This is a genomic window from Pedobacter sp. KLB.chiD, assembly GCF_047040275.1.
In the GTDB taxonomy this organism is placed as follows: domain Bacteria; phylum Bacteroidota; class Bacteroidia; order Sphingobacteriales; family Sphingobacteriaceae; genus Pedobacter.
Genome location: NZ_CP178207.1, coordinates 2,652,270 through 2,709,341 on the forward strand (window position 1 = coordinate 2,652,270; position 57,072 = coordinate 2,709,341).

60 protein-coding genes (2 of these 60 running past the window's edge) are annotated in these 57,072 nt (G+C 38.7%); 34 read left to right on the top strand and 26 right to left on the bottom strand.

Annotated features, from left to right (window positions below):
* The 4 genes from ACK1I8_RS10825 to ACK1I8_RS10840 form a co-directional block, all read right to left on the bottom strand.
* Window positions 1-68 carry the beginning of a DUF2147 domain-containing protein gene (locus ACK1I8_RS10825; RefSeq protein WP_412469335.1) on the bottom strand. It extends 364 nt beyond the left edge of the window, so only the first 68 of its 432 coding nucleotides appear in the window; its start codon is at window positions 66-68; its stop codon lies beyond the left edge, outside the window.
* Between the two features lie 101 nt (window positions 69-169).
* Complete coding sequence (locus ACK1I8_RS10830; RefSeq protein ID WP_412465403.1) at window positions 170-550, bottom strand: DoxX family membrane protein; 381 nt, start codon at window positions 548-550, stop codon at window positions 170-172.
* A 131-nt stretch (window positions 551-681) separates the two neighbouring features.
* A complete protein-coding gene (locus ACK1I8_RS10835; RefSeq protein ID WP_412465404.1) occupies window positions 682-1,098 on the bottom strand; it encodes a VOC family protein in 417 nt (138 codons plus the stop codon).
* A 123-nt stretch (window positions 1,099-1,221) separates the two neighbouring features.
* Window positions 1,222-1,635: a hypothetical protein gene (locus tag ACK1I8_RS10840; RefSeq protein ID WP_412465405.1), complete on the bottom strand. Its 414-nt coding sequence runs from the start codon at window positions 1,633-1,635 to the stop codon at window positions 1,222-1,224.
* 158 nt (window positions 1,636-1,793) lie between these two features.
* On the opposite strand from ACK1I8_RS10840, the gene ACK1I8_RS10845 reads away from it, so the two are divergent.
* Window positions 1,794-2,753 carry a GlxA family transcriptional regulator gene (locus ACK1I8_RS10845; RefSeq protein ID WP_412465406.1) on the top strand — a complete coding sequence of 320 codons (960 nt, stop codon included), beginning with the start codon at window positions 1,794-1,796 and terminating at the stop codon, window positions 2,751-2,753.
* A 384-nt stretch (window positions 2,754-3,137) separates the two neighbouring features.
* Here ACK1I8_RS10845 and ACK1I8_RS10850 read toward each other — a convergent pair whose 3' ends face one another.
* Window positions 3,138-3,350 carry a hypothetical protein gene (locus ACK1I8_RS10850; RefSeq protein ID WP_412465407.1) on the bottom strand — a complete coding sequence of 71 codons (213 nt, stop codon included), beginning with the start codon at window positions 3,348-3,350 and terminating at the stop codon, window positions 3,138-3,140.
* A gap of 530 nt (window positions 3,351-3,880) precedes the next feature.
* Window positions 3,881-4,510, bottom strand: a complete 630-nt coding sequence (locus tag ACK1I8_RS10855; RefSeq protein WP_412465408.1) for a DNA-3-methyladenine glycosylase family protein — start codon at window positions 4,508-4,510, stop codon at window positions 3,881-3,883.
* A gap of 207 nt (window positions 4,511-4,717) precedes the next feature.
* Here ACK1I8_RS10855 and ACK1I8_RS10860 point away from each other — a divergent pair, with 207 nt between their 5' ends.
* The 7 genes from ACK1I8_RS10860 (at window position 4,718) to ACK1I8_RS10890 (ending at window position 14,766) form a co-directional block, all read left to right on the top strand.
* Entirely contained in the window at window positions 4,718-5,395 is a 678-nt protein-coding gene (locus ACK1I8_RS10860; RefSeq protein WP_412465409.1) for a response regulator transcription factor, read from the top strand.
* Complete coding sequence (locus ACK1I8_RS10865; RefSeq protein WP_412465410.1) at window positions 5,396-6,748, top strand: ATP-binding protein; 1,353 nt, start codon at window positions 5,396-5,398, stop codon at window positions 6,746-6,748.
* A 195-nt stretch (window positions 6,749-6,943) separates the two neighbouring features.
* A complete protein-coding gene (locus ACK1I8_RS10870; protein WP_412465411.1) occupies window positions 6,944-8,215 on the top strand; it encodes a TolC family protein in 1,272 nt (423 codons plus the stop codon).
* Between the two features lie 5 nt (window positions 8,216-8,220).
* Entirely contained in the window at window positions 8,221-9,309 is a 1,089-nt protein-coding gene (locus ACK1I8_RS10875; protein ID WP_412465412.1) for an efflux RND transporter periplasmic adaptor subunit, read from the top strand.
* Between the two features lie 27 nt (window positions 9,310-9,336).
* Window positions 9,337-12,480: an efflux RND transporter permease subunit gene (locus ACK1I8_RS10880; RefSeq protein ID WP_412465413.1), complete on the top strand. Its 3,144-nt coding sequence runs from the start codon at window positions 9,337-9,339 to the stop codon at window positions 12,478-12,480.
* A gap of 228 nt (window positions 12,481-12,708) precedes the next feature.
* Window positions 12,709-13,455 carry a LytR/AlgR family response regulator transcription factor gene (locus ACK1I8_RS10885; protein WP_412465414.1) on the top strand — a complete coding sequence of 249 codons (747 nt, stop codon included), beginning with the start codon at window positions 12,709-12,711 and terminating at the stop codon, window positions 13,453-13,455.
* 246 nt (window positions 13,456-13,701) lie between these two features.
* Window positions 13,702-14,766: a sensor histidine kinase gene (locus ACK1I8_RS10890; protein WP_412465415.1), complete on the top strand. Its 1,065-nt coding sequence runs from the start codon at window positions 13,702-13,704 to the stop codon at window positions 14,764-14,766.
* A gap of 182 nt (window positions 14,767-14,948) precedes the next feature.
* On the opposite strand, the gene ACK1I8_RS10895 is transcribed toward ACK1I8_RS10890, so the two are convergent.
* On the bottom strand, window positions 14,949-15,179 hold the full coding sequence (locus tag ACK1I8_RS10895; protein WP_412465416.1) for a hypothetical protein: 231 nt from the start codon (window positions 15,177-15,179) through the stop codon (window positions 14,949-14,951).
* A 241-nt stretch (window positions 15,180-15,420) separates the two neighbouring features.
* On the opposite strand from ACK1I8_RS10895, the gene ACK1I8_RS10900 reads away from it, so the two are divergent.
* The 3 genes from ACK1I8_RS10900 (at window position 15,421) to ACK1I8_RS10910 (ending at window position 18,719) form a co-directional block, all read left to right on the top strand.
* On the top strand, window positions 15,421-16,104 hold the full coding sequence (locus ACK1I8_RS10900; protein ID WP_412465417.1) for a phosphatase PAP2 family protein: 684 nt from the start codon (window positions 15,421-15,423) through the stop codon (window positions 16,102-16,104).
* Window positions 16,105-16,152: 48 nt separating this feature from the next.
* Window positions 16,153-17,634, top strand: coding sequence for an ArnT family glycosyltransferase (locus ACK1I8_RS10905; RefSeq protein ID WP_412465418.1), 1,482 nt, complete (start codon window positions 16,153-16,155; stop codon window positions 17,632-17,634).
* A gap of 134 nt (window positions 17,635-17,768) precedes the next feature.
* Window positions 17,769-18,719, top strand: coding sequence for an alpha/beta hydrolase (locus ACK1I8_RS10910; RefSeq protein WP_412465419.1), 951 nt, complete (start codon window positions 17,769-17,771; stop codon window positions 18,717-18,719).
* A 17-nt stretch (window positions 18,720-18,736) separates the two neighbouring features.
* Here ACK1I8_RS10910 and ACK1I8_RS10915 read toward each other — a convergent pair whose 3' ends face one another.
* Both ACK1I8_RS10915 and ACK1I8_RS10920 read right to left on the bottom strand, forming a co-directional pair.
* Window positions 18,737-19,450, bottom strand: coding sequence for an endonuclease/exonuclease/phosphatase family protein (locus ACK1I8_RS10915; RefSeq protein ID WP_412465420.1), 714 nt, complete (start codon window positions 19,448-19,450; stop codon window positions 18,737-18,739).
* A gap of 179 nt (window positions 19,451-19,629) precedes the next feature.
* Complete coding sequence (locus ACK1I8_RS10920; RefSeq protein WP_412465421.1) at window positions 19,630-19,827, bottom strand: hypothetical protein; 198 nt, start codon at window positions 19,825-19,827, stop codon at window positions 19,630-19,632.
* A 260-nt stretch (window positions 19,828-20,087) separates the two neighbouring features.
* Here ACK1I8_RS10920 and ACK1I8_RS10925 point away from each other — a divergent pair, with 260 nt between their 5' ends.
* A complete protein-coding gene (locus ACK1I8_RS10925) occupies window positions 20,088-21,062 on the top strand; it encodes a Gfo/Idh/MocA family protein (protein WP_412465422.1) in 975 nt (324 codons plus the stop codon).
* Window positions 21,063-21,223: 161 nt separating this feature from the next.
* Here the strand turns inward: ACK1I8_RS10925 and ACK1I8_RS10930 are convergent, their stop codons facing one another.
* From ACK1I8_RS10930 to ACK1I8_RS10940, 3 genes are all read right to left on the bottom strand, one after another.
* Window positions 21,224-21,805, bottom strand: coding sequence for a peroxiredoxin family protein (locus tag ACK1I8_RS10930; RefSeq protein WP_412465423.1), 582 nt, complete (start codon window positions 21,803-21,805; stop codon window positions 21,224-21,226).
* A gap of 61 nt (window positions 21,806-21,866) precedes the next feature.
* A complete protein-coding gene (locus ACK1I8_RS10935; RefSeq protein WP_412465424.1) occupies window positions 21,867-22,112 on the bottom strand; it encodes a hypothetical protein in 246 nt (81 codons plus the stop codon).
* 21 nt (window positions 22,113-22,133) lie between these two features.
* The gene (locus ACK1I8_RS10940; RefSeq protein ID WP_412465425.1) at window positions 22,134-22,724 is read right to left on the bottom strand and encodes a sigma-70 family RNA polymerase sigma factor; all 591 of its coding nucleotides are present in this window, start codon (window positions 22,722-22,724) and stop codon (window positions 22,134-22,136) included.
* A gap of 187 nt (window positions 22,725-22,911) precedes the next feature.
* Here ACK1I8_RS10940 and ACK1I8_RS10945 point away from each other — a divergent pair, with 187 nt between their 5' ends.
* From ACK1I8_RS10945 to ACK1I8_RS10995, 11 genes are all read left to right on the top strand, one after another.
* Window positions 22,912-23,142, top strand: coding sequence for a hypothetical protein (locus tag ACK1I8_RS10945; RefSeq protein WP_412465426.1), 231 nt, complete (start codon window positions 22,912-22,914; stop codon window positions 23,140-23,142).
* 167 nt (window positions 23,143-23,309) lie between these two features.
* Entirely contained in the window at window positions 23,310-24,413 is a 1,104-nt protein-coding gene (locus ACK1I8_RS10950) for an XdhC family protein (protein WP_412465427.1), read from the top strand.
* 13 nt (window positions 24,414-24,426) lie between these two features.
* Window positions 24,427-25,017 carry an NTP transferase domain-containing protein gene (locus ACK1I8_RS10955; protein ID WP_412465428.1) on the top strand — a complete coding sequence of 197 codons (591 nt, stop codon included), beginning with the start codon at window positions 24,427-24,429 and terminating at the stop codon, window positions 25,015-25,017.
* Complete coding sequence (moaA, locus tag ACK1I8_RS10960) at window positions 25,014-25,994, top strand: GTP 3',8-cyclase MoaA (RefSeq protein ID WP_412465429.1); 981 nt, start codon at window positions 25,014-25,016, stop codon at window positions 25,992-25,994. The genes ACK1I8_RS10955 and moaA overlap by 4 nt, the downstream gene beginning before the upstream one ends.
* A 7-nt stretch (window positions 25,995-26,001) precedes the next feature.
* A complete protein-coding gene (gene glp, locus ACK1I8_RS10965) occupies window positions 26,002-27,180 on the top strand; it encodes a gephyrin-like molybdotransferase Glp (protein ID WP_412465430.1) in 1,179 nt (392 codons plus the stop codon).
* Window positions 27,181-27,183: 3 nt separating this feature from the next.
* Entirely contained in the window at window positions 27,184-27,924 is a 741-nt protein-coding gene (locus ACK1I8_RS10970; protein WP_412465431.1) for a sulfite exporter TauE/SafE family protein, read from the top strand.
* Window positions 27,925-28,134: 210 nt separating this feature from the next.
* On the top strand, window positions 28,135-28,368 hold the full coding sequence (locus ACK1I8_RS10975; RefSeq protein WP_412465432.1) for a MoaD/ThiS family protein: 234 nt from the start codon (window positions 28,135-28,137) through the stop codon (window positions 28,366-28,368).
* A gap of 5 nt (window positions 28,369-28,373) precedes the next feature.
* The gene (locus tag ACK1I8_RS10980) at window positions 28,374-29,480 is read left to right on the top strand and encodes a ThiF family adenylyltransferase (protein WP_412465433.1); all 1,107 of its coding nucleotides are present in this window, start codon (window positions 28,374-28,376) and stop codon (window positions 29,478-29,480) included.
* 1 nt (window position 29,481) lies between these two features.
* The gene (locus ACK1I8_RS10985; protein WP_412465434.1) at window positions 29,482-29,925 is read left to right on the top strand and encodes a molybdenum cofactor biosynthesis protein MoaE; all 444 of its coding nucleotides are present in this window, start codon (window positions 29,482-29,484) and stop codon (window positions 29,923-29,925) included.
* A gap of 1 nt (window position 29,926) precedes the next feature.
* On the top strand, window positions 29,927-30,835 hold the full coding sequence (gene moaCB, locus ACK1I8_RS10990) for a bifunctional molybdenum cofactor biosynthesis protein MoaC/MoaB (protein WP_412465435.1): 909 nt from the start codon (window positions 29,927-29,929) through the stop codon (window positions 30,833-30,835).
* 280 nt (window positions 30,836-31,115) lie between these two features.
* Window positions 31,116-31,487, top strand: a complete 372-nt coding sequence (locus ACK1I8_RS10995; RefSeq protein WP_412465436.1) for a hypothetical protein — start codon at window positions 31,116-31,118, stop codon at window positions 31,485-31,487.
* 1 nt (window position 31,488) lies between these two features.
* On the opposite strand, the gene ACK1I8_RS11000 is transcribed toward ACK1I8_RS10995, so the two are convergent.
* The 8 genes from ACK1I8_RS11000 to ACK1I8_RS11035 all read right to left on the bottom strand — a co-directional run bounded on the left by ACK1I8_RS11000 (window position 31,489) and on the right by ACK1I8_RS11035 (window position 39,406).
* Window positions 31,489-32,160: a hypothetical protein gene (locus ACK1I8_RS11000; RefSeq protein ID WP_412465437.1), complete on the bottom strand. Its 672-nt coding sequence runs from the start codon at window positions 32,158-32,160 to the stop codon at window positions 31,489-31,491.
* Window positions 32,161-32,403: 243 nt separating this feature from the next.
* Window positions 32,404-32,592: a cold-shock protein gene (locus ACK1I8_RS11005; protein ID WP_090982267.1), complete on the bottom strand. Its 189-nt coding sequence runs from the start codon at window positions 32,590-32,592 to the stop codon at window positions 32,404-32,406.
* A gap of 173 nt (window positions 32,593-32,765) precedes the next feature.
* Window positions 32,766-33,041, bottom strand: coding sequence for a hypothetical protein (locus ACK1I8_RS11010; protein WP_412465438.1), 276 nt, complete (start codon window positions 33,039-33,041; stop codon window positions 32,766-32,768).
* Between the two features lie 561 nt (window positions 33,042-33,602).
* On the bottom strand, window positions 33,603-34,016 hold the full coding sequence (locus ACK1I8_RS11015) for a luciferase family protein (RefSeq protein ID WP_412465439.1): 414 nt from the start codon (window positions 34,014-34,016) through the stop codon (window positions 33,603-33,605).
* Complete coding sequence (locus tag ACK1I8_RS11020; RefSeq protein ID WP_412465440.1) at window positions 34,016-34,924, bottom strand: hypothetical protein; 909 nt, start codon at window positions 34,922-34,924, stop codon at window positions 34,016-34,018. Before ACK1I8_RS11020 ends, ACK1I8_RS11015 begins: the two co-directional genes overlap by 1 nt.
* Window positions 34,925-34,996: 72 nt before the next feature.
* Window positions 34,997-35,887 (bottom strand): SMP-30/gluconolactonase/LRE family protein, encoded by an 891-nt coding sequence (locus tag ACK1I8_RS11025; RefSeq protein WP_412465441.1) that lies wholly within the window; start codon window positions 35,885-35,887, stop codon window positions 34,997-34,999.
* 38 nt (window positions 35,888-35,925) lie between these two features.
* Complete coding sequence (locus tag ACK1I8_RS11030) at window positions 35,926-37,686, bottom strand: ABC transporter ATP-binding protein (protein ID WP_412465442.1); 1,761 nt, start codon at window positions 37,684-37,686, stop codon at window positions 35,926-35,928.
* Window positions 37,670-39,406, bottom strand: a complete 1,737-nt coding sequence (locus ACK1I8_RS11035) for an ABC transporter ATP-binding protein (RefSeq protein ID WP_412465443.1) — start codon at window positions 39,404-39,406, stop codon at window positions 37,670-37,672. Before ACK1I8_RS11035 ends, ACK1I8_RS11030 begins: the two co-directional genes overlap by 17 nt.
* Before the next feature lie 200 nt (window positions 39,407-39,606).
* Between ACK1I8_RS11035 and ACK1I8_RS11040 the strand changes: the two genes are divergently transcribed.
* Window positions 39,607-40,452, top strand: a complete 846-nt coding sequence (locus ACK1I8_RS11040; RefSeq protein ID WP_412465444.1) for a S1 RNA-binding domain-containing protein — start codon at window positions 39,607-39,609, stop codon at window positions 40,450-40,452.
* Between the two features lie 219 nt (window positions 40,453-40,671).
* Here the strand turns inward: ACK1I8_RS11040 and ACK1I8_RS11045 are convergent, their stop codons facing one another.
* From ACK1I8_RS11045 to ACK1I8_RS11055, 3 genes are all read right to left on the bottom strand, one after another.
* Window positions 40,672-41,346, bottom strand: coding sequence for an MCP four helix bundle domain-containing protein (locus ACK1I8_RS11045; RefSeq protein WP_412465445.1), 675 nt, complete (start codon window positions 41,344-41,346; stop codon window positions 40,672-40,674).
* 136 nt (window positions 41,347-41,482) lie between these two features.
* The gene (locus ACK1I8_RS11050) at window positions 41,483-42,916 is read right to left on the bottom strand and encodes an ATP-dependent DNA helicase (protein WP_412465446.1); all 1,434 of its coding nucleotides are present in this window, start codon (window positions 42,914-42,916) and stop codon (window positions 41,483-41,485) included.
* 281 nt (window positions 42,917-43,197) lie between these two features.
* Complete coding sequence (locus ACK1I8_RS11055; protein WP_412465447.1) at window positions 43,198-44,337, bottom strand: putative sensor domain DACNV-containing protein; 1,140 nt, start codon at window positions 44,335-44,337, stop codon at window positions 43,198-43,200.
* A gap of 233 nt (window positions 44,338-44,570) precedes the next feature.
* On the opposite strand from ACK1I8_RS11055, the gene ACK1I8_RS11060 reads away from it, so the two are divergent.
* The 4 genes from ACK1I8_RS11060 (at window position 44,571) to ACK1I8_RS11075 (ending at window position 47,233) form a co-directional block, all read left to right on the top strand.
* The gene (locus ACK1I8_RS11060) at window positions 44,571-45,374 is read left to right on the top strand and encodes a DUF3822 family protein (RefSeq protein WP_412465448.1); all 804 of its coding nucleotides are present in this window, start codon (window positions 44,571-44,573) and stop codon (window positions 45,372-45,374) included.
* On the top strand, window positions 45,365-45,901 hold the full coding sequence (gene rsmD, locus ACK1I8_RS11065) for a 16S rRNA (guanine(966)-N(2))-methyltransferase RsmD (protein WP_412465449.1): 537 nt from the start codon (window positions 45,365-45,367) through the stop codon (window positions 45,899-45,901). The genes ACK1I8_RS11060 and rsmD overlap by 10 nt, the downstream gene beginning before the upstream one ends.
* Window positions 45,902-46,403: 502 nt before the next feature.
* Window positions 46,404-46,865 (top strand): pantetheine-phosphate adenylyltransferase, encoded by a 462-nt coding sequence (coaD, locus tag ACK1I8_RS11070; protein WP_412465450.1) that lies wholly within the window; start codon window positions 46,404-46,406, stop codon window positions 46,863-46,865.
* Window positions 46,866-46,897: 32 nt separating this feature from the next.
* Entirely contained in the window at window positions 46,898-47,233 is a 336-nt protein-coding gene (locus tag ACK1I8_RS11075; protein ID WP_412465451.1) for a hypothetical protein, read from the top strand.
* 158 nt (window positions 47,234-47,391) lie between these two features.
* Here ACK1I8_RS11075 and ACK1I8_RS11080 read toward each other — a convergent pair whose 3' ends face one another.
* Window positions 47,392-48,003 (bottom strand): NUDIX hydrolase, encoded by a 612-nt coding sequence (locus tag ACK1I8_RS11080; RefSeq protein ID WP_412465452.1) that lies wholly within the window; start codon window positions 48,001-48,003, stop codon window positions 47,392-47,394.
* A 436-nt stretch (window positions 48,004-48,439) separates the two neighbouring features.
* On the opposite strand from ACK1I8_RS11080, the gene ACK1I8_RS11085 reads away from it, so the two are divergent.
* Complete coding sequence (locus tag ACK1I8_RS11085; protein WP_412465453.1) at window positions 48,440-49,306, top strand: hypothetical protein; 867 nt, start codon at window positions 48,440-48,442, stop codon at window positions 49,304-49,306.
* 78 nt (window positions 49,307-49,384) lie between these two features.
* On the opposite strand, the gene ACK1I8_RS11090 is transcribed toward ACK1I8_RS11085, so the two are convergent.
* Both ACK1I8_RS11090 and nudK read right to left on the bottom strand, forming a co-directional pair.
* Complete coding sequence (locus tag ACK1I8_RS11090; RefSeq protein WP_412465454.1) at window positions 49,385-50,428, bottom strand: NAD(P)-dependent alcohol dehydrogenase; 1,044 nt, start codon at window positions 50,426-50,428, stop codon at window positions 49,385-49,387.
* Between the two features lie 103 nt (window positions 50,429-50,531).
* Window positions 50,532-51,107 carry a GDP-mannose pyrophosphatase NudK gene (gene nudK, locus ACK1I8_RS11095; protein WP_412465455.1) on the bottom strand — a complete coding sequence of 192 codons (576 nt, stop codon included), beginning with the start codon at window positions 51,105-51,107 and terminating at the stop codon, window positions 50,532-50,534.
* Window positions 51,108-51,129: 22 nt separating this feature from the next.
* Here nudK and ACK1I8_RS11100 point away from each other — a divergent pair, with 22 nt between their 5' ends.
* From ACK1I8_RS11100 to ACK1I8_RS11120, 5 genes are all read left to right on the top strand, one after another.
* Window positions 51,130-51,912: a DeoR/GlpR family DNA-binding transcription regulator gene (locus ACK1I8_RS11100; RefSeq protein ID WP_412465456.1), complete on the top strand. Its 783-nt coding sequence runs from the start codon at window positions 51,130-51,132 to the stop codon at window positions 51,910-51,912.
* Window positions 51,913-52,197: 285 nt separating this feature from the next.
* Window positions 52,198-52,863 (top strand): orotate phosphoribosyltransferase, encoded by a 666-nt coding sequence (gene pyrE, locus ACK1I8_RS11105; RefSeq protein ID WP_412465457.1) that lies wholly within the window; start codon window positions 52,198-52,200, stop codon window positions 52,861-52,863.
* Window positions 52,864-52,897: 34 nt separating this feature from the next.
* The gene (locus ACK1I8_RS11110) at window positions 52,898-53,296 is read left to right on the top strand and encodes an SRPBCC family protein (RefSeq protein ID WP_412465458.1); all 399 of its coding nucleotides are present in this window, start codon (window positions 52,898-52,900) and stop codon (window positions 53,294-53,296) included.
* 566 nt (window positions 53,297-53,862) lie between these two features.
* Complete coding sequence (clpB, locus tag ACK1I8_RS11115) at window positions 53,863-56,463, top strand: ATP-dependent chaperone ClpB (RefSeq protein WP_412465459.1); 2,601 nt, start codon at window positions 53,863-53,865, stop codon at window positions 56,461-56,463.
* Between the two features lie 161 nt (window positions 56,464-56,624).
* Window positions 56,625-57,072 carry the start of a M60 family metallopeptidase gene (locus ACK1I8_RS11120; RefSeq protein WP_412465460.1) on the top strand. It continues 1,847 nt past the right edge of the window, so the window shows 448 of its 2,295 coding nt (coding positions 1-448); it begins with the start codon at window positions 56,625-56,627; its stop codon lies off the right edge, out of view.

Here is a 57,072-nt window from a genome sequence, read left to right on the forward strand (position 1 = left end):
TTATTCTGCGCAAAAGCAGAAAATGATATGGCTACAAAGAGTAGCATCAAAAATGGGAACTTTCTCATATTTTTTTTATTTCTAGTTAGTTTTTAAAGATAATCATTACTCCTGATATCGAAACAGTAAATAAAGGGAAAAAGTATGAGAAAGTTTTTAAAACTGAAAATTATTTGGAAACTATGGGCAGATACTTCGCCCGATAGGCATAAAAAAGGAAGAAATTAATTAATAACATTACGCCTGCCATAGGTAAGTCTTTCGGACCTAAAAACGCATGATAAAGAAAAATGTTCAGGGTAACCGGAAAAATGATGAGTGCGGCCAATGGTGCAGTACGGTTAATCAGCAGGAGTATCCCCCCTATTAACTCGGTAACCTTAATTAAAGGCATTAAATAAACAGATGCCATTACACCCGACATAAATGTGGTTTGAGCTGCCGACATGGCCGGAGCCTCTTCTGGCATTAAATTAAAGAAAAAGCTCACTGAAGCGAAAAGATACATGGCGGCCAGAAGTACGCGTACAACAATTACTGCTATTTTCATAATTCAAATTGGTTTTTGATAGATATGTTAAAAATAATTAAAGTTATTGAATGATTAATCGACAAACAGACTTTGTTCTACCACTAATCTTTGACTTAGGACTCGGGGCTACAGACTTTGGACGCTAAACCCTACATATAATCATAGTTCACCATCCATTGAATACCGAATTTATCAGTGGCCATGCCAAAAAGTGCATTCCAAAACGTTTTTTCCAACGCCATAGTTACGGTACCTCCCGCTGACAGGCTATCAAATAAACGCTTAGCCTCGTCTTCACTGGCAGCATCAACTGAAAGTGAAATGCCTGTGCCAAACGTTGCCGGAGGAGTCGGATTGGTGATATCGGTACCCATTAAAATGTTACCGCCAACGGGTAAGGCAATATGCATCAATTTTTCCTGATCGCTTATTGACATGCCCTCGCACCCCGGAGCATCTTTAAAACGTTGCACCACCAGAAATTCGCCACCAAATACCGACTTATAAAAGTTGAATGCCTCTTCAGTATTGCCATTAAAATTCAAATACGTGTTAAGTGTTGCCATTGTCTTTCCTTTTAGGGTTTTAGTTATTATTTGTTTTTTTTATGTCCTGATTAAAAATAGTCGTCATGATGTACTTATTTATGGATCTATTTCAGAGCATGCTAAAACATATCCAGCATGACATTATAAAGAAATTTTTGTCAATTTTACATCCATCCAATGGATCCAGTTTTTGCCATCAAATTGTTCCCATTTGCCTTCAATGGTATATGTTTTAAAATTTCCTTTAAATCTTTCCGAATCAGCAAATATTAAAATGATGTCATCATAAATTTTAAGGGTAGATATTGAAATACGTCCTTCGTTATCAAAACATTGTGAACGGAACACATCCTCCATATCATCGTAATGGGTAATTTCTAAAGTGCGGATAGTTTTATTTCCAAACATCACATCAGCCTGATGCCTTAAAAAGAAGCCACCATCAACCCACTCATAGGTATCTGCACCCTTAATTACCTCTCCTGATTTTGTTAAACCATCGGTTGTCCATTTGCCGATGTATGGATTTAATAGGTCAAGCTTGCTGTTTCTCATAAATTGACAGTTATTCATCCTGTAAGCATGATGAATGTTATATTTAACTTGCAGTAAAGTTAGTGCTAAATTCAAATGCATTTCATTGCCGGAAAAGTCAATCTTAAGGGGCATTTCAGACAAATTGTATATATTTATGATACCTAAATTTTAACCAAATGATGCAAGTTGGTATTTTACTGCCCCATAACTTCAGACTACTAAGCGTAGCAGCAATTTTAGATGTATTTGATACCGTAAATGGTTTTTACATAAAAGACGGGCATGAAGCTCCGTTTAACCTTAATTTAATCACCCTCGACAATCATTGTAATAGCTTTAGCGCACATCCACACCTACCTTTAGAGGATACAGGTCAGTTGGAATTAATCTTAATCCCCTCGTTTGCCAACCCTGATATAAAAGATTGTATCCACACCAACAGTGAATACCTCCCATGGTTAAATAAACAATATGCTGAAGGGGCCGAAATTGCCACCTTTTGTACCGGTGCATTTTTACTGGCCGCCTCGGGATTGCTGAATGGCAAAACGGCCACTACACATGTAGATGCATGTGCCGCTTTTTCTACTGCGTTTCCATTGGTGCATTTAAAGGCTGATAAAACAGTAACACAAGACGGCAGATTATTTACCAGCGGCGGCGCTACCTCTACTTTTCATTTGTTGCTGCACCTCTTACAGCTTCATTGCGGAAAAGATATGGCCATTAAAGTAGCCAAGATTTTTGCCATTGATATGGACCGCGTAAACCAGTCTTATTTTAGCACCTTTCAGCCAGTGCGCCACCATAATGACATACTTGTTGCTTCTGCTCAGGAGAAAATTGAAAATAATTATCAGGATGTAGCTACTATTGAAGAGATGATCAAAGATATTCCTTCCAGCAGAAGAAATATAGTACGCCGCTTTAAACAGGTAATTGGGATTACCCCTATTGAGTATCTTCAACAAACCCGGATCGAAGCCGCTAAAAAACTGTTGGAGCAAACCACACAGCAAATGACAGAGGTTATTTACAACTCGGGGTATAATGATCCGAAAGCATTTCGGAAAGTATTTAGAAAATCTGTAGGGATGACACCATCACAATACCGGGATAAATTTCAGCCAAAATAAAACTTACCTAAAAGCTCAAACAGGCTGATATAAAACTATACAATTAGTTTTCAACACCGGAAATTAATTTTGTTAATAATTAACATCAAATAAATTCACAGGAATATCATATTAAGGATAACTTAACGTTATAATTACACTAACCAAATAACAAACTTTATGAGCACATTCCTTTTAGTTACGGCGGTATTTTATATTATCTCTTTTGGATTAATGTTATACTGTTATTTTTCCGCTGAGCAAATTCCCAGCGATGATGAAAAATTTTAATTAGCCTATCTCCGTCATCCAAGTTAGCCTCTCCCTTAAGTAAACATCAACTTTTTAGAGAAACCTATAAATGTCTTTCATCAAATCTGCATTCAAGATTGATCAACAATAATTTTATTTACCAGCTAGCCATTTGATTAAGTAGGGAGCAGCTCCTGTATACCATAAAACTGCAGCAATTAAAAATATAGCAATGAGAATCCATAATATCGGCCATCCTTCAAATTTATGCTTAGATCCCGGTGTATAAGGAGCATGAAGGTTATTATGGTCACTGTCCATCCTTTCACCTTTTTCTTTTGGTTTTGGATTAGAGGTATTGCTCATAAAATATTCGGTTAGTATGCAAACTTAAACTATAAACCAATAAATATCAAAAATAAGTTTCAACATTCTAAAGCGTTGGCGATCTATAAACGGCTAAATTCATTATCAAGATAAACAACAAACCATATCCGCAGTAAAATATTGTTTAGGCTGCCATACTTCAAATGCGAAGTGATATATACATCGACACCATTAACAGGCCTATTGTTTAGAAAACGCCTATTGATATTTAGATATTTTTTGCCCGTTGTTTCACTGAAATATTATGGAACTGATAAAACCAAAAATCAAAGCAAATTCTTTAATGGTTAGGTTATTTCCGGTCAGCAACTTACAGGCTAACCCTAACCCTCTCCTCGGTCTTTGTCCTTACAAACCGAAGCTAAAATGTTATTTATTGGTTATACCATAACAACGTACGATTTTGAATTTATTAAAACCTATTAAAATTCTAAAGGCATTTAAGAATTCAGCATCACAGGCACTGATAGACCACTATTGATGAGATTTACTCAAAGGAATGAAGAATTTCACTTCCGCTTCCTTTCTGATAAGTATGCATGCCACAATATCATGGTAGCAATGGTACGATAAGGTTTATATCGATCTGCCTCCAATAACACTTCTTCTCTAGTCACTCTTGCCGCCAAGCCTTTTAATTTCTTTAATGAGTTTACCGCAGCCAGATCCCCAACCGGGAAAATATCCCTATGGTGCAACATAAAGATCAGGTAGATATCAACGGTCCAGTCACCGATCCCTTTGATACTTTTAAGCTGGTCTCTAATGGTCCGATCATCCATTTTATCCATTTCGCTTAATGGCAATACTCCGCTAACTATATTTTCGGCCAAATGGCGGGCATAAGCTGTTTTTTGTCGACTGAAATAGCAATCTCTTAATTCCTGATCGGTAAGCAATAAAAACCTTGCAGGCGTAACCACTTTAATTTTTTCTTTCAGCTTATTCAATGCGGCCAGTGCCGAAGCCAAAGAAACCTGTTGTTCCAAAATAATATGCACCAAAGATTCGAAAGTGTTTGGCCGCGACCAAAAGGGCGGATAACCGTATTGATCCAAAATCAATTGTAAATCCGGGTGAAAGCTGCCTAATAAATCGCAAAGCTGATGATAATTCGTCTGATCAAATTTTTCGAACATAAAATGTTTTATTCAAATATCTTGAGGGTGTTTCATAAAAAATTGGTTGCCGTGAGTGAAACATTGGCCAATAGCATGCAATATAGCTTTATTCCTGCGCAAGTTTGGCATTCGGTATGGGAAATGAATCACGCCAAAAATCAACCTGAGAAAACGGGAAAAACCAATTTTAATTCCATTTTAAGATGAGATATTTACTTTTGTCGGATGCTTAAGATTGGAATAGCTGAAGACGACCCCAAAATTGCTGAACTTTTGAAGTCGGCACTTGAAGAAAACGATTATCAGGTACTTACTGTAGCCAATGGCATTGATGCACTAAATCTTTTCTTATGTGAAAGTTTTAATCTCCTGATTATCGATATCATGATGCCAGGCTTAAACGGTATACAGCTTTGTAAGCGCCTCAGAGAAAATGCATTGCAAACCCCGATACTCATGCTTACCGCAATGGGTACCGTTGATGATAAGGTTACCGGTTTAGAGGCCGGTGCCGATGATTACCTTGTAAAACCCTTTCACCTGAAGGAACTTTTGGCCAGGCTTATCGCACTATTGCGAAGGCAGCCACCTATTGAAACTAAAACAGGCCATAAATTATATTTTGAAGACCTTATACTTGATACCTATAGCAAAGATGTAAGCCGCGCAGGTAAACCGATCGAATTAAGTGCTAAAGAATTTATCCTGCTGGAACTTTTTATGCGCAACCCAAACCGCTTGCTCTCGAGACAATTTATAGCCGAGCAGGCCTGGGACATCAGCTTCGAAACCGGAACCAATGTAATCGATGTGTACATCAATTTTCTGCGCAAAAAAATCGAAAAGGGTTTTGAACGCAAACTCATCCATACCAAAATCAATATGGGATATATCCTGAAGTAAATGAAAATAAAGGATCGCATAGCACTGTATTTTACACTGATCAGCACTTCAATGCTTTTTGCGGTGCTTTGTACAGTGTATTTTACCTTTATGAAATTTTTGGAGGCCGATTTCTTCGAACGCCTAACCGATCGCACAATGGTTACCGCTAAACTGTACCTCGAAGCTGATGAAATCAGTCGAGATGCATTGAACACGGTGCGCCATAAATACCTTCAAAAATTAAACAGCGAAGTAATCCGTGTTTATGACCAAAAGGACAGGGCCACTTTCATCGGCGATACTGCACAGTATTGGACCCCTGCCACCATTGATCAGGTACGCCGGAAAGGCCGTTTAAAATATACGGATGGTCAGCGACAGGTAGTGGGTATTTATTATCAAGATAATCAGGGCGACTTCGTCATCCTTGCTTCGGCTAACGACCAGGGTTCACACAAGAGGCTCGGCAAACTGCTGAAGATCATGGCTTTTATCTTTATCCTGATTTCACTCCTGGTATTGCTGTTAAGCAGGTGGGTTGCGCAGAAAATGCTGAAACCGCTGCAGAAATTTATGCTTGAGGTAAAGCAGGCCAGCGCTCACAACATGGAATTCAGGGTAGAAGAAAATAAGAATAAAGACGAAATTAACCTTATTGCCCAAAGTTTTAACCATTTAATGGAAGAGCTGGAACAGGCTTTTATCCTGCAGAAAACCTTTGTGGCCAATGCCTCACACGAACTTCGGACGCCTGTTACCCGGATCATGATGAACGCCGAATTGGCACTATCAAAAGAAAGAGATCAGATTGCCTATCAAAAAGTGATCGCTTCGATGCTGGAGGATGCCGAAAAAATGGAACACATCATTACCGGTTTAGTGGCGCTGGCAAAAATGGATCTTGATCTGATCAATTCGCAACTTGCTCCGATCCAACTTAATGATCTGCTTACCAAGATCCAAAACGAATGGAAAGCGCAAAAAAGCCTTAAGCTTAACATTTCTTATCAAAACCCCATTGATTCAAAACCCGAGCTATTGGCAAATGCGACTCTGCTACAGATTGCCCTGGATAATATCATTTCTAATGCTTTTAAATTTTCCAATAACCAAGAAGTAAATGTTCTGATAGAAGTGATTAACGATCAATTGTTTATCCATATTACCGATTATGGATCTGGTATTCTACCAGATGATCAGACAGCTATTTTTAAACCTTTTTATACCCGTGCAAAAAAACAGGGCCAACATGGCGAAGGCATGGGACTTTATATGGCCAAAAAAATTATCGATCTGCTTAAAGGCGAGATCACCATTAAAAATCTGGAACATGGCGGTTGCACCTTTACCGTGAAGCTGGCTAAACTTTAGTGGCTATTGATTATTTCTTTCCAATTTCACCACTCGGTCGTCACACCGAATTCATTTCAGGGTCTTAACCGCAACATAGGTGCTGAAATAAATCTGATAGCTTTCGGATCAGCAAAACGATTAGCGTTCCAACTTTAATCCCCTTTTAAGTCCGATTTAATCCCCTTTTAATGTGGCAAAGATAGCTTTGCTGATATGATAAGGATATTTTCATGGCTCATTCTTTTTTGGGCATTAACAATCCGTGCAGCTTTCGCACAAAGCGATACATTAAGCTTAAATTTAAGCCAGGCCAAAAGCCTCTTTTTAAAGAATAATTTCGATTTGTTGGCCAGTAATTATGAAATTGATCTGGCCAAAGCAGAAATCATTACAGCCAAACTTTTCGAAAATCCAACGTTAGAATACGAAAACCTTTTTTACAATAAGGACACCAGGAAATTCCTGCAAACCTCTTATGCCCATGGCCAGTATGCCGGATCTATTTCCCAACTGTTTAAACTCGCGGGCAAGCGCAACAAGAATATTAAACTGGCCCAAACCGGCGTTAAAATGGCCGAATACGAATATTTTGACCTGATCAGAACACTGAAATTTGAACTCGAAAATACTTTTTACAAAACTTACTTCGCCGCACAATCCGTTAAAGTGTATCAGGAGCAGATCAGCTCTACCGATCAGCTGGCGAGCGCTTACCATCTTCAGTTAAAAATGGGCAACGTTGCTGCAAAGGATGTCATCAGGATTAAATCATTATCGATCAACCTCAAAGCAGAACAGGCTGAACTATTGAATGATCTGGAAGATTATTATAAAGATTTGAAGTTGTTCTGTGGAATCAGCGCTTCCACTTCAATTACTTTGGTTTTAGATCAATCAGTACTTAACTCCCCTGCTGTAGATAAAATTCCCTACCAGGCATTACTTGATTCGGCCAGGCTTAACCGCGCCGACCTAAAACTGGCCAAAACCAACCTGCTTTATCACGAACATAATTTAAAGCTGCAAAAAGCACAGGCCATTCCTGATATAGAAATGGGCATGAGTTACGATCTAAAAGGCAATTATCCTGAAAAATACACTGGCTTGGGGATTAAAATTCCGATTCCGCTTTTCTCCAGGAACCAGGGAGAAATTAAAAAGGCACAGATTGGCATAACCGCAGCAGCTGTCAATATTAAAAAACAGGAAGCTATACTGGAGCATGAGGTATTTAACAGCTATAAGACCGCGCTACGTAATGAAAAATTGTGTGCCGGGATTGATCCTGCTTTAAGTACCGACTTCAATATACTTGTTTCCGGTCTGATCAAAAATTTTAAGGCAAGGAATGTTAGCCTGATCGAATTTTTGGACCTCTACGATGCCTATAAAGAAAATACGCTTCAGCTTAATAAACTCCAATCCGAAAGAATGAGTACACGCGCTGAACTCAATTACGTAACCGGTTCTAACATCTTTAAATAAATCTTATGCAAAATCTCTATCAAAAGTCGATACTCATTGCGGCAATCAGTTTATTCTTTGCTTGTAGCGAACACAAAACGGCCGCAACAACCGATAAATTTGCCATTACCGATTCTTTGATCAGCCGATTACTCATCGATACTGTGCAACAGGCAAACGGCAAAACCGAACTGATGTTTTCGGCTAAAATTACTGCAAATGAAGAACGAAGATCGGAACTTTTCCCAATGGTAAGCGGAACGGTAAACCGTGTTGCGGTAAGATTGGGCGATCAGGTTTCGAGCGGACAGACACTGGCTACGCTCAGCAGTTCTGAAATGGCAGGTTTTGATAAAGAAGTGATAGCCGCTAATGCCGAACTTAAAAATGCAGAAAGAGCCGTAAAACAGGCCGAACAACTTTTTCAGAGTGGCTTATCATCAGCCAAAGAACTGGAAGAGGCAAAAAATGACTACCAGATCAAAAAAGCAGAGGCAAAAAGGGCCAGTTCCGTATTAAAACTCAATGGTGGTAGCAGTACAGGATTGTATGCAATTAAGTCGCCGATTAGCGGTTTTGTGATCGAAAAAAATGTTACGCAGAACATGCAGTTGCGTGGCGATAACGACAAAAGCCTTTTCACCATTGCCGATCTCTCCAATGTATGGGCCATGCTCAATATTTACGAATCGGATATTTCAAGGGTTAAAGCGGGTGATGAGGTGAGTTTATCAACCCTATCCTATCCAAACCAGGTTTTTAAAGGAAAAATAGAGAAATTATATAACCAGGTTGATCAGGACAGCAAAGTCATGAATGCCAGGGTCGTGATCCCAAATCCAGGCTTTTTGCTCAAACCAGGCATGCTTGGAACAGTAAAGGTTTCTGCAAATTCGGCCGTCGATCTTCCGGTTTTAAACTCGAGGGCCGTAATTTTCGATGAAAACAAAAATTATGTACTCGTTCTGGGGCCGGATCATAAAGTGAAGATCCAGGAAATCGAAATAGGACGTAAAACTGCTGATAAAACCTATATCAGCAAAGGTGTGCAGGCCGGCGACCGCATTATTGCCTCTAAACAGGTTTTCTTGTTCGAAAGCTTAAAAACACAATAACATCTTTCCATTACCTAGATTTTAAAAATGAATAAATTCATAAAAAGCATTATCGGCTTTGCACTGAAGAATAAATATTTCATCTTTTTTGCCACTTTTATCTTAATACTTGCTGGCTATCTAAGCTTCAAACATACTACGATTGATGCCTTTCCTGATGTAACCAATACCAACATTACCATTATAACCCAATGGCCGGGCCGTAGTGCCGAGGAGGTAGAAAAATTTGTGAGCAGACCTTTGGAAATTGCCATGAACCCTACCGAAAAGCGGACCAGCATCCGGTCTTCCTCCCTGTTTGGCTTATCCATCGTAAAGGTTAGTTTTGAAGATGATGTAGATTATGCCGAGGCACGTGTTCAGGTAAATAACCATCTGGATGAAGCCGATCTGCCCGAAGGGATCAACCCTGAAGTGCAGCCGCCATATGGGCCAACCGGAGAAATTTTCCGTTATACCCTAACAAGTGATACTAAATCGGTCCGGGAATTAAAAACCTTGCAGGATTGGGTGATCCAACGCGAACTCTTATCCGTCTCGGGCATTGCCGATGTAGTTAGTTTTGGTGGTGAGGTTAAAACTTACCAGATCACAGTCGATCCGCAGAAGGCAATTCAATATGGTGTGAGTGCAACCGAACTTTTCGAAGCGGTATCCAGGAGTAATATCAATGTGGGCGGCGATGTGATTGTGCAGAGCGGTCAGGCTTATGTGGTACGTGGTATCGGCGTGCTCAACAATATCGACGAAATCAGAAATGTGGTAGTTGATAACATCAACGGCACCCCAATTTATGTAAAAACCATTGCCGATGTAGCAGAATCTGCTTTACCTAAATTGGGTCAGGTTGGCCGGGATAGGGATCCAGATGTGGTAGAAGGCATTATTGTCATGAGAAAAGGTGGAAATCCGAGTGAGGTCATTGCAAGATTAAAAGAAAAGATCAATGCCATCAACAGCACCATTTTGCCTGATGATGTAAAGATCAAACCTTTTTACGACCGCGAAGACCTGGTTAATTACGCTGTACATACGGTTATGGGCAATATGCTCGAAGGGATTTTATTTGTCACCTTAATTGTATTCCTTTTCATGGCCGATTGGCGCACTACCTTAATCGTTTCGATGATTATCCCGCTGGCGTTACTTTTTGCTTTTATCTGTCTCAAACTAAAAGGTATGCCAGCCAACCTGCTATCTATGGGGGCTATAGATTTTGGGATTATTATAGATGGTGCGGTGGTAATGGTTGAAGGGATTTTCGTGGTATTAGATGCCAAAGGCAAAAAACTGGGTATGGAAAAGTTCAATAAAATGAGCAAACCCGGTTTTATCAAAAAAGCTTGTCTCGAAAACGGAAAAGGCATTTTATTCGCCAAACTGATCATTATAACAGGTTTGCTTCCCATTTTCACATTCGAAAAGGTTGAAGGCAAAATGTTCTCGCCATTGGCCTGGACCTTAAGTTTTGCCTTATTGGGTGCGTTGATTTTAACCTTTACCCTGGTACCTGCCATGGCCAGTGTACTGTTGAAAAAAAATGTAAAAGAAAAGCACAATATCTTTTTGGAGTGGATTACCAAAGCTACACTTAAATTTTATGACATCTGCTTCAAAAAAAAGAAACTCGTTTTTGGTATTTCCATATTTATACTTTTGTTAGGTGCTTTTAGCTTTAAATTTTTAGGTACGGAATTCCTGCCGGGTTTAGATGAAGGTTCCATTTACGTGCGTGCTACCGGACCATTAAGTATTTCATTGGATGAAACCAAAAAACTTTCAAATGAGATGAGGAAAATCTTTTTAAGTTTTGAGGAAGTAAAACAGGTGATGTCGCAAACCGGCCGACCGAATGACGGAACGGATGCTACCGGTTTTTATAACATGGAGTTTCATGTGGATATTTATCCGCGGAAAGAATGGAAACGTAAACAAAGCAAAGAACAACTAATTGAACGCATGCAGGAGAAATTAAAGAGTTTTCCTGGTATCAGCCTCAATTTTTCGCAACCCATTTCAGATAACGTTGAAGAAGCGGTTTCAGGTGTAAAGGGTTCCATTGTGGTAAAGTTATTTGGGGAAAACTTTGAATACATTGAACAGGAAGAGGAGAAAATAGAAAATATTTTAAAAACGGTTGATGGTATCGAAGATCTGGGTATTTTACGAAATCTTGGCCAGCCCGAACTGCAGATCAACCTCGATCAGAAAAAAATGGCTTTGTATGGGGTAAGTACGGCAGATGCCAATGCCGTAATTGAAATGGCCATTGGCGGTAAATCCGCTACGCAGATTTATGAAGGCGAACGCAAATTCGACCTCATTATCCGTTATCCCGAAGATTTTAGAAACGATGAAAGTTCGATCGGTAAATTACGTGTACCTACCCTTTCCGGTTCAAATGTTCAATTGGGCGAAATATCAGGCATCAGTAAGATTACGGGGCCTAGTATGATTTACCGTGATAAACATAAACGTTATGGGGCTATAAAATTCTCGATCCGCGGCAGGGATATGGGCAGTGTAATTGCCGAAGCACAGCAGAAAATAAATGCAAAAATCAAATTACCGCAAGGGTATCAGCTAGAGTGGGCTGGCGATTTCGAAAACCAGCAAAGAGCCATTGCCCGGTTATCGCAGGCCGTTCCGGTAAGTTTATTACTGATATTTTTTATCCTCTTTGTACTGTTCGGCAACATTAAAGATGCTTTATTAGTATTAAATAATGTCCCTTTTGCCATGATTGGTGGCATTTTAGCCCTCCTGGCTGCTGGCGTAAACTTTAACATTTCTGCAGGAATTGGTTTTATCGCATTATTTGGCATCTGTGTGCAAAACGGTGTAATTCTGATTACCCGTTTTAAAACCAACATCACAGAACTGAAATACCACCCCAACTGGACTTTTACAGATGCCATGCGCGATGGAATTGCCAGCAGGTTCAGACCGGTATTGATGACGGCTTTAATGGCCGCTATCGGTTTGATGCCTGCAGCACTTTCTACCGGAATCGGCTCAGAAGCTTCAAAACCATTAGCCATCGTAGTAATCGGTGGATTGATTACCAATACTTTATTCAACCTTTTTGTTTATCCGATCGTATTTTATTGGTCGTATCGCAAACAAGTAAATAAAATGACCCCGGTGCGGCTCAATGACGGAAAAATGTAAACCGGACGATGTCATTTACCAGCGATTTATCATACTACACAATGATAAATCGCTAAAAGGTCCTGCTAACCTTACGTCCTTAACGAAGGCGCTTTGGATTGATGTTTTTGCTTCTGGTAAAATAGCATCAAACCATGCTCAGATTTTGCTTATGATACTGTTGATATTTTACTATTTCATTTAAGGATAAATTGTTAAATTGCCTTTATCTAATTTAAACCGATCTTAATGAAAAATTCTATCTCATGCATCATTATTGATGATGATCCTACCGCAATTAACATTTTGCAAGATCATATTGCAGAAATGCCCAGGTTAAAAGTTAACCGTGTTTTTACTAAACCAATAGAAGCACTAACCGAAATCAATACAGAAAGCCATAAACAGCTGATCTTTTTGGATATCGATATGCCGGCAATGTCGGGCCTGCGACTTGCTGATAACCTTAAGCACAAATCACACAACATTATTTTTACAACCTCCTATCCGGAATTTGCACTGGATGCTTTTAAGGTTAGGGCAAAACATTACCTGTTAAAGCCTTTTAACGTCGGAGATTTCGCCTTAGTGGTTAATGAAGTACTTGCCGAGTGTTACGATGCACAGCATCTGGTAAGTGAAAACGAAGGTGCATTTTTCTTACGCACCAATGGCGAACGTGGCAGACTGACCAAAGTACTCAAAAAAGATATCATTTACCTTCAGGGATCAAATAATCATGTACACATTTACACACCGACAAATAATTATTCTGTATACATGACCATTAAGGAAATGGAGGAAAAACTCCAGGATAATGGGCACTTCTACCGGGTTCACAAATCATACATGATTAACACCAACTATGTAAGGGAAATCAACGGGCACAAAATCGACCTTGGAAAGTACGAAGTACTCATGACCCCACAATACAAAGAGGCATTTATGAATTATATTGAAAACCAAACCCTGATCTCCAAACGTTTAAGGAACTAACATTTGCAAATCTGAATGAGTGGTCATTGTTGTGATCACAGTCATTGTACTTGTAGTCGGATCACTCTTTTGAAAGCGCATATTAGCTGCTCTTTGTGAACGGAAAACAAACACAGTTTTCCGGGTCGTTTTTAGGTCTATTATTTTTTTCATAAGCGAAAATTAGCCGCCTCAAAACCATCAAAAGACTACATTACGCAAAGCAATTGTTGACTGTTGTGAAACCAAATTTTAACCAAAGAAAAAATGGAAAACTGGCTTAGAAATTATCGCTGGCATATTATTGCATGGGCTACCTTTATTCTTTATGAATATATACTGGTCTCCTTAATTCTTAAAATAAATGCCACTATATTGAGCTATTGTATTCACTACATTATTAATATAACACTTTTCTACATCCATGCCGAATGGGTATTGGGAAAACGTTTGAAAGCACAAAAACCTGCTTATTTAAGTATAATCGTATTAACAATAGTTGAAATATTGACTTATACTTTAATTGCATACTTTACAGACCGTTCACTTTCAAAATCGGCCATAGTTCCTATTAACAAGCTCACAGACTGGAAGTTTATGTCTTCAACACTCTGGCGGGGAATCTACTTCATGTTATTTTCAACAGCTTATTATTTTATTAAAAGTTATATTCATCAGAAAAACCGGACAACTGAACTCGAAAAAAAGGCAATAGAAGAAATATTGAAGCAAAAGCAAATAACACTTGAACTGGCCAATGCTAAAAATGCCTACCTTAAAGCACAAATCAACCCGCATTTCTTATTCAATACCTTAACTTATATCTATAACAGTACCCACAAAAGTGAGCCTCGTGCCGCAGAAGCGGTGCGATATCTTTCTAAACTGATGCGTTACGCATTGGAATGTGAACATGGCCCGGAAATTATGCCACTTGAAGCAGAAATCCGCCAGGTAGAAAATCTTCTTCAGCTTTGCAGAACTAAACAGCCTGACTTATTTATAGACTTTGTTTATGATCAGAAAATCGAATCGACCAAGGTAATTCCATTACTTTTACTTACCCTAACCGAAAACATGGTTAAACATGGAAATCTCAGCCAGCCCGAAGATCCCGGAAAAATTATCGTAAAGTTACAGGATGGACAGTTTAGTATTCAAACGAGTAACCTGATTAATACAGGGCTCAATGATACAGGTTTCCATACCGGCCTGGAGAACATCCGGCAAAGATTACTTCATACTTACGCAGACAAGGCAGCACTCTCCTCAAATCCGAAAGGCCAATATTTTGAAGTGCTCATCATCATTAACTTACTTGAAACCAACTAAAACTATATTCTACTTAAAGCTAAATGAGGCTTGAATTTGAAACAAGTATCCAGCTAACTTGGTTCTTAGCCGTTAAAATTTACAGCGCAGCTTTCTTGCAGCACTGTAAATCACAATCATCCGAACCTTAAACAAGGTTCACAAAATTTTCTCCTAAAAATTCATTTTCAAACGAACTAAACTTAGAGGTTCTTTACCTCAAATCCTCTGTAACTAAGCATCTCGGCGTTATGCGAAACAGTTAAACGGAGTTTTAATCTTGCTATAATTTCTTTGGCTTGTGCAATATTCCGATGTATATCGTTTATTCCCCTGATCTCGATACCACCTGGCATTAATTTAAATTTGCTGGGTTCAAATTTATCAATAAACTGCTGTAGGTCTGGACTGATTTTTACCTGATTGCTTTGCATAATTAATTTAGTTGTATGGCCGCAAAGCAACACAATCTGTTTTAAGTTATGAGCAGTTCAGTGTTAATTTATTAAAAAATGTTGATGCAGCATTTTTCAAATTCAATTGATTATAACACCGTGAAACCGCGTTTTTTTTTAATCAAACATATAATTATTAACAACCTTCGCTGACATAAACATGATATTTGCTTAACGCTCAGATCATGTATAGCTAATAGTTTTGCATAAATAAAAACTCATGCGTACCATAAAAAGACTGAACAAATTACGCTATTACTTTTTTACTGCGATATCAATACTGCTGTTGGCACTCATTTTTAATTTTAGCTTTACCAAAACTGATGGATTCCTCATTTTAAACCAGTTTCATCCTGTATGGCTGGATATTTTCTTTAAATATATCACAAACCTCGGAGATGGCCTGATCAGTATCCTGGCTGCTACCATTCTGATTTCGTTGCAAAAAAAGAAAAAAGCAATGGCAGTTGCTCTTGCTTACATTTATTCGGGCTTGCTTATCCAAATCGCCAAAAGAATATTTCACCTGCCACGACCCAAATATTTCTTTGAGCAAACTTTATTCCCCTATACCCATTTTGTTGAAGGGGTAAGCACGCACAATCAGAATTCTTTTCCTTCAGGACATACTGCATCAGCTTTCGCCTTGGCAACAGTATTGGTCCTGGTTTTTAAGAAAAAGAAAATTTCTTTTTGTTGTTTATCTTTTGCTTTTTTAATTGGCTATTCACGGATATACCTGGCACAACATTTTCTTATTGATGTATTTTTTGGTGCAATAACCGGTATCATTTGTGCAATCGTGAGTTATCACCAAGTTTACGATCTTAAACTTTTCAGATCAGCTAAGCTGAACAAACGATATAAACAGCTTAAAATTGCCAGTCGGCCTACCGCTATTTAAGTGAAACAAATACCTATTAAATTATGGCTCTTTATAATGGTCATGATAATGATCAAAATGATCATCGCTTCCACCTTAGCACTTGGAAATGATGAGGTATATTACTGGACATATGCATTAAATCTCCAATGGAATTATTTCGACCATCCTCCGTTTGTAGCATGGTTGATCAGGACAACAACAGCAGATTTATATCTCCACAACGAATTGGCAGTCCGGCTTGGAGCCATAATATCTTCTTCAATAGGTACTATCATCGTATATCAAACGGGTAAACTTCTCCTAAACGAGCGTGTGGGCTGGTTTTCCGTTTTGCTTTATTCTTCCTCCTTTTATTGCAGCGTCATTGCCGGTACATTTATTTTGCCAGATAGCCCCCAAATGGTTTTCTGGCTGTGGGGTATCTATTTATTGCTTAAAATGACCAGATCCATTCAGCAGGGTTTACCCCCGTTAAACATCTGGTGCTGGTTTGGGTTGGCTGCAGGCCTTTGTATGATGTGTAAGATTCATGGCATCTGCTTATGGGTAGGCATCATCATGTTTGCGCTGTTTAATAATAGAAAATTATTGCTACAAAAGGGCTTGTATGTTTCTATGCTGATAAGCTTGGTTACCATATCTCCCTTAATCATCTGGAACATCCAGCATCATTTTATTACCTATACCTACCACAGTAACCGGGTTAGTGTTTTCCATGCTCGTTTAAACCCATTAGCTTTTGCCAGAGAAATTGGCGGACAACTATTTTACAACAATCCCATTGTTTTTTTTCTGGCCTGGATGGCAGTTTTTAGTTTCATCAAAACCAAAAATCAACATCTTAAGAACGAAATACAATTATTATTGTGTTGTGTACTTCCACTTATTGTTACGCTTATTTTTCTTTCCATTTTCAGAGATACTTTACCACACTGGTCTGGCCCGGCATACAGCTGTTTAATATTTCTTTCTGCATTGAAACTGAAATCTTTTAACCTGCCAAAAGTAAAAGCCGTTATTGGTGCAGGGATACTGTTTTTCTTGTTGGTGGTATGTGCGGGTATATTTGCGATTAATTTTTATAAGGGTACATTTTCAACACATAAAGATGCTATAAAATTGGGTATGGGCGATCCCACTTTGGATTTATACGGCTGGAAGGAAACCGGAAAAATGATTGATTCCATTCATCACGTGGATCAGTTATTAGCACAGCATAAACCAGTCTATACCATTGTAGTTACAAAGTGGTTTCCTGCGGCCCATTTAGATTTTTATGTCAGCAGCGAAACTGGTTTGCATACTTATGGCATTGGAGAAATATTCGATCTTCATCAATATTACTGGTCTAACCAAAGCAAACCAAAATTAACAGCGGGCGACAATGCGTATTACATTTTACCTTCCAATCTTTACGATGAAAACAGCATCAATTTGATAAAGTCTCAATTTAAGAGTTGTACACCACCAATCATCCTCCCCATTTTCAGGAATGGCGCTGTATGCAAAAATATTTTGTTATTTAAGTTAAATGGTTATAAAAAATAGCACAATAGCAATGATAACAGTAAATTCTTGATATAGATAGTGTACATTAATTGCGCATAAGCTAAAAAAGCATTAAATTAGCTTAGAAAAGCTGCTCCGATGGCTGATAGCGAACCTCTTTTTCATAATAAACGATGTGCAATAATAAAATATATCCGCTCAGCACGCTTTTCCTGGTACTTTTTTTCAGTTCTTTATCTTCAACAGGACAAATTGTACTCCAGGATAAGAACTTTCATGTAGACACTAAAGTATTTTCAAAAACGGATTCGGGATCACTGAAATTGGATATTTATTATAGTGGAAAAATAAAAGAAACCAGGCCAACGGTGCTTTTCATATTTGGTGGTGGTTTTGTAATGGGACGCAGAGATAGCAAATTATTTGATCAGTATTTTAACACGCTAATTGCACATCAATATAAAGTAGTTTCAGTTGATTATCGGTTGGGCCTAAAGGGAAAAAAATTTCCAAGTCCGTTTAATACCGCTAACTTAAAAGCAGCAATCGATACCGCTACAGCAGATGTTTTTGATGCAACAGCTTATCTGATCAGAAATGCGAAAGACCTGGGTATCGATACAGCCATGATCATCTTGTCAGGATCAAGTGCGGGCGCCATTACGGCACTGCATGCCGACTATAACAAGCGGAATTCCACCGCGTTATCTACCAAATTACCAGGAAATTTTCAATACAAAGGTGTAATTTCTTTTGCCGGGGCAATATTAAGTTATCATGGCGCCCCGAAATATGCCATACCACCAGCACCCACAATGCTTTTCCACGGCACGGCCGATAAACTTGTACCCTATAACAAAGTGAGATTGCTCAACAGGGGCTTTTTTGGCTCCAGATATCTTGCTAAAACCTTTAAAAAGAACGGATATCCATATTATTTCCAGTATGTGCAAAACATGGGCCATGAAATAGCTGGTTCGCCAATGGTTGAAAACTTACCTGATATCCTCTGGTTTATAGATAATTACATTATTAAACATAAACGCTACTTTATGGAAGTAGATTTTAAAGATGCGGACAAAAAACCCACGTTTAACATTCCCCCTTCTTTAATAAAGAGGTAGCCTCAGTCATATCGTTTCTATTGTTTTTCCAGTTCGAGCAGGGCAACGATAGGCAAATGATCCGAGGCATAACGTTCGGGAATAACCTCGTGGGAAACAATTTTAAAAGGATTCCCGGTTTTAAAACCAATATGATCAATGGTCTTCCGCGGATTGATCACTGGAATGGTAAAACCACAATCGCTACATGTTCTGGTAAAATTCGCATCAAATATCCCAATGCTTTCCGAACCTGGCTCAGCATTTAAATCGCCGGCAAGAACTAAAGGTAAGGTTTCTTTTGCTGTTAACCGGTTGATCTCTTTAGTCTGAAGGATACGGTTATCTTCAGAACGTTGTGCATCAAGATGGGTAGAAGCAAAACGGATAAAAAGCCCATCGGCAATTTTTACGGTTGCAATAGCCAAAACCCTTTGCTCTGCTTTGGCTTCATTATTTTTGGGCAGCTTAAAAGTCTGTTGTTCAGATAAAGGAAAACGCGATAAAATGGCTACACCATAATCGCCTCCGTCATGGTCAATTGCTTTGCCAAAATAAAAATTCATCTTCAATTGGCTTGCCAATAAAACAGCCTGGTTAATATTACCCGATCTTCTGGTGTTCACATCTACCTCTTGCAGGGCTACCAGATCTGGTTTTTGCTTTGCAATTACTTTGGCAATGGCATCAACATCGATCACACCTTCTTTTTGTTTTGATGGCGGATTGCAATGGTGAATATTATAAGACATAACACGCAATACTTTACTCCGCTTTGATTCAACCTGATGGTTGATTTTGGATGAACAAGCACCTAAAAAACAAATACCGAAGATTAAAAGAGGGAATAATTTCATTTTGATTGAACTCATAAATAAAAGCAGATTTCGTCAGGGTTAATATCAGCAACTGATCGCTTTATCCTAACAGATCAATTTTCATGCGCTCCGGCCTCTCCGGTTAGTATACGTTCCATCTCTATCATCATCTGCTCGGCCAGCCGTTGTTTAGCTTGTAATTTCGCTAAGTAAGCATCTGCGAATGTTACTTCGAGCTCCTCCATGATAAAGGCGTACTTTGCCTTAAGTTCTATAAGATCGATCTGAAGCTTTTCTGACAGGTTTTGCATAACACAAAGCTAAAAAAAGCGAGGCTAATTTTAGTGAACTGGTTTTATTTTCTTTTTTTAAAGGAAATAAAAAATCTTTTGAAACAATCCACTAATTTTCTGGTTTATTAAATGATTCCGGCGTGGTTTCCGGAATAGATTTGTTTGGTTAGTTGATTAGGGATCACCCTCAAAGTGAATCCCTTTTTTTTTAACGCTGGCTATCAATGGCATAATCAGGCAATATTTTCTAAATTCAATATTTAAATCAAAATTAGTTAATGGAAGAAATCAGATGGGGCATTATTGGCTGTGGCGATGTGACTGAAGTAAAAAGCGGACCTGCTTTTAATAAGGTAAACAAATCCAAACTTGTTGCGGTAATGCGCCGAGACGGCGCAAAAGCTGCTGATTATGCTCAACGGCATCATGTACCTAAATGGTATGATGATGCGGATCAACTGATTAACGATCCTGAGGTGAATGCGATTTATGTTGCTACCCCACCCTTACAACATGAAGCTTACACGATTCAGGCCTTAAAAGCCGGAAAGCCCGTATATGTGGAAAAACCCATGACTTTGGATGCCGATGCTGCCCAACGCATGACTGATACCGCCAACAAATTAAAAGTAAAGCTTTGTGTAGCACATTATCGGCGTGCTCAACCCATGTTCTTAAAAATTAAAGCGCTGTTAGATACACATTTGATCGGCGATGTACGTTTAGTCCGGTTAAAAATGCTTCAATCGCCTAATCCGGCTCTCGTTGCAAAAACAACCGATAATTGGCGGATTAACCCAACTATTTCTGGTGGTGGTCTGTTTCATGATCTGGCACCACATCAACTAGACCTGATGACTTATTATTTTGGCGCAGTAAGAAATGCCATGGGCCTGGCCACCAGGCAACAGGTAAATACTAAAGCTGATGATCTGGTTGTAGGGAATATTCTTTTTGAAAGTGGAGTTGTTTTCAGCGGCAACTGGTGTTTCTCCGTAGCGCCACAAGATCAGGCAGATCTCTGTATCGTCTATGGCTCAAAAGGTTACATCAGTTTTCCCACGTTTGGTAACATAATTACAGTTGCAATTGATCAATTAACTGAAGAATATGCATTTGAACCTTTACAACATGTACAACAACCCATGATTGAAAAAGTGGTTGATTACTTTTTAGGCAAAGGACAAAATCCATGCAGTGGTGAGGATGCCCTGATTACCATGAAGTTAATGGATGATTTTACAAAAAAGTAAAGCGAATACATCTGATAAAACGCGATCGTAATTCACTTTACTACCCCAACCAATAATTCTTGCCAACGGGCATTTCAATACCAGCCAGCTATGAGCATTCAGATCATAACCACTTCATTTACCAACTGCAACATTTCTCGGGGCACTTAATATGAATTGATCTAAAGTTTTGAAAGCAAAAGACTTACAGAGGCCCGCTTTTGATAGTTGGGATCGAAATGTACATATTTAATTTTTCCTGAACGATCAATAATATAAGTTGCCGGTACGGGCAGGGTATGTCTGGTATTTCCGTTGTTTTCTTCCAAATTTATTCCAAATCCCTTGTATTTGGTAAATGTACCCTCGTCCATGACAAAGTTTACACGGTAGGCTTTCATTATTTCATCATCTTTATCCTGAAGGATTGAAAAGCCTGCACTTGTTTTTGCAATGGTTTTAGCAATATTTTCTTTTGTTTCGGGAGTTACACCAATAATATAAGCATCTTTCTTCGTTAATAAGTTTAATGAGTCTTGCAGTTCCTTAATGTGTTTGTTGCAATAAGGACACCATTGTCCGCGGTAAAAAAATAAAACCACATTACGATGCGCTTTAAGTGCATTCTGTAAGGCCACTGTTTTGCCGTTTTGATCTATTCCGCTAAACCCCGGCGCTTTATCTCCCTCTTTCAAACCTTGTTGTGCCTTTGTTTGTAATGATAATACAACAGCTATTGCCGCAATTAAAATCGTTTTTTTCATTTCTGTTTTTATATTTTTTATCTCTTAGTCGAACCAAAATCATTAACCTTACAGCAAAAAATCAATTTTTATTGATTTCCATTTTAATCTTCTCGTTTAACCTTTTCTTAAAGTCATCATCAAGTTTAAAATCATTGTTCCCGAAATTTGTAAACACTTTATTTATCAATATACTTTGTTGCTGATAGATCCTGCATAAGCCACAACCAACCAAATGAATATGCAACTGTAGGCGCTCCACTGGCGTAATGTTTCCAACTATTTTCTTTTCAGTTAAAAAAGTTGCCTGCTTGCAGTTATTGATCATATTTTCAGTACACTCATCATATCAGTTCCAGTTTTTTTGAATACAGGCCCTCAGGTTAACTTTCGTCCGGTGCATGATCACCCAAAAATTAGCATTGGTAAGCTTCAATTCTTTACAGATCAGTTCTGAGGATAAATCGTCAATGTGTTTCATTGAAAACACGGAAAACCATAAACCAGGAAGTTTAGCCAGGCAATCATTTAATATATTTCCCAGTTCTTTCATCATCAGAGGATTAGAAGCGTCTAAATCAAATGTCCTCGGATAATCTTTTTCGGTCCAGTGCCCTGATGCAGCATCAAAAAAATCATTCCATTCATTTCCAATACTCATCACCGTTAAACTATTACTTGAACGCTTTCGATAAAAATCGGCTATCTTGTTTTTAAGAATTGCCGTTAGCCATGTTTTCTCTTTACTATTGCCCTTAAATTCGTCTAATTTCTGCAAAGCTGCTAAAAACGTATCCTGGACTAAATCTTTAGCTGCATTTTCATCCCTCGTTCTCGATATTGCAAAGCCAAAAAGGTAATCGGCATATTTTTCTACCCAGCTTAACGGGTGCAAATTAAGGTGGTGAACTGCATCGTGCTTATCGCTTTCGTATGGCATATTTTATTATTAACTCCTATAAATATAATGTTAGTCGTAAGAATGGAAAGATCCTTACAGATTATTTTAGATTTTTTAGAAAGGTTTACGTGGAGATATCCTAAAAATTTTAAAAAAACCACTTCAATTTAAAGTAATTTCTAAAGTTGTACGTCTACAGCTCATAACAAACCTAAAAAAAATCTATATGATAGCCGTTTTCAAAACAAATGTATCTACAGACAGCGAATTAAACGTCATCAGTCCACTACTGAACAGACATTTCAAAGAAATTAAGTGGAATATCGATTTATGGGATGCCGATAAAATCCTTCGTGTAGATTCGCCAAAAGACTGGACGAAAGAAATCACCGAACTTTTTAACAGTATTGGTTTAAATTGTATCAACCTGGAAGTTTTCCATTCAGCGCCTTTTTAACCACAGCATTAATTTCAAGATAACAATCTTTACTTATCAGTCAGATGGCAACGTCTGACTGCACATTTGCCGGTAACAATATCTCAAAGTTTACATCTTCCCTTTTAGCTTTAGGCAATTTGTAATAGATTATCATTAAATTGCCTCATCTATTGCATCCATTCCTAATGAAAGAAATTACCGATATTGTAAAGGCATACCAAAAGGCGACTAAAGAAAATAGAAAAACAGCTCTGGCAACTGTGGTTAAGGTAGAAGGCTCTGCCTATCGCAGGCCAGGTGCAAGGATGCTCATTACTGAAGATGGCCAGTTAACAGGCGCCATTAGCGGTGGATGTTTAGAGGGCGATGCCTTGCGAAAAGCGCTTTCAGCGATAATTCAACAGGAAAATAAGCTCATTACTTATGATACCACTGATGAAGATGATGCTAAATTTGGAGTCCAGCTGGGCTGTAATGGCATTGTCCATATTTTATTCGAACCCATTATAGAAACGGATGGCTTAAATCCGATTGCTATTTTAACTGCTTTGAAAAGCCAAAGGGAGAGTGCTGTGTTGGCCACATTTTTTTCACTGAGCAATAGGCATCAACTGGGTACCGGGCTGCTTTTCAGAAATGAACCTGTTCTTTCTAAAATCCCAAAATCAATCAGCGATGAAGTAATTGAAGATATTCAGGAAGTTTTTGAAAATAAAATTTCAGCATTTAAGGTTTATAAACAAAATAATCAACAGATTGATACCTTTTTGGAATTTATAAAACCACCTATTTCATTAATGATAGCCGGTGCAGGTAATGACGCACAACCTTTAGCCGAAATGGCTTACCAGTTGGGTTGGGAAGTAACAGTAATCGATGGTAGACCAACACATGCTACGCCTCAACGTTTTCCAAATGCAACCAGAATTGTAGTAAGTAAACCGGAAAATGTTCTTTCTCATATTCAGATTGATGAGCAAACGGCCTTCGTACTCATGACACATAATTACAATTATGATCTCGAACTGCTTCAGCAACTACTAGCGACGAACGTGCCGTATATTGGTACTTTAGGGCCAAAGAAAAAGCTGCTCAGGATGTTAGATGAACTGAATTTGGCAACATCTGAAAACGAGATACGGGTGCATGGTCCGATCGGGCTTGATATTGGTGCAGAAACTGCAGCAGAAATTGCTATTTCTATCCTGGCAGAAATCAAATCTGTTTTTACCGGTGCTTCGGTTATGTTTTTAAAAGATAAGAAAAAACCGATTCATGTTTATGGATAAAATGTAATTAGCATTGAAAACGGGTATCATCATATTGGCAGCTGGCAATTCCTCACGTTTGGGGAAACCAAAACAGCTTTTGGACTATAAAGGAAAAACACTCTTGCAAACCGTAATCGATGAAGCTTTAGCAACAGATTGCAAACCCGTTATTACTGTTTTAGGTGCGCATGCTCAGGAAATAGCGGCACAGCACAGGCACAATGAAATCAGAATTGTTATAAATGAAAACTGGGAAAGCGGAATGGGCTCAAGTATTGTTGCCGGCCTGTCAAGCATAATCAAAAATAACAGCGAAGTAGAAAGTATTATTATCGCTGTGGCCGACCAGGCTTTCATAAAAAAGAGTAACTTTAATAACTTAATTGAAAAGCAAAAAGAAACAGGTAAAAATATCATTGCCAGTGCGTATAACAATGCAATAGGAACCCCTGTTCTTTTCAAAAAAAACTACTTTGAAGCGCTTTTATTGCTCAAAGGCGCGGAAGGAGCAAAAAATATATTGAAACAATATTCAGAAGATCTGGAAACAGTGGTTTTTGAGCAAGGAGGGATTGATATTGATACAGAAACAGATTATAATCATTTAATTAGCCGGCAATGATAACAGATTCTTTTGGAAGAGTACACGATTACCTGCGGATATCGCTTACCGATAACTGCAATTTTCGCTGTTTTTATTGCATGCCCGAAGAAGACTACGATTTTACTCCTGCTTCGCGGCTCATGCAAACCAACGAAATTATTAAACTGGCGGAGATTTTCGTGGCCAACGGCGTAAAAAAAATCAGGCTTACAGGTGGCGAACCTTTGGTAAGAAAGGATGCTGCTCAAATTATTGCGGCGCTGGGCAAACTTCCGGTAGAACTGGTAATGACCACAAACGGAACCCGCATTGCTGAAATGTTGCCTGTATTAAAAGAAGCAGGCATTAAAACCATTAACATCAGTCTGGATACCTTACAACCTGAAAAGTTTTTTATGATCACCAGAAGGGATGTTTTCCATCAGGTACGCGGCAATATCGAACTTCTTTTGCAACATAAAATAAGGGTGAAAATAAATATGGTTGTGATGAAAGGCCTTAACGACAATGAGATCAATGATTTCATCAGTTGGACTAAATATAATCCCATCCAGGTCAGGTTTATTGAGTTTATGCCTTTTAGTGGTAATAAATGGACAAGCAACCAGATGTTTTCTTTGAGTGAAATACTGGCTGCGATTGAAAAAGATTTTTCGATATTACCTGTTAAGGGTGAAGCCCATGATACGGCCAAAAATTACATGATTCCCGGCCACGAAGGTTCGTTTGCCGTTATCAGCACCATGACCCACCCTTTTTGTAACACCTGTAACCGCATGCGCCTGACTGCGGATGGAAAATTAAAAAACTGCCTGTTTTCGGACAATGAAACCGATCTGCTTAGCAAATTGCGTCAAAATGAAGATGTACTTCCATTCATCCAATCGGCCATTTGGAGTAAAAAGAAAGCATTAGGCGGACAATTGGTAAGTGATTTCGAAAAAATTGATGCAACTACCCTACAAAACAGAAGTATGATTACCATTGGAGGATAATTTTTTCATGATTAGCGTTAAAGAAGCAAAACATCTCATTTCTCAAAACATCATTACGCTAAATCCCATTTCAATTGATGTGGCAAAAGCATCTGGCCATATTCTTGCGGCCAATGTTTATGCAAAATATGACATTCCTGCATTTAATCAATCGTCAATGGATGGTTATGCATTAAAGTTTGAAGATCATCGGCAAGAGCTCCGTTTAATTGGCGAAATGGCTGCCGGAACAGGAACCAAGATTACCATCCAAAATGGCGAAACCAGCAGAATTTTTACCGGTGCTCCGCTACCTGAAGGTGCCGATACCGTTGTAATGCAGGAAAAAGTCAGGAGAATTGATGGAAAAATCACCTTACATGATCCAAATTTAAAAATGGGATTAAATGTACGTGATCGGGGTTCGGAGATTAAGGCCGGGGCATTGGCAATGGAAAAAGGAGATTTGCTTAGTCCGGCGGCTATCGGCTTTCTGGCAGGGATAGGCATAAATGAAATTAGTATTTATCCCATGCCCAAGATTTCGATTATTGTAACCGGAAAGGAATTACAACAACCAGGGGAAGTGCTGGAATTTGGGCAGGTGTACGAGTCGAATTCCTATTCGCTGTCTGCTGCTTTAGAACAGGAAGGTATTGAACAAATTGTAGTTTACAAATCCGATGATGACCTTGATATCCTTAAAAAAGTATTACAAACTGCACTGACAAACAGCGATGTTGTACTGCTTACCGGCGGCGTAAGTGTAGGCGATTATGATTTTGTAATTGAAGCAGCTTCACATTGCGGCATCAAACAGATTTTCCATAAAGTGAAACAGAAACCTGGCAAACCGCTTTTTTTTGGAACAAAGGATCAAAAACTCATATTCGGACTCCCTGGCAATCCCTCATCTGTACTCAGTTGCTATTATAATTATGTATTACCAGCAATTAAAGCTTTATCTCATCAAAGCAACAGTGTAATAGCGGTTGAGGCCAGGCTTACTCATGATTATACTAAACCTTTGGGATTAACCCATTTCCTGAAAGGTAAATATGAAAATGGGCTGGTTACCCCACTTCGCGCGCAGGAATCTTACCGGTTAAGCTCTTTTGCACAGGCCAATTGCCTCATCTGCCTCGATGAGGCAAAAGATCACTTCAAACAAAACGAAATGATAACCGTATTGATTTTACCTGGCTAAACCATGCAAGAAAGCTTTATCCTCTTTTACTGTTTACTTTTTATAGTTGCTTTTTTATATGCTTCGGTTGGGCATGGCGGGGCCAGCGGCTATCTTGCACTTATGGCAATTTTTGCCATTTCGCCATCCATTATGAAACCCACAGCGCTATTGCTCAACCTGTTTGTTTCTTCCACTTCTTTTATCCAGTTTTACCGTGGTGGTCATTTTAAATGGAAAATCTTTTGGCCTTTTGCACTGGCCTCCATCCCGCTTTCTTTTATTGGTGGTATGATGGTCATTCAAAGTGCGATTTATAAAAAGATTTTAGGATTACTTCTACTGATCCCGGTTATCCGTTTTTTCTTTTTTAAAAACACTGCTTCTAAAGATTTCAGATCCTCAAATATTCCCTTATCGCTTACTATTGGAGGCATCATCGGTTTACTTTCGGGTATGATCGGTATTGGTGGAGGAATTATCCTTTCTCCCATCCTACTGCTTTTAAAGTGGACAGATCAAAAACAGACCGCAGCCATCAGTGCAGCATTTATTTTTGTTAATTCAGTTGCTGGTTTAGGTGGTCAGCTTATTAAAGGTTTCGAATTTAACGGTCATATGCTCGCTTATGTGGGAGTAGCTTTTGTTGGAGGCATTTGTGGCGCTTACTTTGGTGCCTTGAAATTTCCACAAACTGTTTTAAAAAATGTGCTGGCTTGTGTATTGGCTCTGGCTGCTTATAAACTATTATTTACGTACGCCTGACAGGAAATACCTTACCATTGTTTTATTATTTTTAAGTTTTGTTGTTAATGTGTAATCAAGCAGGCAGTTTACTATTAAAGGAAAGGTTAAAGCCCGTTCACCATCTCCCTAAACAATTTAAGCGCCTATAACTCCGTTAGTTGAGATAGTATGACAATTTTCAATCAATTTATACTACATAAAGTAGCATCTTAAAGGTAAATTAGCAGCATGGAAATTGAAATTATCAGTTTTGGCCAGATTAACGAATTCATCAATAATCAAAAAATTGAAGTTGATGGCATTGCTGACACCAATGCCTTTAAACAATACCTCGAAAACAGGTTTCCAGCTTTAAAGGATATAAAATACAAACTTGCCCTGAACAAGAACATTGTTCAACAAAATACAGAAATTACAAACCGGGCTACAATAGCCATTATGCCGCCATTTTCTGGTGGTTAAGAAATATGAGTGCAACGCGATACAACAGGCAGATTATCCTTAAAGGATTTGGCGAGGAAGCACAGCAAAAGCTTTTAAGGTCAAAAGTTCTGGTTATTGGTGCCGGTGGTTTAGGCTGCCCTGCATTGCAATATTTGGCTGCTGCAGGTATCGGCCATGTTGGTATTGTTGATGATGATACCATTTCATTGTCCAATTTACACAGACAAATTCTTTTTACCACGGCTGATATCGGAAAGCTGAAAGTAGAGATAGCGGCAAAGCGCCTGCAGGAAATGAATCCCCAGATTGGAATCGTCCGTCACCCCATCCGGTTGCAGAAAAATAATATCCTTGATATCTTATCCAGATATGATTACATATTAGATGGTACAGACAATTTCGAATCCAGATACCTGATTAATGACGCCTGTGCGCTCTTGAATAAACCACTTATATTTGCTGCAGTATCAGGTTTTGAGGGACAGTTAGCCTTATTTAATGTTCCTGATCAGTTCACTCCAGGCACTAATTACCGCGATATCTTTCCTATTCCACCCCATAGAGATGAAGTACCTAATTGTGCCGAAAATGGTGTTATCGGCGTATTACCCGGTATTTTAGGTACTATGGCAGCGGCAGAAACCATCAAACTGATCGCCAAAATCGGACTACCTTTGACTAATAAAATATTAAGCTACAATTTACTTACACAAGAACAATATACCATCAGCATCACCCATGGCGACGGTTATACGCTGCCTAAAACTGTTGATGAATTTCTAAAAATGGATTATCAGGACACAAGCGAAGGCCCGCAAGGCTACACAGAAATTGATGTTGCCGAACTGGCGAAACTTCAACAGTTGGAATCGACGATATTAATTGATGTACGCGAAAGACACGAAGTACCGGTATTGGATAAACAAATCTTTATACAGGTACCGATGTCGGAGTTTAGCACTTTTTTGGGCAAAGAATTTTACCAAAAACAGGTCGTTTTAATCTGCCAGCATGGCGTTAGAAGTGTAGCTGCAGCAGAGGCCATGCAGGAAAGATATGGTGATACCAAAAAGATTTACAGTTTAAAAGGTGGCATCATTAAATGGAAAGATCATTTTCTCAAATCTTAACATGAGCGAAAGAAAAATAAAAGATATATTCGTTAACGGCCCCATAACACCCGCTTTCATAGCCGATAGCATTGCCAAACATAATAGCAAGACGGCTATTGGTGGCCATAGTATTTTTATGGGCCAGGTGAGAAAAGATGAAATTGACGGCAAATTTGTCGCCGCGATAGCCTATACTGCCTATGAGGAACTCGCCCTTGAAAAAATGCATCAGATCAGGGAAGAAATTTTCGAACAATACCCACTCAGTTGCATGCATATTTACCATAGCTTAGGCACAGTTAAAACAGGCGAAATTTGCCTTTTCGTTTTTACCTCTTCAGCGCACCGTAAACCCGCAATAGCTGCCTGTAGTGAAATCGTAGACCGATTAAAGGCAGAATTACCAATTTGGGGCAAAGAAATATTCGAAGACGAAACCCATCAGTGGAAAGAAAATATTTAACATGGTAAACATCACAAAAAAATCCAACACCTTAAGGATTGCCATTGCAAGTGCTACCGTTAAGGTATCGAAGCAGGCAACGATTGATGCCGTTGAACAGCGCAAAATACCCAAGGGAGATGTATTTGAATTTGCCCGTGCAGCAGGTTTATTCGGGGTAAAAAAAACGAGCGACGTCATTCCGGATTGTCATCCGCTTCCCATTGAATATACGGCTATTACTTATGAAATTGTAGATCTATCCATCATTATTCAGGTCGAAGTACATACAATTTACAAAACAGGCGTAGAAGTGGAAGCGATGCATGGTGCATCCGTTACCGCTTTAACCATGTATGACATGTTAAAACCAATTGACAAAGGTGTGGAGATAGAAAACATCAGGTTATTAAAAAAATCAGGTGGAAAGTCAGACCTTAAAAATGCCAGATACCCTGAAATAAAAGCAGCTGTTGTGGTCTGCTCAGATTCTGTTTTTGAAAATAAGGCACAAGATACATCAGGCAAGGCCATTGTCTCGCGCCTGGAACAATGGGAAATTCATACGGAGAAATATGAGGTCGTTCCCGATGAAATCCATATGATCAGGGATAAAGCGACTGAATTAAGTAAAGATGGTTATCACCTGATCATTTTTACAGGAGGAACCGGGCTATCTCCGCGCGATGTAACGCCGGAAGCTATTGGACCGTTAATTGACAGGAATATTGAAGGAATTATGGAAGCTGCCAGAAGTTATGGGCAAGAACGTATGCCCTACGCCATGCTTTCTCGTGGGGTAGCTGGCTTTATCGGGGAAACATTGGCACTTACTTTCCCAGGTTCCAAAAGTGGCGCAGAAGAAAGTATGGACGCGCTTTTCCCACAGGTTTTGCATTTATTTAAGGTAATTAAGGGTGAGAAACATTAATTCACAAGGATTTATAAGCCCGTCCGGAAAACTGTAATCTTTTTAAGCAATAACTTTAATGATAAACCGGATAAAAATCCCGGGGTCAAAGATCAGGATCATAAATCGTAACGGCTGTCATTCTGAACACAGTGAAGAATCTTCCAAAGAAAAAGAATATTGTAGTGTCAGCTATGATTTTTAGTTCCGACGGAAGAATTAAGAAGATGAAAGGTCAGGATCACAGATCCTAGCGAACACCATCATCCACAATTAAATTTAAACCACAAAATTCTTTTTTGTGATCAAATTTAAGTTCTATTTTTGCGCCATGCTGCCTAAATATAAGATTTTATACTTTTTCCAAAATTCTGATACAACCATTATAGAAATTCAGCGTCTTGGCCTGGGCGATCATGCAGATGCAGAGGCGACTTACCACTGGCTTTATTTTGATAAAATTACAGGATCATTAATTAAATTATGGTTCCGATCTATGGATTCGTCTACGGAAATCGAAGAACGTTACTTTGAACAAGGTTACCTTAAATTTAATAAAACAGAAGCTACCTACATCGAAAAGCACAATTCCTCACAACAAAAACTCAATAATATGGGCAATAGGGCTATTGGGGAGGACCTGAATGCATTATTGGAAAATTATCTGAAATAATTTAAGCCAGCTCTGGCAATTCTGAGACTAAGCCAACTTTACTTAAAGGATAACGTGAGGCATGGAAATCCTGCAATAACTGATAAAATTCAGGATACCACCCTTGTTTTTGCATATTTTCTAAAAGTGGTGTACAAGCTAATATGTCTGTATCAGACTGCTGGAGTTTCTCTGCAACAAAATTAACCACATCCCAGATACCTTCTACCATAAAAAACCGAAAGACCGATAGAATTGCAGACCATTGTACTTTTTTAGTATGCAGCAAAAAAAATCGTGATATCGGGCTGCATAAGCGTTTAAATGACATGTAATCTTCTTCTGCCCCTGTTAAATTTAAGAAGCCATCACTGTAAGGCAGATTTACAATTTCTGCAGCTATTGTAGCTAAACCATGTTTATAAATACTTCCGGCACAAATAGATGATATCGATATCAGCGCCAGATGATCATAAATCCCAGGATGCATCTTAAGTTTGCCATTACGTACAAATACCAGTCCGCCTTTTTTAGCAACACCAGATTGGATATTGATAGCCGATAGACTTAAAAGTTCAAATTCATCAGCAAAGTTAAGCGCCATTACAAATTGTGCAGCCGCCATAAAGGTACCCCGATCAGGAACTTTGTTATGATTAACAGGTTCCTGAATTGAAAAAATAGAAAGTTGCAAAAATATTTAATTTGTTTGGTTCGGGCCGACTGTATCGACATCGGCAAAAGTAAAAATCCATTCAGAAAACGACAATACGGTTAGTAAATAAAAATATTCGAAACAGTAATCAGCTAGAAATGAGCAGGAAATTTTTTCAACCTTTTTGTTCATTATTGTAAACGATTAAATTAAATCACCCCAAAAAATTTTTGGCAAAAAAAAAGCAGGATTAAATCCTGCTCAAAATCTTTTGGGGAAGAATTAAACAACTCTTACTTTCACTGCATTAAGGCCTTTTTTGCCTTCTTGAACATCATATTCAACTGTATCATTTTCTCTGATTTCATCAATCAGGCCTGATGCATGCACAAAAATCTCAGATCCGCCTTCTTCTTTAATAAAGCCAAAGCCTTTTTCTGAGTTAAAAAATTTTACTGTTCCGTTTTTCATTATACTGGATGTTTTAAATTAAAAATCAAAAATAGGATTAAAACCCATAAACCAAAATTACTGACAAATAAAATTACGTTTTATCTGTAAAAAGATTTAAAACCCTAAAAATATAGCAAACATTTACAGTATAAGTGGGGCTCTGGAAAGATTGGTTACCATCAAGATTTCCCCTATCCGAGAGTCGAGTACCAGTTAATGGGATGCGATCTTAAGTTCATGCCATCACTTTCAATATGATATAAGATAATCGGCTTACTGAAATCGACAAAACGTTCTACCTGTCTGGAAAGTTTACCTAAAAAATCCATGCTTGATATGCCTTCTTTTAAATGAACATATATTACACTGCCTGTTTTAAACTCAAAGCGCTCTACCACTCCCGGCCACTCTGCTTTTATCCTGTTAAGAAAAGCTTTGATTTTGGTTTCTTCTTTTAGATTATCCATAAGCTTATCAGGTTTTTGATATATGCTAATTTAAGAAATTATTCCAAGTAAAATTAAATGTAACAGTACCTATACAATCAATTTAGCGATTGAAATTTGCTCAAACGACAAGATTCCCATTCATTTCAGAACACCTCTCCGTAAACGTCACTCCAGCGCTGGCGGGAACCACGAAGTGCTTAGCAAAGCTAATCTTAATGCTTGCCAGCAAAATAAACCTACCTGACATACAATCTGAATAGCATTGGGAATGATAATGTCTTCCATCCATATCACTACCGCAAAGCCGGGGATACAATAAAATTGCCTGCCTGATAGAAGCATTTACATGGAAATCTGATCAGGATAAGAAATAGAAAATGCAGAAAGTATAAGATCAGATCTTTTTTGGGGATCGGAGTAAAGTAAAAAAGCCCCTCAATCCTGAGCGGGCTTTTTCATAGTCGTCTATCCCTATAAGTAGGAATTTCAAAACTAACTAATGTGATTCATATTTTAGAAGGATGAATAAACTGAACAGAAGAAAAATGATCTTAATATTTTCAGTTATCTTAAAGGCAGTTAAATTCTGCTTTGATAAGCCTTTTTCAATAAATACTTCGCGTTTATCAGGTCTTTTTCAGTTAAAATATAAAAACTGATCCAACCAGATTCTTTAAAAACATGATGCACTTCTGCCTTTCCTGAAGCCAGTAGCTCTTGCTTAACCTGCCGGCTGACTAAAATATCCAATAACCCATTACTGTGTAAATGACCGATCTCCTTGTGTCTGTAATTAAATTGCATTCCGCCAAATTTATGCAGGCTCACGTTTGTCCCGTCCCAACTCAGTACCTCATTTTCAATGTCGTCAAACCAGCCTAGTCTTTCGGGGGCAGTTAGTAACATGGCAATTTTTAAACAGCTATCATAAATCAGTGCAAACAAAGGTACGCCTTTGAGGAAATTTAGCCGGTAAACAATAAACCGGAACATTATTCTTCGCTAAGGGTTTTAATGTGTTCCATTACCCTTAGATGTACGTTCCTGGTAATACTTTCGGCCCATAAATCATAATACCAGGTTGGAAAAACATGCAGCTTATACCAGCTATTTCCAATCAATGTTGTGGTGCCGTCGCCATTATTATGTAATAAAAATTGCCCGCGATCAATATCAATATGCCCCATTATTTCGGGATCTTTTGGTTGGTTAACAATATCAAAAGTTAGATTTTTATTTTCTTCGTAGGTTACAATCTTTTCATCGAAAGTGTAGCCGTTGCTAAAAATACACTTACGGCCAGCGCCGTTTTTGTATCCGGAAACCGTTGTCTGCATAGGGCTTGGCATCCCTACTCTAAAAAGCCAGTAGTGGTTTGGTTTATTGATTTTATCAAACGCGACTACATTTTTCCAGATTTTTTCAGGTCTGGCCTTAATAATCACCTCATCCGAAACCATATTTTCATAGTGATGATCTGAAATCGAATCAATTACAAAAACGGCAAACAGCAATGAAACGAAGCTTATGTTTAATGTTTGTTTGTTCTTTTTAAACATAACCTTTCCAATAAAAGCACCCGTAGTAACAAAAGCAAAAATGAGCGGCGATACGATAATCAGGCAGATGGTTCCTTCACCAAGAAAGAAAAAACTCAGTATAATTGCAAAAAAGCCGTTCAATATCGAATACCAGATCAACTTTTTACTGCTTAATTTTAAATCGCGCCAATACCATGCAGCTAATATCCCCATCAATATCGGAAGGATGATAAATTCAGAAAAAACTAAAATACCCCCACTCTCAGCCTGGAGTACAAATCTGTTTATCCCGATGATGCCAATAATTAAAAAATTGGGAACCAGAAAACCTGAAATTTTTTTACCTACAGATGATTTCATTATTTGATTTTTATAAAGCCAAATATAGGACAAAAAATATTAAACTTTCAATATTTACTGAAAATAAAAAAACTACTCAACTCCCCTGGCATTCATCGGGATGGCATAAAGCGATTTTGAAGCCGTGATGAACAGCATATTTCTCTGCCTTCCACCAAAGCAAATATTCCCACACCAGGCTTCCGGCACATCGATATGCGCAATCTTTTCTCCTGTTGGTTTGTAAATAGTCACGCCTTTTCCCGTCACATAAATATTGCCCTTATGGTCTAAAGTCATTCCGTCAGAATGCTGGTTAAGAATAAGCTGTCTGTCGGTTAATCTGGCATCGGCACCAATACGATAACGGTAGGTTTTATTCGCGTCCATATCGGCTACATACAGGAATTTCCCATCCGGAGTACCCACAATACCGTTAGGCTTAAGTACGTCATCAGCAACAACAATCGCTTCTTTTTTTCCCTTAGGTAAATAATACACTTTCTGCCCTTCAATGTCGGGCGATTTCCGTGTCCAGTAATCGCGCTGATAATAAGGATCGGTAAAATATATTCCACCTTTGGCATCCAGCCAGATATCGTTCGGACCGTTCACTTTTTTACCTTCATAATCACTAAAGAGTACCTTGATGTTCTTATTTTTATCGATAGACCAGATCTCGTTATTTTCGTCGGCGCATACAATTAAGTTTCCCTTTTTATCAAAATAAGTACCGTTTGCCCTGCCTGATTTGTCCATGTACAAACTCAGTTTACCATTAATATCGTATTTCCAGATGTTGTCATTCGGTTGGTCTGTAAAAAAAACGTTTCCCTGTTGATCAACCGATGCACCTTCTGTAAACCTGAACTGTGAGGAAATCAACTTTAAACTATCCTGAACAAATAGGTGATGTTCCGTATTTTGCGCAAAAGAAGCTAAGCATAAGGCCGACAAGACCAGAAGCGGGAAATATTTTTTCATTTTTGTTTTTTGAGTGTTTTACCAGACCTGTAAATATATCAACTTACCCGTTTCTCTTTTAGTAACATATTTAATGCATCGTTCAGCGTTCCTGCCTTTTGCACCTCACCTTCGTTTACAAAATAAATTTCGTCGGCATTTTCGATGGTGTTTAAACGGTGGGCAATAATCACCAATGTGGTTTCCTTAGAAAGTTTATTTAAAATACTGCCTAAAAGTTGCTCGGTTATGGTGTCAATATTCGCTGTAGCTTCATCAAGAATCAACAATTCAGGATTTCTAAGCACCGCACGCATAAAGGCAATCAGCTGTTTCTGTCCTAAACTGATGCCGTCTGATCCTGAAGTAATCTGAGTATTCAATCCTTCATCAAATATGGCTAAAAGCGCATTCAGGTTCGCTTCTTCAATTATTTTTGCTAATTCAGCATCAGTTACCGCTGCATATTGACTGTTACCATATAAAATGTTTTCTTTTACCGTTCCGGTAAATAAAAATGGCTCCTGCAATATAAAACCAATTTTTTGTGTCCTTTCTGCTGCAGAAAATGCCCTGATATCTTTACCGTTTAACAAAACCGTTCCGCTGGTAGGATCGTACAAACGGGAAATGAGTGAAGCTGTTGTGGTTTTCCCACCACCCGTTGGCCCGATTAAGGCATAAGTTTTGCCTTTCTCGAACCTTAAATTGATATTATGCAAGATTTCTTTACTGTCATCATAAGAAAAGTGAACGTTCTTAAATTCAAGCAGCGCACTTGAAGTAAACGACTCATTCAATGCTATTTGCTGTAAATTGCTTTCTAAAGATAAAATCTGCGAAATCCTGTCCCAACTGGCCATAGCTACCTGAAAACTGGTCCAGAGCGCAGCCAACTGCCGCAGCGGGTTATAAAAATTGGTGGTATAAGAAATATAACTCACCAATAAACCCAAGGTAAAATGACCCCTGGCAATTAAATAAATACCAAATAACAAGGTAATTAGTTGCGCAATGCCCGATAACAGTCCGTAAACAGGCACAAAAATATTGTTGGCTAAACCCGCACTGATCGCTGTTTTATAATTTTCGGCATTAGCCTCATCAAAACGTTTCCTAAAATAATCCCTACGGTTAAAGGCAATGATCACCTTAAAATTATTCAGGCTTTCCTGTATTTCGGCACTCATTCCCCCAACGCTTTTTAAATTTATGGCATTTTTTCCTTTTACCCAAGGTGATAAAGCCACAGTAAAAAGTACGATTACTACAGCAGGCGCAAGCGTAGCGGAACCTAATTCGATATTAATGGAAAGCAGGAAAATACCGGCACCGATCATGGTTACAATACTGCCGATAAACTGCATTAAGGATTGCGAGAAAAACTGGTTCAGTTTGTCGGTATCGTTATTTACCCTCGAAATCAGGTCGCCGGCCTTGTTCTGGTTAAAAAAAGAAACGGGCAATTCCTGCAATTTATTAAAAATGGCATTGCGTAGGGTATATAACATCCGCTGCCCCACTCCCCCCATTAACCTGGTTTGGATATAACCTGTTACCATGGCAATCAGATACATTACCAATAGTATACCGCCAAAAATCAGTACACCGTGGAATTGTCTGGTGCGGATATAGGTATCAACCGTATGGCCTACAAGTAAAGGCCCCAAAAGCAATAAGCCTGAATTCAACAAAATAGCAACCAGTGCCAGCCAAAGTTTTTTATGCTCGGCAGAAATCAGTTTTAACAGGCTTTTCAGCGCTTTATAAGTCGACTGTTTTTCCTGCCCCGTGCCAGGCTGGTTAAGATTGTAGTTCATAATTACTGGTACTCTGTTGTGAATGGTAAATCTGAACATATTCAGGACTGCTTTTCAACAGTTCCTGATGGGTTCCTTCTGCAATGATTTCGCCTTGCATCAGCAAGATCACTTTGTCGTAATGCGCTACAGATGCTATTTTTTGGGTAATGGAAAGCAAAGTTAAACCCGGATAATTTTGTTGGATATTTTCCAGGATCTTTTTTTCTGTGTGGGCATCAACGCGGGCCGTAAAATCATCCAGTAACAAAATCCTGGGATTTAACGCCAGGGCCCTGGCCAGCATAATCCGTTGTTTTTGTCCGCCGGAAAGGCTATTGCCTCGTTCCGAAACAACGGTGTTTAACTGATCGGGCAAAGCATTTACAAAATCTTTCAATTCAGCCGTAGCAATGGCCTTAGCCAGTGATTCGTCTGTTACTGTATCGCTAAAGGCAATGTTCTCTCTAATGCTCATGTTAAACATAATGCTATCCTGAAATACAAAACCAACCTGTTTATGGAAATCTTCTTGTTTGTACTGTTTAATCTCTTGTCCATCATAAAATACACTTCCCGCATCAGCATCAATCAAACCTGTTAAAACATAAAGCAGTTGCGTTTTTCCAGCAGCTGTAGGACCAATAATGGCCGTTCTGGAGCCTGCTTTGGCGGAAAAAGAAATTGATTTCAAAACTGGTTTTTGACCAAAGCTTAAGCTGATGTCTTTCACTTCCACATTTCCCTTTAAGGAGGAACTTAAGGTTCCGGGATGGTTAATTTCCATGGCGTTGAGTACGGTTTCTATTCTTTGGTAGGATGCCGTAGCCTGTGCAATAACGTTGCTCATAAAACCGATCACTAAAATGGGAAATATAATCAGCGTAAGATAGCTGCTAAAAGCAGTAAATTCCCCTAAAGTCATTGAATTGGTAATAACGAAATGACCACCCAGTACCAGAATGCATAAGCTAGACAAATTGGCTGTAAAAACGATAACCGGTATCAAAGCTGCAAACATCCTGAGGATGGATATGCCCAGATCTCTCGCCTTCGCATTGGCATCTAAAAACTTGTTGTATTCCAGCATCTGCGAATTGATGATGCGGATCAAAGCTGACCCCATAATACTTTCACTGATAACCTTATTCAGCCAGTCAATTATCTCCCTGCTCTTTTTAAAAAGTACTCTTACCTTGCTTAACACGTAGAAAAATGCACCGCCAATAATCGGTACTATAGCGATGATACAAAGTGCCAGTTTCCAATTGATGGTAAGCAACAGGATGCTTGCTCCAACAATTAAAAAAATAGACGAACAGATAGAAACGATAGCCTGCGAAACGAACATTTTGATCGAATCGGCATCAGCTGTAAGGTTGGTTAGCAGTTTTGATGGATTAGCCTGAATAATATAGGCATGGCTTTGCCGCGAAATCTGGTCAGATAACCTCGTTCTTAAATCTCTGGCCACCCGTTCAGAAGCATAGGTTTGTACAATGCTTTGTAAATAAGTGAAGATAAAAACCAGCACAATTGCCAGCGAAAACTGAAGCAGCGTGGATGGAAGATTAAAAGTTTTACTGGTGTAAGAATCGATACCACTGGCAATAATCTTGGGCAAAAGTAAGTTGATGCCATTACTGAGCAATGCAAACAGGATCAGCATAAAAATTAAGCCCTTATAATTTCCAAGCAAACTGAAAATGCCTGGCTTTTTGGCTTCTTTGGTTTTTTTCATATCAATGAAGATACCTTAGTTGTAGTTTCCAAATTTAGCCGAATTAATTGATATCGTTTGTAAGAAAGATATTAAAGAAGAAAGATATTTATAAACGAACGCGCCAAGTTGTTTGCTGATGATTTAAAACCAATTTGCCGTTAAACATTACTACCTTTGCAATAAAAGCCATTGGAGAAAATGGTTAAACCCAAAAACAGATGATTGAAATAGGAAAATACAACGAATTAAGGATTCTAAGCAAAACAGAAGCCGGATTAAACTTAACTGACGGCGATAAACTGGTAGTGCTCCCCTATCAGTACGTTCCGAATGGTGTAGAAATTGGCGATAACATTAATGTTTTTGTATTTATACAAAAAGATGGCCGCTTAACTGCAACTACTCAAAAAGCATATGCCGAGGTGGGCGATTTTGCTTTCTTAAAAGTGGTATCTGACGGCGATGACGGCGTTTTTATGGATCTGGGAATCGATAAAGACGTTTATGTGCCTAAACGCGAACAAAAAAGACCCATGCAAAAGGGCTACAGATATGTGGTTTACCTTTATGTAGATGAAAATAACGATCGCCTTTTGGCTTCATCTAAATTGTACGATTTTGTTGAAGAAGATGGTTTTGATTTTGAAGAAGGTGATGAAGTGAGTTTGTTGATTACCGAAGAAACCGATCTTGGTTACAATGCGATTATCAACAATACCTACATTGGTTTGCTTTACAATAACGAAGTTTTCGATCATATCCAGCCTGGTGACAGGCGCAAAGGCTGGATCAAAAAAATCCGCGTAGAGGGTAAAATCGATCTCACCCTGCAACCCAGCGGTTATGGCCATATCCTCGATTCGAAAGAGATGATATTAAAAGAACTGAAAAAAAGTGGCGGTGTGATCGAACTGGGGGATAAAAGTTCACCGGAAGACATTTACCACCGTTTTCAGATCAGTAAAAGTGCATTCAAAAAAACAATTGGCTCCTTATACAAAGAACGTTTGATTGTTCTTTCTGACGACTCGATCAGATTGTTGACAGATGAAGACGCCGAGTAATAAAAATTTTCATAGTAGGATCGCCATTTTTATCGCCTGGTTTCGCACGGACCGAAAAAAGAATGTTTACCATGGTTGGTGTGATACCAGCCAGGAGAGAAACTCCTCCGTGTTGTTCGTGCCACCGTGGCAAATACATTTTTTTATCGGTTGGTGTCGCACCGACCGGAAGAAGAATGTTTACCATGGTTGGTATGACGCCAACGGGTACAGCAGGATTTAATTCAAATTAAATTTATCGTTTGTGATCTTAACCATATTCGAAGCTGAAACGATGTTCACAATCATAATCCCGATCACAATAGCCAGAATCACCTGCAATGTAGAGTAAATTTTCGTTCCCGAGACAAAAATCCTCGAATCCTTAATCAAATCATTACCCACCTTAGATTGTATTTTAATCAGTGCCGAGAGCCTGGCCAGGGTTTGATTAACTGCGTTTTTTCCTGTCGATTCGTAAATTGTTCTTCCTTCTACTGTACTGGCTATATTTAACATTCTGGCCTCTATACGTTGCTGAACAAACAATGCTTTTTTGAATTCATTTAAATAGTTTTTCTCCTGCTTTACCAAAAAAGTAAGTTCATATTTATTAATTACTGAATCTATTTTCCGGTTATAAGCATTCATCTTTAACAGTACGGTTGAACCTTTTGCAGCATCGTTTCCGAGTAAGACTTCCTGAAGGATTGCATTTTTATGGTATAGATTTTCAGCAATAAAATATAAGTCTGTAGCCGGAACAAGCCTGTCGTTATACATGGAGATAAACGAATCGTTGATTTTCTCTACACTTTTGTCCTCTAAAAAACGGATCATCAGCGTGCAACACATGATACAGAACAGCAAAAAAGCAGTTTTCAACTTATTTTTAAGGCTAAAAGCAAATTTCATAATATAACTGGTTAGTTTCTAATTTCTCTTGGCTTCATCTTGTTTAATCGTCATCCTGACTCAATAGCTATGGGATTAATTTTAGGGTGTTTGATGAAAGAAAGATGCTGAAATAAATTCAGCATGACGAGAAACTCTAAAAATAATCCTCCTGTGCCGTTTTTGCGAAAAGCTGTGGCGCAAAATTAACTAAATATAACTCTTTTTTTGCCCGGGTTACGGCAGTATATAACCAGCGCAGAAAATCAAGATCGATCATTTCTTCGGTGAGATACCCCTGGTCGGCAAAAACAGCATCCCACTGCCCACCCTGTGCTTTATGACAGGTTACTGCATAAGCAAACTTAATCTGCAGGGCATTGTAAAAAGGATCGGCTTTTATAGCCAGCATCCGTTGCCTTTTATTGGCAATATGTTCATAATCTTCATTCAGGCCATCAAACAACCTCTTATTTTGTTCGTAAGGAAGATTCGCACTTTCTAAATTTAAAGTATCCAGCATTACCTTACAGCTAATCTGCCCTGCCGCAGGAAAGTCCATAAACTCCAAGGTAGCATCCGCAAAACGAAAACCATAACGTTCTTCTTCTCCCCTCACGCGAATCACTTTAGCCATATCGCCATTGGCAATAAAAGCAGTGTCCTCGTTCTCAGGCAGCCAGAAATAATTGTTCCTCACCACCATAATCTGATCACCACCTGTTAATTCCTCTTCACGGTAGAGCAACCTTGCCCTGATCTGCTGGTTATATACGTTGGCCGATTTATTGGAACGGCAAACGACCAACGTATTTTCCATACCAAACTTCCGGTAGGCATACTCCAGTCCCTCTACTAAACGTGCACCGGCCATGTTGTAAATGTCGGTGTAGTTTTTGGTCAGAAATTTAGGGAAAGGATGTTCAGGATTTTTGGCAATCTGGTTCCGCAGCATGGTGGCATTGGCCAGAATTCCGGATTTTTTACTCTGACGCACCACTTCCTTTAACTCAACAGACGAAACCGTCAAGGCGAATTTATCTTTTAAGTACTGTTCATTTAGTGCCGGGCTATCTAAACTTCCAACTGGGGGTAATTGAGCCGTATCACCCACAAAAAGCAGCAAACAGTTTTTGGTATTATACACAAACTCCAGCAGATCACGTAAAATCGAAGAGCCTGTTTCATTAAATTCATCAGCGATCATCGAAGCCTCATCAATGATAAAAAGCGTATTTTCGGAAAGATTTGGTGCCAGCTGAAACTGCATTTCGGGAGATGCGGCCGAACGTTTCCGGTAAATGCGTTTATGTATGGTTAAAGCTTTACGAAAAGAATATTGGCTCATCACTTTTGCCGCCCTTCCCGTTGGCGCAAGCAGTTCGCTACGCAGGTTAAACTGCCTTAACACCTTTACCAGGGCTGCTACAGAAGTAGTCTTACCAGTACCTGCATAACCTTTCAATACAAAACAGCGATACTCATCTTCCTGTTGCAAAAATACCGACATCCTTTCGCAAAACAGCATTTGCTCTTTGGTAGGCTGATGTTCGTATGCTGAAGCGATAAGCTGACTTTTATCCTGGATCATTTAGGGCTTTGATTGTAAATTTTTAAATTATAAAACCGGGTAACTAAAAATTGTCAACTGAAAAATGGGTTTACTGTTTACCGCATCATGCTTAAAATATTTTTTTTTTGTTTTGAAAAGCAATTGCAATGCTAATGGGTTCCGATAGTCCGTCTTTCCGCTATATCCCGATGAAGAATCGGGGATGCCGCTGCAATACGGTTTAGATAACAAAGATAATGCTCTTTTCTAAGCGCATCGTACCTCAACAATAAAACAATGTAACAATTAAGCAATTTAAACTAGAGAAGTAGCGTTTCTATACGGTGTGCCATTACCATATTCTGTTTTTTACTATAGCTGAAAATCGTGAAGTGGCCATCCTGAGAGGCTACCAGGCCGATAGACTGAGGCTGGTCGTTTACAAACTGGGCAACAGAAAAATGCCGCGTACCGCCAAGCTGTCCGGGATAAAGGATTTTATCTTCTCCACCAACAATCGGCTCTGAAAATGCAATCTGCTCTACGGTAGGTTTTCCCTTTGCCCGCCCTATTTTCGCGCCAAATGCGATCAGGTCAAATTCTTCGTTAATAATTGTTGCGCCATCAACCGCGGTTAAACCTGCCAAATGCTCCACCTCGCGGCGTACAGCCCCCTGCGAGAAAATTTCGCTCTGGTTGCCGTTCTGTTTCGCCAGGTTCGATAATCCACAAAATGGAGGTTCAATCAAATACTGTATAGGATGAATAATGGAGTCTTCCCATTTGGTATCTCCCTTCGGCACAATTAATAAGGCCCCGCCCCTGCCATGCGCACGCATGGAAACCGAAAATTGAATCAAAATATTGATCGGATCGTTCCAGCTTGCCAAAACAGTTAAATCCAATAAGGCTTGCAAAATAGGTGGACAATCCCTGTTATTACAGCTTCTGTCATCAACAATACGAATCTGCTCGCCTTTTATCACAGCTACGTTGGTAAACTTGCCAATGCCATAAATCCTGCGGTGTTTAATTACAATTAACCCAGGTTCGGAAACATCAACTACAAAACAAAAGTTCGGAATATTAAGGGTGGTACCCCAGATGTAAAGTTCACCATCTTCTTCCCACACGCCCAGGTGGATTCCGGAACGCTCAATACCAGGAGCTATTTTGGTTAAAGTATTGGCGTTTAATGCCAGTTTTTTGGCAAAACGCAACGGTTTTGAGGTTTGCTCAGGAGGCAAAAAAGCAATCGAAATCCGTGGCGAATGACCCTCCTCCTTACGTAAACTGCTCCAAAAAGCCACGTCGATAATCGTTTCAATTATTTTTTGATCTGGTTGAGTAGCTAAATCTACCTCCCCCTTGGCAATGGCATTTTGATGAAGTTTAATAAAATGTTGCTCAATAGTTGCTGCAATGGTGTTTGCCGCTTTATAGGTAGGCTTATAACTCATGTTCCGAATTTAAGCTGAATATTTCGATTTTTGGATAGACGAAAGGTTTGATTTTGGTAAAAAAATGTGGTTCATGAGTTAATTAGTTCATTGGAAAACGGGTTAGCATGGTTTAAAATAACTATTCCGTGTTCATCCGTGTTTGCGTGGCGAAAGACTAAATCAATTGTGGCAAAACCAAAAAATTCAATACATCTTAGCGTTAATCCTCAAAAAAGTCTATTTTTGTTTCAATGCGTAACAATAGTCTCTTGTTGGTCGACCCCAATTTTAAAGCTGCATCTGCTCACTGCCATTTATTATTAAAAATAACAAATGATAGCTTTTCTTATGCCGTGGTAGATCAGGATACAGCAGAGATTTATGTCATTTTTGATCAGCAAGGTTGTGATGATGTACAGAAAGAACTAAAATCTGCCTTTCAAACGGATAGTTATTTATCATTAAACTATACCATAATAAAAGCAGCCGTACATACCTCCAATTTCATTTTTATACCTGACGAATGGTTTGATGAAGAAAGTCTCGCTGTTTACGCACAATACTTAGGGTCTGATGGAAGGGTTTACACCAAACACAATGAGCAGCTGGGTTTTAATACTGTTTTTTGTTTAAATAAAGATTTAATAGCAAGCCTGCCTGAAAAAGCCGATTTATTTCCGCAGTCTGAACCATTAATGGCTTTATTTAACCATTTAGCAGACGAATCTTTATTAATCGATTTTACTGCAGTATCTTTTAATGTACTCTATGTTAAAGATAAAAAGGTTATTTTCCAAAACCACTACGAATCAGAAAATGCAGAAGAATTCAACTATTTTCTGTTACTGATGATTGAACAATTGGGACTAAATGATACTATTCCTGTTTATTTACAAGGCATTATCAATGAAGATGATGAGCACTATAACTGCTTGTTAAAATATTTTAACCAACTCTATTTCTTCCTTCCGGCCGGAAAACAGAACAGTGAATTATTAGCCGATATGCCTAAACACTATTTTAGCGGTCTACTTGCGTTAACTTTATGCGGATAATTGGTGGTAAATTAAAAGGCATCCGTTTGCAACCTCCTGCAAATTTACCGGTACGCCCAACTACGGATATGGCAAAAGAAGCACTCTTTAATATCCTAAACCATAAATACGATTTCGAAACCTGTGCGGTATTGGATTTATTTTGCGGCACCGGAAATTTAACCTTTGAATTTGCTTCACGTGGAGCAGAAAGTGTTTTAGCGGTTGATATGGATTATGGTTGCATCAACTGGGTAAAAAATACAGCTAAACAACATCAATTTGATCAGATCGATGTACGTAAAGGAGATGTTTTTAAATTATTAAAACAAATGACCGGAACTTACGACCTGATCTTTGCCGACCCACCCTACCATATGCCCAACATTCCGCAGATTCCGGTAATGGTTGCAGCGCAACAATTGCTTAAGCCCGATGGCTTACTCATTGTAGAACACCAGAGCAACATGAAACTGAATACCCAGCCAGGTTATGTCGAAACCAGAAAATATGGAAACTCTTCCTTTAGCTTTTTTGAGTTTGGTTAAATTGTTTATTGGTCAGTGATTCATTGGTCATTAGTCATTAGTCTTTGGTTCATTAGTCTTTGGTTCATTGATTATTGCTTAATTGATTATTGCTTAATTGATTATTGGTAATTGACTTGTTCCCAGGAAAATTCCGGTTCCAGACGAATTAGCCCCAGGGGAACTCAACTTTGTTTATAAACCCGATCGTCAGCGGTACGAAGGCTTTTTCAGCCGAGTTTAGCAGAGAGCGGGACTGAACCGCCCCAATTATCTTCCCCCCTTTCCTTTCCAGATCCCTTTTATTTCCCTAACCTTCTTTTTTTAAATTCCCCTTATTCTCCCGTAGTTTCTTCTGCCATCTCCATACCCTATCCATGCGTTTTTTTCTTGCGCTGTTTTTATTTATTAATGCATAAGCTAATCTATACTGTGTTCACTCCTGCTATCTACAATACACGACCAGCTAAATGCCCGGTGCTAAACTATTCCTCTTTTAACTTTAATAATTTATATTTGAACCATGAAGATAGCGCTATTTCCAGGCTCATTTGATCCGATCACTATTGCACACGTCAACATATTACAACGTGCTACCCCACTTTTCGATAAAATTGTTGTAGGCATCGGACTTAACAGTGCCAAACAAAATTACTTAAGTGCCGAGCAGCGCCTTCAGATTTTACAAACTGTTTTTAAAGGTTATCAGAACGTCGAAATCCAGACTTACGAAGGTTTAACTGTCGATTTCTGCCGAAAAATAAATGCCACCTATATGGTGCGTGGTATCCGTTCAGCAGCTGATTTTGAATATGAACGGGCCATTGCACAAATCAACCAGACCATGATGCCGGAAGTAGAAACCATTCTGCTTTTAAGTAAGCCTGAATACTCTGCCATTAGCTCTACCATTGTGCGCGATATTTTGAGAAACCAGGGCGATGTAAGTCCTTTTGTACCCAAAGAAGCATTAGGATTTTTATAATTTGTTAGCCACAGATTTAAATCCAGGTTTTGATGGCCTATTCCATTACCTTCAGCTTTACAGCTTATTGTTTCTTCAAGTTTTATATATTTTATAAAGACTCCTACGATTTAAGTATGGATACCCGGAAAAATATCCTCTGGTTCTATGATGAAATGAAGTTAAACATAGAGCTATATATGGCCTTAATTTATATTGTCGCCTTTATATCTGTCGGTTTTCTCGCTGCTTTTGTATTTATTGAAAAGGCAGCTATATTTTTGCGGATATTAAATAAATTATCTCCCGTTTATATGCTGCTCAGTTGCTTTGTAACTATCCTGATTATCGGCGTATTACAGAATGATGGGCCTGGTTTTATTACATAAAATACTTAAAACAGGTTAAAACATCGCTTGATGATCTGGAGTATGAATAATAATTTGAGTTGCCAAACAGTTTCACCTAATACCTGTGCTGTAAGATGTTATCATCTGAGCTACTTATATTAATCTGTAGATTTAAGGCCATCTACCAGGGTAAAATACTATAGTAATCCACCTGTCCTTAGCACATCCATAATAGATGGAAAAGTATTTTTAACCACTGGCGAAATATGATTCTGATCTAACCAAACGGCCTCATCAATGCCTTCCTCTTTTTGAGGAACCAGTTTAGGCTCGCCTTTAACCTTCATTTTATACCAGTTGGTTTTCTTGATTACCATTTTATTGCCCATCGGATAAACATGGTAAGTTTTGCACAGCTTCTCCTCCCGTTTAAAAACCCTGATTCCACATTCCTCTTCTACTTCACGAACAGCGGCTTCTTTCATTTTTTCACCTTCTTCCAACTTTCCTTTTGGCAAATCCCATTTTTTGTTCCTGAAAATAAACAGGTAATTCCCATTTGCACTTTCTACCAAACCACCTGCGGCTTTAATAATGGTACAGTCTTTCTTCAATTTCCGAAAGGTTTCTTTTGGATTTTTTGTCAAAAAGATATAACTCTTTCTAGAACCATTTTTTAATTTTTTATAGAAAGTTTCCAGATTGAAATCCTGAAATTCCAGTTGTTGAATTTTTTCTTTTTGTTCAGGCAAAAAGTCTGAGATAAACAAAGTATTATCGTTGATATAGATTCTATAATTTCTTGGCATATAGTTTAAAGCATGTTTAATTGGAGCATAAATGGCCTCTGCAGCAAAAATCTCCTCTCTCCCATAACCTTATTAAAAGGCTGTTCATTGGTAATATATTTTTGCTTTGCCTAAAGTAGAAAAATTGTGGAGTTATTTATAAGGTATAAAAAAAAGGTTACAACAATAAATGTTGTAACCTTATCTAAATTAACGCTCTCAATCAAAGATTGATGCAAGGCTCTCACCCCTTGCTTGGTACAAATATATAACAATTTATTAAAGAGTAGGAAAAAAAATAATATTTAATTCACCATAATCTTATGTAGCTAAAAATCAGGCACTTTAAAATTAAAAAAATAACACTTACCCGGTATTAGAACATTCAGACGGAAATGATGGTTAATAATTCCACCAACGATAATATTTTTTTATAATTTTAACATTTTAATGTATTATGCCCATACCTTCACTATCAGAACAAGATCTGGAAGCATACCAAAATGATCTTTCTAATCCGGAAAAATCAACAGGTGAGCTCTTTGTCACTTTAAATGGGCTCTATCACCGTTTTGCCAATAATGAACAGCTGCTGGCAGATTTCGGATATGTTTCAGCACTAAACAGTCTCGAAAGTAGCTACTCCTCCAAAAAAGAATTTTTTAACAAAGAAATTGCGGAGCTTAAAAAACAGTTTAAACAATTAGATAACCGGATTGTGGCGGCAGATCAGAAACTTCGGCATGGTATTCCTGAAGACCTAATGGTAATGGAAAAAATTATTGCCGAACAGGAATCTATTGTAGAAGACCAGGAAAAGCTGAATCATGCCGAATCACATATTGTAGAGGAAGTAAGGAAAATCGATATTGAACATGGTAAAGCACTTCAAAAATTAGAACAGCAACAGAACAATAGCGCAACTCCGCTTAAAAGCAAGTTTTCAGCTTTTAATGAACAGATCAGGAATGCTGAAAAAGGAATTACTTTAAAAGCTAAGGGACTTTCGCTCCTGGCGATTATCGGTATTCCTTTAATTATAGATTTATTTTTTGGTATGATGGGCTTCCCTACTTTCTCGAGGGGTACCAATAATATGATCTTCAATCATTATCTTTTTCTGATCAGTTTGATATTAATCGAATTATTCCTTGCAGATAAAATCAGAAACAGGATTTCACGGATGTTATCAATAACTTATCTTAAAGATTCGCTAAACACATTAGATAACCTGTTAACTGAAAACAAAAAACAGCTCGCTAAAGTAGAGTCAGAATACCACAGCTCTCTGTCCGAATTTATAAAGAAAAGTAGCAATGCTTAAATAATTAGTCACCCATAAAAAAGGGATTTAGAAATATGACTATTTGCTAAATCCCCATCACTTTTGTTAAAACCGGAACTACAATGTAGCCATATCGATCACAAACCGGTAACGTACATCGCCTTTCTGCATCCTATCGTAAGCGATATGAATATCCTTCATATCAATCAATTCAATTTCCGATACAATATGATTTGCTGCACAGAAATCTAACATTTCCTGAGTTTCAGCAATACCGCCAATGCCAGATCCGGCCAGGCTTTTTCTGCCACCAATTAAACTGAAAGCTGCAATTTCTGCCGGTTTAGGTGGAACACCCACACAAATATGTACACCATTTGTCTTTAATAATGACAGGTACATGTTAAAATCATGTTCAGCTGATACCGTATCCAGTATAAAGTCGAATGTACCCCTTGCCGCCTTAACCTGTTCAGCATCGGTAGTTACTACAAAATGATGGGCGCCCAGTTTTTTGGCATCTTCCTCTTTTTTTGGAGAAGTGCTTAATACGGTCACTTCAGCGCCAAAAGCCACACCAAATTTCACCGCCATGTGGCCTAAACCACCCAAGCCTATTACCGCTAGTTTATGTCCTTTACCAACTTTCCAGTGTCTTAACGGAGAATAAGTGGTAATACCGGCGCATAAAAGCGGTGCTACAGCAGCCAGATTTAATTGATCTGATACATGAAGTACAAATTCTTCTCTTACTACAATCGTATCCGAATACCCGCCATAAGTTGGTGTTTTACCATCTCTCGCTAAATCATTATAAGTTTGCGTATTGCCTTCCAAACAATATTGTTCTAAATCTTGCTTACAGTTTTCACAAACCTGACAGGAATCTACCATACAGCCTGTTCCGGCCAGATCGCCCACTTTAAATTTCTTCACGTGGTCTCCAACCTTCACTACCCTACCAACAATTTCGTGACCAGGAACCATAGGGAATATTCCCTCAAACCAATCATTTTTGATCTGGTGCAGATCTGAGTGGCAAACCCCGCAGAAAAGTATCTCAAACTGAACATCATGAGGCCCTACTTCCCGGCGTTCAAAATTCCAGGGCGCGAGATCCGTTTCAGCATTTTGTGCCGCATATCCTTTAGTTGCTATCATAAAAAAATTTAAATTAATTAGACTATAACAAATGTAGATAGCAGTTTGTTAAGAATACTTACACAAATCAAATAAATCCTTGCAAAATTCAAACAATCCGCTATCACATCAATCCTTTTAACTGGGCGTACTGCAGCAGCATGATTGTTTTGCCATCCTTTATTTCACCGGTTTTTATCATTTCCAATGCCTTTTCGAAAGCTAATTCCAAAACTTCTATATCCTCATTTTCCTCCTGTAATCCTCCTCCTTCATGCAGTTTCATATCCCCCGAATACGCTGCGATAAAAAAGTGCAGCAGTTCGGTAACCGAGCCAGGCGACATATAAGCCTCGAAAACCTTTTCTACCTGATCAATCCTAAATCCGGTTTCTTCTTCAGTTTCCCTTCTGATACAATCTTCCGCATTATCCTGATCCAATAACCCGGCACAGCACTCGATCAGATAGCCTGTATCGTTTCCATTAATAAATGTCGGCATCCTGAACTGACGGGTAAGGATTACTGTTTTAGCTTCCTTATGATATAACAAGATGGTGGCGCCATTACCTCTATCATAAGCTTCTCGCTCTAATATCGTTTTTTGCCCGTTCATACTGATCATTTCGTAACTTACTTTTTTAAGGGTATACCAGTTGTCGGATAGAATTTGCGTGTTCAGAATATTAATATTTTTCATAAATGATTACTTTTGATTAATAATGATTATTTTTGATCGAATTACATCATTATATATGACATTTCAAAAAAGAGCGCAAAAAATTCTTGAACTTTTAGAGGCATTTGGCGAAGTAGAAATCCGGCAGTTGGCTAAAAAAACCGGAGCTTCTGAAGTTACGATTAGACGAGATCTCAGCACAATGGCGGCTAATAAACTGCTCTACCGTACTCATGGTGGAGCAATGAAAATAAGCGACCTGATAAAGCCCGTTTCATTTGCCAATAAAGCTGAAGTTAACATTAAAGCAAAAGATGCAATCTGCAAAAAGGCTGCAGAAGACATTGCAGAAGGTGATGTTATATTTATAGATGGCAGCACAGCCTTTAGATTATGCCAGTTTATCAAAAATAAAAAGATAAAGGTCATTACCAATTCATTACCCGTGGTAAATGAGCTGCAGCATAGTGCTGTAAGCATTAACCTGATTGGTGGTGAAGTCGACCCAAACAGGCAAGCTGTTCATGGCAGCATGGCTCACGAACATATAGCGCGATATCGGGCTTCAAAAGCTTTTTTAGGTGTTGATGGGATCACTGTTGAAGGATTATATGCAGGCAGTGAACGTGAAGCTTCCAATACCATGGCCATGGCATCACAGAGTGATTGCATTTACCTGCTTTGTGATGCCAGCAAAATAGGGAAAACATCTTATTTGAAATTTCATGATTTATCAATTGTGAACATTTTGGTAACCAACCTCAGTGGGCCAGAAGTCAGAGAATTTGAATCAAAAGGGATAGCTGTATATCCAGTAAGACTTTGATAAATGAGTATTGAGAAGGTCACAATTGACAGACCGGCATACTCCACATCTTTTCAGGCTGATCATGAGTGATTTATAATCTATTTTAAACTCAACTATTCTTTATCCTGCTGATTTACAGCTGGTGACGAGAAATTGCTTTTAGCATCCATCAAAATTTCCAATATTTGTATCGTTGAAATGCCGGAATCGAATCCCGATTATTACATTTTCCTTCCCTCAATGCAAAATATTGGGGCTTAATAAACGTTATGACAAACACAAATAAATCTGTAATTTTGAGCCATGTATAATAAAAGTGATATTGAATTAAAGGTAGCGGAATTTTTATTACAGATAAAAGCAATTAAATTACAACCAAACAATCCTTTTACCTGGGCATCTGGTTGGAAATCGCCAATTTATTGCGACAACAGAATTACCCTTTCCCATCCTCAGGTTAGAACCTACATCCGTCAGAAACTTGCACAAGCCATACAGGAAGAATTCGGTTCGGTAGATGTGATTGCAGGTGTGGCAACTGCCGGAATCCCTCAGGGGGTTTTAGTTGCTCAGGAACTCGGCTTACCCTTTATCTATGTTAGGGCGAAAGCTAAAGAACATGGTACAGGAAGTTTGATTGAAGGCGAGGTAGTAGAAGGACAACGCGTAGTGGTGATCGAAGATTTAATTTCAACCGGAAAAAGCAGTTTGCAGGCTGTTGAAGCATTAAGAGCAGCCGGATTATCGGTAGCTGGCTTAGCGGCAATTTTTACATACGGTTTCGAAAAAGCAGACGAAAACTTTGCAGCTGCAAAATGTCGTTACTTAACCTTATCAAACTATGGAGCATTGATCGATTATGCTGCCGAACACAGCATTATTGCCAAAAGTGATATGGAATTATTAGGCAAATGGCGCTTAAATCCTTCGGAATGGGGAAAAGGACCAATTTTGAATTCAGAGTCTTAGGTTCGGAATAAAATAAAATCTATACAATTATATAATGACTGTTATCGAGAGCACAGTAGAAGTTAATAAACCGGTTGCTGAGGTTTATGCTTTTCTATCCAATATGAATAATCATCAGCAATTGATGCCGGAAAACATCTACAACTGGGAATCAACAGAAGATGATGCACGGTTTACCATCCAGAATATGGCCAAATTGGCCATCAGAATTTCGAACCGTGTGGAGAACCAGGAAATAACAGCAATCCCAAGCGAAAAAGCACCTTTTGATGTAGAATTAACGTGGACAGTAGCAGATAATGGAAACGAAACTACCACAGCAAAACACATCATTTCAGCTGATTTGAACATGATGATGAAAATGTTGGCATCTGGCCCGCTTCAAAAACTGGCCGATCACCAAACGGGCAAACTGAAAGAAATTTTAGGATAGAAAAACAATTTCAGTGTTTGAACAGATAAAGGAGACGAATTTAAATTCGTCTTTTTTTATGCATAAAATGCAATAAGTTGTCGTTCCTCACGCGCTGAAGAATCCTTTGTCAAAATATCACATCTAAAATTGAAATGTTGATAAGGTACCTCCCTAAAGTGCACTCAGGCCATCAATATGATGTAAAAAAGCAAGGGCTGGTACTTTAAGCCATGTATGTCCTGCGATCCCGCCAGCTCCGCTATCCTGTGTCGGGGCCTCCCCCTATCAGCTTTATTTCACAAAAGTTTGACTAAACAGCAGGCGAATCTCCGGGAACGCTTTGGCAATACCTCACACATGAGTATCCCTGAAAGGCCGGTTCCGTTTATGGAAAAGCAGAAACGCCCTGATGAGACAACAAACAGCCGTTAGTGCAGAGCCGTTGATACTGATTCAACCAGACAAATTTTCACCACAACGTGCTATATATCAGTAATTTAGTCACTATAAATTAAATCTTCACGACAAAATTTCCGATTTAAAAATCAAAACTATCGTGGCATTTGTTTTGAGTGAAAAGGGATATGAACTTCAACAATTTTACCATAAAGGCCCAGGAAGCAGTTCAACAGGCTTCTGAAATAGCCCAGGGCAATCAGCAACAGGCTATTGAAACGGCACACCTGCTTAAAGGTTTGCTTACTGTTGATGAAAACGTGGTTTCTTATGTTTTAAAGAAATTAAATGTTAATCTGAATTTATTAAATCAAAATTTAGATGCAGAAATTGCCAGGTTCCCGAAAGTGAGCGGAAGCAATGTATATCTGTCATCTAGTTCCAATAGCGTTTTACAAAAAGCGCAAACATTTTTAAAAGAATTTAAAGATGAATTTGTATCTGTAGAACATTTGTTGTTAGGCATTTTAGCTGTTAATGACAGCACTTCCAAATTATTGAAAGAACAAGGTGTTAACGAGAAAGACCTTAAAAAAGCCATTGTAGAATTACGTGGCGATAACCGGGTAACCGATCAGAATGCCGAAGCAACCTATCAGGCATTGAGTAAATATGCCCGCAACCTGAATGAGTATGCCGAAAGTGGAAAACTGGATCCGGTGATTGGCCGCGATGAAGAAATCCGCCGTGTCATCCAGATTTTATCCCGTAGAACCAAAAACAACCCGATATTGATCGGCGAACCCGGTGTAGGTAAAACCGCCATTGCAGAGGGAATTGCTTTCAGGATTATAAAAGGTGATGTGCCCGAAAATCTGAAAAGTAAAGTAGTTTATTCGCTTGATATGGGTGCTTTGATTGCCGGTGCAAAATACAAAGGCGAATTTGAAGAGCGTTTAAAAGCTGTAGTTAAAGAAGTTACCCAGAGTGATGGTGATATTATCCTTTTTATCGACGAGATCCACACTTTGGTTGGTGCCGGTGGCGGTGAGGGTGCAATGGATGCAGCCAACATCTTAAAACCTGCCCTGGCCCGTGGAGAGCTTCGTGCCATCGGTGCAACTACTTTAGATGAGTATCAAAAATATCTGGAAAAAGATAAAGCTTTAGAGCGCCGTTTCCAGAAAGTAATGGTAGAAGAACCGGATACCCAGGATGCCATTTCAATTCTGCGGGGCTTAAAAGAACGTTATGAAACCCACCATAAGGTAAGGATTAAAGATGAAGCCATTATTGCAGCGGTAGAAATGAGTCAGCGCTATATTTCCGACCGTTTTTTACCGGATAAAGCCATCGACTTAATAGATGAGGCGGCATCTAAACTGCGTATGGAAATGGACAGCGTGCCGGAGCATGTAGATGCTTTAGACCGCGAGATTATGCGCCTGGAAATTGAACGCGAAGCCATTAAGCGTGAAAAAGACGATAAAAAAGTTAAAGAACTTTCAGAAGAAATTGCTAATCTATCTGCAGAGCGTGACGAATTTAAAGCAAAATGGCAGGGCGAAAAAGACCTGGTAGATGCGGTGAATAATGAATTAGAGCAGATTGAGCATTATAAACTGGAGGCCGAACAGGCTGAACGTGCCGGAGATTATGGCAAGGTTGCCGAAATCCGTTACGGTAAAATCAAAGAAGCCCAGGATAAAGTTGAAAAACTTAAGGCCGATTTAGAAAGTCAGCAAACCGATAGCCGCATGCTAAAGGAAGAGGTTACCGCTGACGATATAGCAGGTGTGGTTGGCCGTTGGACTGGCATTCCGGTTACCAAACTGATTGCCAGTGAGCGCGAAAAATTGCTTCACCTGGAAGAAGAGTTACACCAACGTGTAGCGGGTCAGGATGAAGCCATTGAAGCCATTTCTGATGCCATCCGCCGTTCACGTGCCGGTTTGCAGGATAAACGTAAGCCTATCGGTTCATTCATCTTTTTAGGGACCACCGGTGTAGGTAAGACAGAGCTTGCTAAAGCCCTGGCCGAATTTTTATTTAACGATGAAAATGCACTTACCCGTATTGATATGAGTGAATACCAGGAACGCCATGCCGTATCACGTTTAATCGGAGCGCCTCCGGGTTATGTAGGTTATGATGAAGGCGGACAGTTAACAGAAGCCGTTAGGCGTAAACCTTACTCAGTAGTATTGCTCGATGAGATCGAAAAGGCCCATCCGGATGTATTTAACATCCTGTTGCAGGTACTGGATGATGGCCGTTTAACCGATAACAAAGGTAGAACGGTGAACTTTAAAAACACCATTATCATCATGACATCGAACATTGGTGCACACTTAATTCAGGATAACTTTAAAGATTTAAGCGACGATAACCGCGAGGAGGTAATTGCGAAAACCAAAAACGAATTGTTCGAGGTATTGAAACAGACCATTCGTCCGGAATTTTTAAACAGGATTGATGAACTGATCATGTTTACACCATTAAACCGCAGCGAAATCAGAAACATCGTAAGCTTACAGTTTAAACAGGTGCAGCAAACATTAGCTGAAATGGGTATAGAAATGGAGGCCAGCGATGAAGCTTTAGATTGGTTGGCACAACTGGGTTACGATCCGCAGTTTGGTGCAAGACCATTGAAAAGGGTCATCCAAAAAAGAATTTTAAACGAGCTATCGAAAGAGATACTGGCAGGAAAAGTTGATAAGGACAGCAAAATTAAATTAGACATGTTCGATCATAAATTTGTGTTCCTGAACCAAAAAGCGGATTAAATATAGCGATTAAGTCCCGTCCAGATTTTCAGGACGGGATTTTTTTTGTTACCAAAATTGATCTGTTCCACTAAAACCTGATTTATTTAGCGTTTTTTAACATAAAGCATATTGTCGCAACGATTTTAGATATTTAAAATTGCAGATATAAATATCTGAAAATGAATCTAAAAACTACGCTGCTTCTTATTTTGATATCTTTTGCTACTCAAAGTTTTGCTCAAAAATTTCAAAAATCCGCAATTTTAAAAGGCATTAATACCTTACCTATGCCTGATACGGGTAAATTCGTTTCCGTGTTCTTTAGCACTAATGAAGAACCTCATATCATAGCTACACATAACCTGGCTGCTCAAGTAGAAGTTTCGGCTACGATAATCATGACAGGTGCTCTCGGAAAGGGACAGATTTTTGCCATAGGTTCATCCGAATATTTCGAGAGTAAATTATTGAGCGATCAAAATGTCCAAAAATTATTAAAGAATATTATCCAAAACGCACGGACTCATGCCAACAAACTTAAGGTAGCTGTTACCAAAACAGCTGATGCAGCATTGATCAATGCATTAAAGGCTAACAAAGCTAAAGTTTATATAGCCGATAGCAGTA

What these genes read in the sequence shown, in the direction of transcription:
- ACK1I8_RS11035 (WP_412465443.1), bottom strand. Translation starts at nt 39,406, where the DNA reads ATGAAAAAAACCAAAGAAGCCAAAAAGCCAGGCATTTTCAGTTTGCTT.
- ACK1I8_RS10945 (WP_412465426.1), top strand. Translation starts at nt 22,912, where the DNA reads ATGATAGCCGTTTTCAAAACAAATGTATCTACAGACAGCGAATTAAAC.
- glp (WP_412465430.1), top strand. Translation starts at nt 26,002, where the DNA reads ATGATTAGCGTTAAAGAAGCAAAACATCTCATTTCTCAAAACATCATT.
- ACK1I8_RS10835 (WP_412465404.1), bottom strand. Translation starts at nt 1,098, where the DNA reads ATGGCAACACTTAACACGTATTTGAATTTTAATGGCAATACTGAAGAG.
- ACK1I8_RS10895 (WP_412465416.1), bottom strand. Translation starts at nt 15,179, where the DNA reads ATGCAAAGCAATCAGGTAAAAATCAGTCCAGACCTACAGCAGTTTATT.
- rsmD (WP_412465449.1), top strand. Translation starts at nt 45,365, where the DNA reads ATGCGGATAATTGGTGGTAAATTAAAAGGCATCCGTTTGCAACCTCCT.
- moaA (WP_412465429.1), top strand. Translation starts at nt 25,014, where the DNA reads ATGATAACAGATTCTTTTGGAAGAGTACACGATTACCTGCGGATATCG.
- ACK1I8_RS11040 (WP_412465444.1), top strand. Translation starts at nt 39,607, where the DNA reads ATGATTGAAATAGGAAAATACAACGAATTAAGGATTCTAAGCAAAACA.
- ACK1I8_RS10900 (WP_412465417.1), top strand. Translation starts at nt 15,421, where the DNA reads ATGCGTACCATAAAAAGACTGAACAAATTACGCTATTACTTTTTTACT.
- clpB (WP_412465459.1), top strand. Translation starts at nt 53,863, where the DNA reads ATGAACTTCAACAATTTTACCATAAAGGCCCAGGAAGCAGTTCAACAG.
- ACK1I8_RS10880 (WP_412465413.1), top strand. Translation starts at nt 9,337, where the DNA reads ATGAATAAATTCATAAAAAGCATTATCGGCTTTGCACTGAAGAATAAA.
- ACK1I8_RS10935 (WP_412465424.1), bottom strand. Translation starts at nt 22,112, where the DNA reads ATGATCAATAACTGCAAGCAGGCAACTTTTTTAACTGAAAAGAAAATA.
- ACK1I8_RS10930 (WP_412465423.1), bottom strand. Translation starts at nt 21,805, where the DNA reads ATGAAAAAAACGATTTTAATTGCGGCAATAGCTGTTGTATTATCATTA.
- ACK1I8_RS11085 (WP_412465453.1), top strand. Translation starts at nt 48,440, where the DNA reads ATGCCCATACCTTCACTATCAGAACAAGATCTGGAAGCATACCAAAAT.
- ACK1I8_RS11010 (WP_412465438.1), bottom strand. Translation starts at nt 33,041, where the DNA reads ATGGATAATCTAAAAGAAGAAACCAAAATCAAAGCTTTTCTTAACAGG.
- ACK1I8_RS11100 (WP_412465456.1), top strand. Translation starts at nt 51,130, where the DNA reads ATGATTATTTTTGATCGAATTACATCATTATATATGACATTTCAAAAA.
- ACK1I8_RS10865 (WP_412465410.1), top strand. Translation starts at nt 5,396, where the DNA reads ATGAAAATAAAGGATCGCATAGCACTGTATTTTACACTGATCAGCACT.
- ACK1I8_RS10975 (WP_412465432.1), top strand. Translation starts at nt 28,135, where the DNA reads ATGGAAATTGAAATTATCAGTTTTGGCCAGATTAACGAATTCATCAAT.
- ACK1I8_RS10855 (WP_412465408.1), bottom strand. Translation starts at nt 4,510, where the DNA reads ATGTTCGAAAAATTTGATCAGACGAATTATCATCAGCTTTGCGATTTA.
- ACK1I8_RS10920 (WP_412465421.1), bottom strand. Translation starts at nt 19,827, where the DNA reads ATGCAAAACCTGTCAGAAAAGCTTCAGATCGATCTTATAGAACTTAAG.
- ACK1I8_RS11015 (WP_412465439.1), bottom strand. Translation starts at nt 34,016, where the DNA reads ATGTTCCGGTTTATTGTTTACCGGCTAAATTTCCTCAAAGGCGTACCT.
- ACK1I8_RS10860 (WP_412465409.1), top strand. Translation starts at nt 4,718, where the DNA reads ATGCTTAAGATTGGAATAGCTGAAGACGACCCCAAAATTGCTGAACTT.
- ACK1I8_RS11075 (WP_412465451.1), top strand. Translation starts at nt 46,898, where the DNA reads ATGGCCTATTCCATTACCTTCAGCTTTACAGCTTATTGTTTCTTCAAG.
- ACK1I8_RS10830 (WP_412465403.1), bottom strand. Translation starts at nt 550, where the DNA reads ATGAAAATAGCAGTAATTGTTGTACGCGTACTTCTGGCCGCCATGTAT.
- ACK1I8_RS11080 (WP_412465452.1), bottom strand. Translation starts at nt 48,003, where the DNA reads ATGCCAAGAAATTATAGAATCTATATCAACGATAATACTTTGTTTATC.
- ACK1I8_RS11050 (WP_412465446.1), bottom strand. Translation starts at nt 42,916, where the DNA reads ATGATCCAGGATAAAAGTCAGCTTATCGCTTCAGCATACGAACATCAG.
- ACK1I8_RS10970 (WP_412465431.1), top strand. Translation starts at nt 27,184, where the DNA reads ATGCAAGAAAGCTTTATCCTCTTTTACTGTTTACTTTTTATAGTTGCT.
- ACK1I8_RS10845 (WP_412465406.1), top strand. Translation starts at nt 1,794, where the DNA reads ATGATGCAAGTTGGTATTTTACTGCCCCATAACTTCAGACTACTAAGC.
- ACK1I8_RS10840 (WP_412465405.1), bottom strand. Translation starts at nt 1,635, where the DNA reads ATGAGAAACAGCAAGCTTGACCTATTAAATCCATACATCGGCAAATGG.
- ACK1I8_RS11090 (WP_412465454.1), bottom strand. Translation starts at nt 50,428, where the DNA reads ATGATAGCAACTAAAGGATATGCGGCACAAAATGCTGAAACGGATCTC.
- ACK1I8_RS11020 (WP_412465440.1), bottom strand. Translation starts at nt 34,924, where the DNA reads ATGAAATCATCTGTAGGTAAAAAAATTTCAGGTTTTCTGGTTCCCAAT.
- ACK1I8_RS11110 (WP_412465458.1), top strand. Translation starts at nt 52,898, where the DNA reads ATGACTGTTATCGAGAGCACAGTAGAAGTTAATAAACCGGTTGCTGAG.
- ACK1I8_RS10950 (WP_412465427.1), top strand. Translation starts at nt 23,310, where the DNA reads ATGAAAGAAATTACCGATATTGTAAAGGCATACCAAAAGGCGACTAAA.
- moaCB (WP_412465435.1), top strand. Translation starts at nt 29,927, where the DNA reads ATGGTAAACATCACAAAAAAATCCAACACCTTAAGGATTGCCATTGCA.
- ACK1I8_RS11025 (WP_412465441.1), bottom strand. Translation starts at nt 35,887, where the DNA reads ATGAAAAAATATTTCCCGCTTCTGGTCTTGTCGGCCTTATGCTTAGCT.
- ACK1I8_RS10870 (WP_412465411.1), top strand. Translation starts at nt 6,944, where the DNA reads ATGATAAGGATATTTTCATGGCTCATTCTTTTTTGGGCATTAACAATC.
- ACK1I8_RS11055 (WP_412465447.1), bottom strand. Translation starts at nt 44,337, where the DNA reads ATGAGTTATAAGCCTACCTATAAAGCGGCAAACACCATTGCAGCAACT.
- nudK (WP_412465455.1), bottom strand. Translation starts at nt 51,107, where the DNA reads ATGAAAAATATTAATATTCTGAACACGCAAATTCTATCCGACAACTGG.
- ACK1I8_RS10980 (WP_412465433.1), top strand. Translation starts at nt 28,374, where the DNA reads ATGAGTGCAACGCGATACAACAGGCAGATTATCCTTAAAGGATTTGGC.
- ACK1I8_RS10940 (WP_412465425.1), bottom strand. Translation starts at nt 22,724, where the DNA reads ATGCCATACGAAAGCGATAAGCACGATGCAGTTCACCACCTTAATTTG.
- ACK1I8_RS10885 (WP_412465414.1), top strand. Translation starts at nt 12,709, where the DNA reads ATGAAAAATTCTATCTCATGCATCATTATTGATGATGATCCTACCGCA.
- ACK1I8_RS10910 (WP_412465419.1), top strand. Translation starts at nt 17,769, where the DNA reads ATGTGCAATAATAAAATATATCCGCTCAGCACGCTTTTCCTGGTACTT.
- ACK1I8_RS11060 (WP_412465448.1), top strand. Translation starts at nt 44,571, where the DNA reads ATGCGTAACAATAGTCTCTTGTTGGTCGACCCCAATTTTAAAGCTGCA.
- coaD (WP_412465450.1), top strand. Translation starts at nt 46,404, where the DNA reads ATGAAGATAGCGCTATTTCCAGGCTCATTTGATCCGATCACTATTGCA.
- ACK1I8_RS10875 (WP_412465412.1), top strand. Translation starts at nt 8,221, where the DNA reads ATGCAAAATCTCTATCAAAAGTCGATACTCATTGCGGCAATCAGTTTA.
- ACK1I8_RS10890 (WP_412465415.1), top strand. Translation starts at nt 13,702, where the DNA reads ATGGAAAACTGGCTTAGAAATTATCGCTGGCATATTATTGCATGGGCT.
- ACK1I8_RS10850 (WP_412465407.1), bottom strand. Translation starts at nt 3,350, where the DNA reads ATGAGCAATACCTCTAATCCAAAACCAAAAGAAAAAGGTGAAAGGATG.
- ACK1I8_RS11045 (WP_412465445.1), bottom strand. Translation starts at nt 41,346, where the DNA reads ATGAAATTTGCTTTTAGCCTTAAAAATAAGTTGAAAACTGCTTTTTTG.
- ACK1I8_RS10905 (WP_412465418.1), top strand. Translation starts at nt 16,153, where the DNA reads ATGATCAAAATGATCATCGCTTCCACCTTAGCACTTGGAAATGATGAG.
- pyrE (WP_412465457.1), top strand. Translation starts at nt 52,198, where the DNA reads ATGTATAATAAAAGTGATATTGAATTAAAGGTAGCGGAATTTTTATTA.
- ACK1I8_RS10925 (WP_412465422.1), top strand. Translation starts at nt 20,088, where the DNA reads ATGGAAGAAATCAGATGGGGCATTATTGGCTGTGGCGATGTGACTGAA.
- ACK1I8_RS11030 (WP_412465442.1), bottom strand. Translation starts at nt 37,686, where the DNA reads ATGAACTACAATCTTAACCAGCCTGGCACGGGGCAGGAAAAACAGTCG.
- ACK1I8_RS10915 (WP_412465420.1), bottom strand. Translation starts at nt 19,450, where the DNA reads ATGTCTTATAATATTCACCATTGCAATCCGCCATCAAAACAAAAAGAA.
- ACK1I8_RS10985 (WP_412465434.1), top strand. Translation starts at nt 29,482, where the DNA reads ATGAGCGAAAGAAAAATAAAAGATATATTCGTTAACGGCCCCATAACA.
- ACK1I8_RS11005 (WP_090982267.1), bottom strand. Translation starts at nt 32,592, where the DNA reads ATGAAAAACGGAACAGTAAAATTTTTTAACTCAGAAAAAGGCTTTGGC.